The sequence below is a fragment of the Leptotrichia hongkongensis genome, assembly GCF_041538065.1.
GTDB classification, from domain to species: Bacteria; Fusobacteriota; Fusobacteriia; order Fusobacteriales; family Leptotrichiaceae; genus Leptotrichia; species Leptotrichia hongkongensis.
This window is the reverse complement of the sequence record NZ_JBGORW010000010.1, coordinates 1-57,671: the sequence shown is the minus strand read 5'-3', so window position 1 is coordinate 57,671 and position 57,671 is coordinate 1. Positions and strand designations below refer to the sequence as shown.

Genomic DNA, 57,671 nt, shown 5'->3' with positions numbered 1-57,671 from the left:
TTGGAAGTATTCCAGGAGCTATGGTTGGTGGATATGTCTTAGGACTTCTTGAAGCATATGTAAAAGGCTCATCGCTTACAACTTGGGCAAATCCTATTGTATTTGGTGTACTGATATTAATATTAATTTTTAGACCAAATGGGCTATTTGGAAAGAATATGAAGGAAAAAGTATAATTTGAAAGGAGGAAAATGGGAAATATGGAAAAAACTAATAAAGATGTAAAAGCAAAAAATATAGATAGTGCAGAAAAAAAGCATAAAGAAACAAAAGAATATAAATGGCAAAATTTGAACTATTTTAACAAATTAAAAGTAAAAAATTATGTTGTTACATTTATTTCAATAATTGCACTTTATATCGTCTTAAGCTTTACTTTTGATCCAAATGATGCTTTCAGTTATACAAAAGGAATATATATAAACATATTAATTTTTGTTTTATTTGCAGTAAGCTTAAACATAACAGTTGGGCTTATGGGACAGCTTAATTTGGGGCAAGCTGGATTTATTGCAATTGGTGGATATTCAGCGGCATTTATTTCAAAAATACTCGTAAATTATAATTTACCGCCATTTTTACAGTTAATACTGGTATCATTGTTTGGAGGGATGGTTGCGGCTGTATTTGGATTTCTTGTTGGTGGAAGTACGCTAAGGTTAAGAGGGGATTATCTTGCAATTATTACTTTAGCATTTGGAGAAATTGTAAAATATATTATTCAAAATCTGGACTTTTTAGGTGGAGCAACTGGACTTAACAATATTCCAACAATTCTAGATTTTTCAAATACATATTTCATTGTAGTTATCTCGATTATTATAATCGCAATGGCAATGACTTCTCGAAAAGGGAAAGAGATTCTGTCAATTAGAGAAGATGAAATTGCGGCAGAAAATATAGGAATCGGCTTAAATCGTGTAAAACTTTATGGATTTGCTTTTTCAGCATTTTTTGCTGGAGTTGGAGGATCGTTATTTGCTCATAATATTGGAATTTTGACACCAGATAAATTTGGATTTTTATTCTCAATAGAAATTCTTGTTATGGTAGTGTTAGGTGGACTTGGAAGTATTACGGGAGCGATTATCGCTGCAACGATTTTGACACTTCTAAATGAAAGATTGAGAGATGTTTCGCAGTTTAGATACTTAGTTTATGCAATTATATTGATTTCATTAATGATTTTCCGTCCAAAAGGAATTTTTGGTACGAAGGAATTTACATTTGCAGGAACAAAGAGAAGAATTAATAAACTTAGAAATTATAGAAATAACAAGAATTAAAAAAATGAAAAGTTAGAATTAAATATTTTTGATAAATATAAAAATGAAGTAAAATAGGAGATAAAATATGTCATTATTAAAAACGACAGATTTGGGAATATCTTTTGGAGGTCTAAGAGCTGTTGATAATGTTAATATTGAAATTAAGGAAGGTGAGCTAGTTGGATTAATTGGTCCAAATGGAGCTGGAAAAACAACAATATTTAACTTGCTGACAGGTGTTTACAAACCTACTGACGGAGATATTTCTATAAATCAGATTAGTATAAATAAAAAAACTACTCCACAGATAGTTGCTTTGGGAGTTGCCAGAACATTTCAAAATATAAGACTGTTTAAGGAATTAACAGTGCTTGACAATGTAAAGCTGGCACTTAACAGCAGTATGAAATATAATACTTTTGAAGCGATTTTTAGACTTCCTAGATTTTGGAAGGAAGAAAAGGAAATAACAGATAAGGCACTTGATTTACTGGATATTTTTGATATGGCTGAAATGGCAAATATTACAGCTGGAAACTTGTCTTATGGACAGCAAAGAAAATTGGAGATAGCAAGAGCTTTGGCAACAAATCCCAAATTATTGCTATTGGATGAACCAGCAGCAGGAATGAATCCAAACGAAACAAAAGAGCTAATGAACACAATCAGCTTTATAAGAAATAAATTTAAAATTGCAATCCTGCTAATCGAGCATGATATGGACTTAGTAATGGGAATTTGTGAAAGACTTTATGTGCTAAATTTTGGGAGAATTATTGCTTCAGGTCTTCCTGATGAGATTCAAAATAATAAGGAAGTTATTGCAGCTTATTTAGGAGAATAAAATTTAAGAAGAAATTAAATAAAATTAGCAAAAAGGAGGAAAAGTGAATATTTTAAATGTAAATGATTTAAATGTATATTATGGCGGAATTCACGCTATAAAAAACATTTCATTTCAGATAAAAAAAGGTGAAATCGTTTCTCTAATTGGTGCAAATGGTGCAGGAAAAACATCTACACTTCACGCTATTTCAGGGCTTGTACCAATAAAATCGGGAGAAATTTCCCTAAGTGGGGAAAATGTAACTAACATTGATGCTTACAAGCTTGTCAGCCGTGGAATGGCACATGTTCCAGAAGGACGTAGAATCTTTACAGAATTAACTGTACTGGAAAATTTGGAAATGGGAGCATTTACAAGAAATGATACAGATCAAATAAAAAAAGATATGGAGCATATGTTCTCACTGTTTCCACGACTTGCTGAACGTAAAAAACAGATGGCAGGAACAATGAGTGGAGGAGAACAGCAAATGCTAGCAATGGCAAGAGCCTTAATGTCAAATCCTTCACTATTATTGCTAGATGAGCCGTCAATGGGACTAGCACCGTTATTAGTGCAGGAAATTTTTAACATAATTGTAAGAATTAATAAAGAAGAAAACGTAACTGTGCTGTTAGTGGAACAAAATGCCAATATGGCACTATCAATTGCAGACAGAGGCTACGTTCTGGAAACTGGAAAAATAATTCTGGAAGGAACAGGGAAGGAACTGCTTACAAATCCTGAAATTAAGAAGGCTTATCTTGGAGGATAAAAATAAAAAAATTAGAATATTTGTTTTTGAAAACTGTCTTGAAAAGTTTTTTGGCTTTTTGGGATGGTTTTTTTGTTTTGGGGAAGTTTTAGAGAAGAAAAAAACTGGGAGAAATCCCAGTTAAAAAATTTATTATTGTTTTAATTTAACAGCATATATCCTTCTGAATTCATTGCAGCTTCTATTTCAGGAATGCTGTAATATTTTTCATAGTTATTTTTATCATCCAATTTATTATCATCATATGAAATGATATTGCCATTTTTATCTAGAATAATTTTTTTTACTGTAACCGCTAAAATTTCTTCTCCAGCAGAAACAGAGCCGTAAAAATATTTTAAAGTCAAGTGTCCGCTATCGTCTTTTTTGTAATAAATATTTGGCAATGCTGAGTATGTAGACAAATCAACGACATTATAGAAAGCCATGTTGTCATAGGTATTTTCGAGCCTGGCTTGAGAAAGTTTTGTTACAAATGCCTTTAAATTTTTTACTTCATTAACTTCTTTTGCGATTTTTGGAAGATTTTCTATTTTTATTTTTACTTTTGTATTTTTAGGGCGAATTTTTAATTTTTTGGCTAAATCCTTATTATATGTGAAATTCACTGTTACTGTGTCTCCATTTTTAAACTGCTTGTCTTTAGGATAGTCAATGCTAATTTCTCCATTATCTAGAAATTCCATTTCTTTTTGTGCTTTCTTATTATTATTCGCTTCCTCTTTTATCTTGTAATAGTAGTCGTATTTTGTCTCCCATGATATTGACGCATTTTCTGAATCTCCAGTGACTCTGACAGCATAAGCTTTGCTAAAATCGACATTATCTAAAAATATATAATTCACGCCAATATTGTAAAGTACCAATGCTCCTACGATTACAGCCGCTATAATTCCAATTTTTTTCTTTTGTCCTGAATCCATCTTGTTGTATTTTTCTTTGGCAGTTTGGATTCCTGCTTGTACATCCGCCATTTCAAAGTCCTTGCTTTTAAATGCCTTGAAATAGTTTGTTGTTGTAGAAATAACTGCTAGAATTAGGAACAGCACTGAAAAGAATATCCATAGTTTCGGATTTGGATTTGGTATTTCCTGCTGATTGCTCATCATTGACATTCCAGCTGCAAGTGGATTTTTTACTATATTCATATATTTATCCACTTTTACAATTTCTAGAATTCCGATTAATGCGACTCCAACTGCTGATAAATAATTTATTTTTGTAAAATTGCTTGTCAAATTTCCCTTTTTCATTTTTAAATATGACAGAACAAGCACGATTATTAATAGAATTGTTCCAAATTTAAAGATGTTATGAACATTTGAAATAGTTTGAAAAATATTCAGCATGGATGTTCCAGCATCTCCAAGAGCCCCTAGTCCTCCCATCAAATCTGAACCGGAAGAGGCTTTTTCTACCTTTTTAATTTGCATGTAGAACATAAGCCCTTTGAATGCTAGCCACAGTATTCCAGCTAAGATTGCAGCACTTAATCCAAAAATACTTTTTAAAAAAAGTTTATTTTGGTTGTTGTCCTTTGAAAGAATATTGTCGAGAAATCCCTGAGACTGGTTGTTATTAGAGTTTGTATTATTTTCTTCATTTTTTATATTATTCTGATTTTCCATTTTTCCTCCTTATATTTCAGTTTTTTGATTACATACTCAAACCTATTTTAACTTAAACTGCTAAAATTATATAAATTTATTGTTTGAGTAAAATAGTCATAGCTTTTGAGTTTAGTTTTAAATAAGTTTTACTATATTATTTTTCTCGTTCCTTAATTATGAGAGCAAATCTTTTTTCTTCTGGATTTAATATTTCATCGGAATCATATATTCCATTATACCAGCTTTTTTGAGAAAAGTAGCTTGAATATTTAGGATTTTTAAATTTATATCCTTTCTTGGCAAAAAGTGTATTCCTTATATAGCCTAATTTCTCTTTTGAAAACGTATTTAATATTGCCAAATTATTTTTATGCATTACTTCATCGTAAACTCGGTCTAATGTTGCTAAATCGTCATCATTCTGATTTGTTCCAGATTGATTTTGTTGAGGTGCCGTATTTGGTACAACTGTTGCATTAGGGTCTGCTGGCTGTCCTGAAGTTGGTGTTGAAGTCCCAGGTTTTCCAAGCTGGTACATTATTCTATCTAATTTTTCAATTCCTTCTTCGTTTATAAATCCAGTCGATTTCTCAGCAGGTTTCAAGTAAAGTGCTTCCAAAAGTCTTTTTTCAACTAAGACTTCAGATTTGTCAGCTTTAGAGTCTAGTTTATACTTCTCTTCCGTAACTTGCCCTTCTGAATATGAATAGATGATTTTATAAAAAGAACCGTTTTCCTTAACAATTCCGCTCACACTGTTGCTTAAAACTGTAATATTATCTGCTTTTTTGCCATTAACTTCTATTTTTCCAGTACTGTTAGCTATATTAAAGATGTATGAATTTTTTCCATACGAAGTACGAACTTCAGCTACTTTTTTTCCATAGGATGTATCATTTTTTTCGTATATAAATTCTGTTGTAATTCCATTTTTTATTTGTGAAAAACTTAAAATAATATTATTTTGGAAAACATCTTTTCTTTTAAATCCGCTCATTTTGTAATTTATTTCAGATTCTCCTTCCAGTTTACCATTTTTTACAAAAAAATATCCACTTTCATAAAATGTATCAAACGTAATTTTTCCTGTGAATGGAGTACCTTGATATAAAATAAAATCATTGTCAATCTTAAAGTCTGTTAAGTTAAGTGCAACTGTAGGGCCTTGCGGATTTTGAGGCTTTACATAGGCAGCTGTTTGATTTGAAGTATTATTTTTATTTTTTGTGTTACCATTTTCTTTATTTGAACAAGATGCCATAAATGCCAAGATAAGAATTGCTATTGATAACTTTTTCATATTTTCTTATATTTCCTTTCTTTAAAATTTTTTATTGAAAAACAATTTAATTATTGTTATGGAATAACCAGTCTAAATATAATTTTGTATTCTTTTCTGTAGTTGAATCAAGTCTTTTCGCATTTTTAGACTTTAACAGAGTATTTAATTCACTTTCTGAAAGGACTTGATAACGGTCTCTCTCATATTTTTTTCCATTTTTTATTTCTGTTCCAGGAAACATTCCTGCAAACATAATGTTAATATTATATGAAGTTGTTGTAGGTATATTTTCTTTTCTCTGGCTTTTTATAACATATTGTTTTGTTGTTGTATAAGTTAAAATAGGATAGCCTTCTTTGTCGTAAGATTTTATTTCTTCAAAAGGTATATAGGCAATTTTATATTTATTTCCGATGGGAAGAACACTAATGAAATAATGATGCTTTTCCCATTTAGTATATTCACCATCAAAATCAGCTGGATCTTCTCCCAAAAACCAGTCTTTCTGATTTGAGATGTAAAATTGAGCTTTTGGCAATAAGAAACTGTCAGTTTCCTGTTCCGTTATTTCTGCAAAAGCAAAAGTTCCTAAAATAAGCATTAACATTAAAATAAGTTTTTTCATGATTTAGTTCTCCTTTATTTTCAAATTTTTTAAATAACTTTGTACCAGTATTTAGTTTTTTTGTTATTTAATTAATAATTTTATATTATAAAGTACAAGGAATTAGGTCATTTCCTTTTTATATTATACTTAAAACTCTTTATTTTATAACTCTTCCTTGAATTATAAAATTTTTTATATTATATCACATAAAATATCAAAATTAATTATTATTTTATTATAAATATAAAGTTATAATTAAATAAAAGTGATTAAATACGATAAAATAAGGGTTTGAAATAATTAATTATAAAGATAAATTTTTATTAAAATCCTTGAAATCAAAGATATTCATAAAGATACAGTATAGAAAGAAACTGGGATTTCTCCCAGCTTATTGTTTAATTTTTCAGGTTATTTGCTGTGTTAGATTCAAAACTTTTAATATGTCCATTTAACATCGCCTTGTAATATATGTGCTACATTAGAATATGGATAGATTAAGTAGCCTTTTAAATCTTGCATATTTTCTTTTGAAATAAGTTTTGTAATTTCATTGTATGTCTTGACAGTTTCTTTTTCAAACTGATCTGGCTTCATATTTTCTAGTTCTTTTACCATTTGGTCATATTCTTCTCGATGGTCTCCAGTTGCATATCTTGATTTATATGTAAGTAATAATTTGTAGGTTTTTAGTACCAAAAGAGGATATATTGCTTTATCATTTATTATCAAGTTTTGTTTTTCTTCTTTTCTGGATTCTTCAAAAGCTTCAAATTTTTCCTTTACATTTCCTGCGTTTATTTCACAGCCGATAGTGGCATGTATTTTAAGAAATCTGTCATAGTTTACATCAAATGAGTCAGTATTTCCAGAAGGACCTCCTGCACTGCTGTAATATTCTCCTAACATCTGATTTAATTCATCGGGATTAAGACATTGCGACTCATCTACCTTTACTTTTTTTCCACAGGATACGGTAAATAATGCCAGTAATATAAATAAAGTTACAATTTTTTTCATATTTTAAATTATTCCTTTCCGTTATTTATAGATTTTTTGTATTTCCTCTATTTTTTTAATTTTATAAATTTATTTTTTTTAATATGTTTGTACTGGTTTAAAAACTTTAAATTTTTGTAAATCGCAATCGCCTGCTATTTTTTCAAAAAAAATTGTAGTATTATTTTCATATATATTAAATTCGATTATTGGATAAACGTATAAGTTGTAGTCTGTCTGGTTGCTGCAAAACCAAAATGTCCCTTTTTCAGGATCGGTAAAAAATATTCCAACTTCGCCTTTGTTATTCCAGTTAAAGATATTTTCCTTTGGAACGGGCAATTTATCTGTTCTTCTTTTCAACTCTCTCATTATTATTAAACCTTCAATTTCAAACCATCCTTTAAAAATGAAAAAAATAATAACAGAATAAATACCAACCATTATCATCAGTTCATTCATTGCTTTTCCAAAAAACATACTCAGAATTAATGCCCTTATGACAAAAATAGCAATAAAGATATATTTTACTAAATAACATAGTTTTATGTAACTGTATTCGTTAGATTTCATATTAATCTCCTTCATTGTTGATTTTTTTACATAAAAATATTAAAAGTTAAAATTTTTATGAAATACACGATAATATAGAATACTATAAAAACTAAATTTTCGTGATTATCTTGCTTGATGACTCATTATTTGTTCAAGTAAAGCCTTATTTTCTTGAACAGTCTTTGATGTATTTAAATAATTAAAGATTGAAATTATTGCAAAAATTGGTCCAAAAATAAGGGCTATTCCTAATTTCATTAGCAATAGTTTTCCTAATCCTTCCATAGAGACTGGTACGTATGGACTTGGTGCATTTTTTGAAGCAAATAAGCCTATTGGAGCACTTCCAAACCATATAGCCAGAAGCAATGCCCCTTCAAAATTCTTCCCAACAAATGAGAAAAATACGACAGCTGCTATGATTCCACCTACAATGTAAACCATTTTTAATTTTGATAAATATTTTTCCTGATAGGCAATTAAATTACTAAAGCAGTCAGGACAGTACATTTCTCCTCTTATATCTACTGTACAGTCGGTACAGATCGCCTTGTTACAGTTTTTACATATAACATGGGCATCTTTATCATGATGATAAAAACATTTCATTATTTTTCCTCCTTTTGATAATTATTTTCTAAGTATTATCATGTATTTTACAAAAATTTTAACTTTTAAAATTTTGCTTTTTTAGTTTTTAGATATTTTAGATAGATAGTATTCCAGATTGGCATCCAAGTATTCTTTTGCCGCATTTACACGTTGCATATCGGCAGTGGTGTCTTTTCCAGGGTTTTTGTCTGGATGAAATTCTTTTGCCTTTACTCTGTGTGCCTTTTTTATAGTTTGAAGAGTTAGTTCGCCACTTGAATCAAGCCCAAGAACTTTCAGATTCTCTTCAAATTTTTCAATTATATCTTCGGCTGAATAATGAGTGCTGTACCCTTGCTGATTCTGCTGTTCTTGCCATTTTTGCTGGTATTTTTCGTATTCTTTTTGGTACCATTCGTTGAACCAGTTTTCATACTCCTGATATATTTTTTCATCTTCTTTTTCTTCTTCAAAAAATTTTCCAAACATTTCTGGAAGTTTAAAGCTTAATGTCTCTACGAAAAATGCAACTCCCAGCAAAATAGCTACTATAACCAGAAAATTCCAAAAGAAGCTCCAGTTATGAACAAAAAAACTTATAAGAGCTGTTATTGCAAGAGGGATTAAAAGAAGAAATACTAAAATTGCACTGGTAAATGATACAAAAGTTAGAATAGAATTTATTACAAATTGTGTAATTCTGACAGCTTGCTTATTCATATTTTATTTCCTTTCTTCAAATTTTTTGCTATAAATATATCCTTATTTTATTTCATCAGTAAACGGAAGTTTTTTATATTCTATCATTTCAAACCCAAAATAATTTTTTACAGTTCTACTCTTATGTCCAATATTTTCAAATAGATAATCAGATGTTTTTGGGAATCCCCAGCCTCTTAAGTCTATTTGAAGATTTTTTTCAAAATCCAGCTTTATGCCTGGATGTATGTATGTTTTGTGATTAGATTTCAATTTTTTATTTAAAAATTTATTTGAATCTACAGTATCATTTTTTCCCCAAGTGTACCCTAAAGCAACATCTTTATACTCTGTTCCATTGATATTACAAGTATCGTAAAATCTAAAATGTTCTCCTGTGGCATTTCCAAAATCTCCACCTATACTAGAAAATCCAGTACAGTAGCTCCCTTTTTTCACAGTAATTTGTTGTCCGAATGCAAAACTTCCAATTAACAGTCCTGCTAATAATAATTTTTTCATTGTTTTCACTTCCTTTTTTATTTAAAAATTTGATTTCTTTTTTTAATTCTTTCCTTAATTTCTTCTGCTTCTGAATCTGAAATAATTCGTTCATGTGGCTGAACATTTCCGCTATATCGCTGTCTTTCGTAAGTATGGATATCGATATCATCGTGTACTTCTCTAACTCTGTTTACTGCAACATTTCCAATGAAGTTTCCGATTCCCAGCACTTTAAATACTAAATAACCTGCTATAAATAGAGCAATTAACGGTATTGCAAATAATACAAGTATCCCTATTCCGATTAGTTTTAAAATTAGTAAGATGTATTGCTTTGTAGTAGTATTTTCTTCTCTGGCAATATTATCTTTGGAAGTTAGATATTTTTTGTTCAATACAGCAAAAGTAATTGCTCCAGTTATAAATTGTACAGCTGTTGCAATTCTAGAAATCGTAATTTCAGTTGGATGACTATAATTAAACAGGCTAAGAATGTAAAATATACCTTTTAGTATAAGGAATAAAGCAGCTCCTGCAATTGTTCCTGCCACCAATCCTAATAGCCAGTATGATAAAAGATATGTAATCCATACTTTTCCTTTTGTTACTCCTTCGAGAGGCTTACGTCTTATAGATAGGACTATAATGAGAATATGCAGTATAATAGAAGCCAAAAATATGAGTTTCAATGTTAATGATGAAGAATCGTTAAAAATTTGAATAATTTGTGACATTGACTTTTCTTCCTTTCTTTAAATATTTTGTTTTATCTTATTTCGCATACTGATCTCTCATACTTGGAGGAATTTTATCAGGATTTTTTCTAAAATATTCTTCTCGAACTTTTTTATAATTGGTAGGTGCAGGGCGGTTGGGATAGTTTGCTAAATCGTGAAAGCTAAATCTTTCCATATTCATTGCATCTTTCTTTTTTCCGCTTTTTTTAGATGTTGATGTGGTTCTTGCTTTTTTAATTCTTCTGTTCTTTTTAGAAGTTTTGTTTGCTGAAAAAGCAAATAGAGATGTTGCCAGCATAAATAATAATATAGTTTTTTTCATAAATTTTTCCTTCTTTCTTTTATTATAATTTTTTGTTATAGAATAATTTAATTAGTATTATGCAATATCCAATCTAGCCAGGCTTTCGTATTCTTTTCTGTAGCAGGATCAAGTCTTTTGGCATTTTTAGATTTTAATAAAGCATTTAATTCACTTTCTGAAAGAATTTGATAATTATCTCTTTCATATTTTTTTCCATTTTTTATTTCTGTACCAGTACGCATACCTATAAACATAATATTATAATTGTATGAAGATGCTGCGGGTATTTTCTCATTTTTTCTACTTTTTACAACATATCCTGTTGTTGTTGTATAAGTTAATGTAGGATACCCTTCTTTATCATAAGAAGTAACTTCTTCAAAAGGAGTATAGGCAATTTTATATTTTTTCCCAACTGGAAGAACATAGATAAAATAATTATGTTTTTCCCATTTAGTATTTTCTCCCTCGAAATCATCTGGATATTGTCCAAAGAACCAGTCTTTCTGATTTGAAATATAAACCTGTGTTTTAGGAGAAAAAAAGTTGTCAGTGTCTTGCTCTGTTATTGTGGCAAAAGCGAAACTTGCTAAAACAAGCATTAACATTAAGATAATTTTTTTCATAATTAGGTCTCCTTTATTTTTTTATTTATATTATTATTAATTTTTTTGTGTAATAACAGGATTTTTTAAAAAGTTCCTTGTTTCCTTAGGATTTTTATTTTGTTTTTCTACAAATTCTAACTTACTTTCAGATGGAATTTTACAATTTGTTTGAAAATATTTTACTATAAAATCTGCATTGTTTAACTCAGTGTATTTTTTTGATATTTTTTTAGCATCTTTAGAAACTTTTAATAGATATAAACCTATTGTATTTTCCAATGGCTGTCCTTCGAAGATGTAATATTGAAGAAACAAAGTTCCAATTGTAGCACAATATTTTTTCTTTCCAAAGTAATCAACACTTTCCCTGTAAGATTCTTCGGTTATACCTTTGACATTCAAGTCCTTTAGCATTTGAAAATAATAATCTCTATCTTCAACATCAACTTTATAAGTGGTATCTTGTGCAATAAATCCTAAAAATTTATCAACCTTTGTTGAACTTGAAACAATATTATCTTTATAAACTCCTTCTTTTATAAGCCGTCCTTTATTATTATAAATTTGAAATTCACCATTTTTAGTAAATACAGTGTTCCAAATCAAAACTCGGTCTTTATCTACTTCTTCATATCTTGCTTGACTTTTTTCGATAACTTCTATATTTCCATCTCTAGTATGAGTTGTCATTATTCCTTGATTTCCAGATGTTTGAGTATATGTAAATAAAAAACTTCCGTCATTGCTATATTTTTTATAAAGATTAACTTTTCCATTTTTGTAAGTTGTTGTTGTTTCTAGCTGTCCATTATCATAATAAGATACGGCTTCTCCTTCTCTTTTTCCATTTTTCCAATTTTCCTGTACTCTTAATTGTCCATTGTCATAAAAAATATAAATTTTTCCATCAGAAAGTCCATTTTTCATTGTATAAAGTCCAATAACTCTTCCTTGAAGATAAACAACTCCAACTCCAGTAAAATTTTTTATAGGCATGTATGGTCTTCTATTTCTCAATTCAAAGTTACTTATCCTACTTGTTTCAATATCTTTGAGTTCCTTATAGTTGCTCAATCTTGAAAGTCCTTTTATTGTGTCTAATTTTATTCCAAAAGAAATTGTACTTGTGAATAAAAGCATAGTTAATACTAATAATTTGATAAGCAGTCTGCTTATTTTCTTCATAAATTACTCCTTTATTTTTCATATATTTGCAAATATCCTGTTTATTTCTTAATTTTTTTATAGAGTATTAAAAATTAACTAGTCTTAACCTAAAATTTATCATTTTGATATCACTCCTTTTCTATGTTGCGAAATTAATTATACTATACCATATTAAAACGATGACTATCCTTTTTTTTTTTTTTGACTTAGAATATTAAATTATATTTAAAGAAATAAAGATATAAAAAATTTATAAATTGGACTTTTCTCTTTATTTCCTGTATAATATTAATATAAAGCAACAGATTTGTAGAAAGGGAAAATTTATGTTACATTTTGCAAATGATTATACGCAAGGGGCCTGTCAAGAGATTTTGGATGCGATTGTTAAGACTAATTTTGAGAATTTGTCTGGATACGGGGCTGATAAATATTGTGAAAGTGCAAAAGCAAAAATTAGGAAAGCTTGTGAAGTGGAAAATGCAGATGTTTATTTCTTAATCGGTGGAACACAGACTAACGCAGTTGTGATAAATTCGATGCTGCAGTCTTATGAAGGGGTGATTGCAGCTGAAACGGGGCATATTAGCGTGCATGAAGCTGGAGCGATTGAATTAACTGGGCATAAAGTTTTGACTTTGCCACATCACAATGGAAAAATCAATGTTAATGAAGTGAAGGGATATTTACAGACATTTTATGCAGATAAAAATCACGAACATATGGTTTTTCCTGGAATGGTTTATATTTCACATCCAACAGAATATGGAACTTTGTATACCAAAAACGAATTAACAGAAATTTCAGAAATTTGTAAAAAATATAAGATTCCGTTATTCTTGGATGGAGCAAGGCTGGCATACGGGCTTATGGCAAAGGATATGGATGTTACACTTCCAGATATTGCACGACTTTGTGATGTTTTTTATTTTGGAGGGACAAAAGCTGGAGCATTACTTGGAGAAGCAGTTATTTTTACCAAAAATAATACACCAAAGAATTTTGTAACAAGAATAAAGCAACATGGGGCATTACTTGCTAAGGGAAGACTGCTTGGAGTACAGTTTGACACATTATTTTCAAATGATTTGTACAAAAGGATTGGAAAATATACTGTAAATTTATCTGAAAAATTAAAAAATATTCTACATAAAAAAAATTACAGATTTTATCTTGAATCACCTACAAATCAGCAATTTATCATAATTGAAAATATAAAAATGGAAGAATTGGCAAAAAAAGTAAGTTTTTCATTCTGGGAAAAATATGATGAAAAACACACAGTGATAAGACTGGCAACAAGCTGGGCAACTACAGAAAAAGATTTGAATGAATTAGAAAAATTATTATAAATAGTGAAAGTGAGAGGATTTTATGAATTACAAATTAATTGCGACTGATATGGATGGAACATTGCTGGATGAGGAACATAATATAACAAAGGAAAACGTTGAGGCGATTATTAAAGTTCAGAAGGAAAAAGGAGTTAAATTTGTGCTTGCGAGTGGTAGACCTAGTTATGCTATGCTCGATTATGCAAAAGAACTTCAAATGGATAAATACGAAGGATATGTGCTAGCATTTAACGGTGGAGAATTAATTGATATGAAGACAAATGAGGTAATTTTTCACGAAGGGCTTGGAAAAAAGGATATTGAAAACGTTTATAAAGTTTCAAAGGAGATAAATGTTCCAATGATTTTATACGTTGGAGATACGATTTATGGAACTGAAGCAACAGATGGAGTAATGTATGAAGCCGATCAATGCAAGATGAAATTTCAAAAATTCGATACACTTGAAGACTTGGAGAAAAAAGGAATTGATAAAACTACAAAATGTATGATTATTGGAAAGCCAGAAGAAGTATTAATAGCTGAAGAACACATGAATAAAGTTCACGGAAACGATTATTTTATCGCCATTTCAAAACCAATCTTCCTAGAAATTGCCAACAAAAATGTGGATAAAGGAAAAACATTAAAAAAATTGGGAGAAATTGAAAATATAAAGCCAGAAGAAATGATTGCGGTTGGTGATAGCGGGAATGATAAGCCATTGCTGGAGTACGTGGGAATGCCTGTGGCTGTAGAAAATGCAATTCCTGAAATTAAGGAAATAGCTAAATTTATTTCGACATCAAATGTGGAGCATGGATTGAAAACTACGATTGAGGAGTTTTTTGAATTTTAAAACTATAAAATTTGTACAGGAATTATTGGGAAAAAAGTCGAAAAATCATATATACTTTTAGTGTAAGGAGGGAAAATATATGATTAAGGCATTTAATGAAACGATGAAATATATCGAAGAAACCTTGACTGACAGAATTGACGAGAGAAAGATTGCATTGCTTTCTGGGTATTCGTATCCGCTGTTTAGCAGAATGTTTTCAATTATGGTGGATTATCCGTTAAGTGAGTATGTTCGCTTTAGAAAGTTGAGCTGTGCTGCGATAGATTTACGTGAAAGCGATGAAAAGATAATAGAAATAGCCTTTAAATACGGCTATGAATCTCAAGATTCATTTTCCTTGGCATTCAAAAAATTTCATGGGCACACGCCAAAGGAAGTCAGAAAAGGAAGTGCATTTCAAATTTTTTCTCCTATAAGATTATCTTTAAGTATTGAAGGAGGAAAAAATATGGACATCAAAGTTATGAAAAAATCGGCTTTTAAAATAGCAGGCTTAGCAGAAAGAATTGAAGAAGGCGGTAATTTTCCTAATGTTTGGGATAAACTTTTTAAAAAAGTATCTCCAGAAAAATTAGAAAATTTAGGAAATGGACAAAGTTATGGAGCTTGCTATGAAATTGAGAAAAATGAAAATTGTGAAAGCAAGTTTACTGTAAATTATATGGCTGGATACGATATTCAAAATGTTACCGAAGCAAACGATTTGGGACTTAATATACTTGAAGTTCCAGAAGCTGAATATGCTGTAGTAAAATTGAAGGGAATTGTTCCAAATTGCATTCATGAAGGATGGAAATATGTGACAGGGACATTTTTCCCGGAACAAGGTTACAGACATGCTGAGACACCTGATTTTGAAGTTTATGGTGAAGGGAATATGTATAGTCCTGACTATGAAATGGAACTTTGGGTTCCGATAGTAAAAGAAAAAATATAATAATATAAGAAAATATTTATTAATCAAAATATCTAAAAAATAATTTAATTGAATGATTATAAATTAGTTATTAAATATCCCCATTATAAAAATATATTCCTATTTTTAAATGGGGATTTAGTATTATTATTAATTTTATTCAATAAGTTCTAAAAATTTTGTAAAATATCAAAAAAGTTAAAAATCACACTTTTCACATTTACATTGCTTCTAATACTGTTTTTCAAATTTATCAATTTTTTCAATTCGTCTGCATCTAGAGAATGTTTTACATTTATAATAATTTTTGAAAGGAAATTTATCAGAAATTCCTTTTCCTTTTTTAGTTCATTTTCGATTTCATTTATAAAAAAATATACGTTTTCAATATCCCAGAAACGTATTCGCTGTGATAACAATTCGATACTTTTATTATATTTTATAGTCAGATCTAGATTATTTTTTATAACCAGTTCTCCAGTTGTGTAATTTTTCATTTCAAAAATAATTTGTAAAATATCTTCCACAGTGTTAATTTGAAACTGAATATTATCAAGTGAGAGATTTTGTTTTTTAAATTCTAAAATATCGTTTTCATTTCCATCAAAGAAATAGTAGATTTCCTTGCTTACTCCCAGTTCATCGTTATTCATTCCAGATAGATGAAATTTGATTGTACGGGATTTGATTGTGGAAATGATGTTTAATGTTCTTGATAGAAGTATGAAATATACGTTTTGTGGCGGCTCTTCCAAGATTTTTAAAAGTGCGTTTGAAGATTCTTTTCGTAAATTTTCGATTCCGCACAGAATAAATATTTTTTTTGGCGAATTAAAAGAAGATTCTATTGATGAATAGATGATTTCACGTACTTCGTCAATTTTTATGTTTTCATTATTTTTATTTATTATTTCAATGTCAGGATGCTGGAAGTTATCAATAATCCGTTCAATTTTTTCTTTTTCAGCCTCATTCTGCACATTCTTTGTCATAATCATTTTTGAGAACATTAGTGCATAAGAAAGCAAGTCAACTCTCTTATCACCATAAAAGAGGTAACTTGCGCTTATTTTATCTTGATTTATTTCATTTTTAAATTTTTCAGTTATTTCCTGTAATTTCATTTTTTCTCTTTTTCTCTTTTTTTGTTAACAGCAAATATTAATTTTCTCTCATTTGAAGAGTTCTTAATAATTTTTTGTTGTCAAATGCGGCTCCTCCACCTAAAACTACTGAATCTAGTGGATTTGGAGATAAGAATACTTTGATTCCAACTTCTTTTTCCATCATATCAATAAAGTTTTTGATTAATGAACCTCCACCAGTCATTACAATTCCATTATCTAAAATGTCTGCTGCCAATTCAGGAGGACATTTTTCAAGAACTTCTTTTGTAGAGTTTACAATTTGGAATAAAGAATCTTCGATAGCTTCGTAAATTTCGTTTGCGTTGATTTCTACAGTGTTAGGAATACCAGATTCCAAATCTCTACCTTTTATTTCCATAACTTCAGGCGACTGAACTTTTAATGCCGTAGCCATTTCTTTTTTTATTTTTTCAGCAGTTCTGTCTCCGATTAGTAAGTTGTATTTTCTTTTTACATATCTCACGATATCTTCATCAAATCTGTTTCCAGCGATTCTGATTGATTTACTTGCGATAATTTCATCAAGTGAAAGAATTGCAATATCAGTAGAACCTCCACCTATATCAATTACCATGCTTCCTTCAGGTTGTGAAATATTTACGCCTGAACCAATGATAGCGGCTCTTCCTTCTTCAATAATATATATTTTTTTAGCACCTTTTACTGCATCAAACAAGGCTTTTCTTTCTACACTTGTAACTTCAATTGGTACACAAATCATTACTTCTGGCTTGAACAATGAATTTCCATAAATCTTATGAATAAAATATGTAATCATTTCCTTTGTTGAGTCAATATCTGCAATAACTCCATCTTGTAAAGGCTTGATAGCTTCGATGCTGTCAGGAGTTTTTCCTAACATTTCTCTAGCTTCTCTTCCAACTGCAATTAATTTTCCAGTTTTTCTATCTTTTGCAACCACAGATGGTTCGTTCAATACTATTTTTTTCTTTTGCTTATCGTAAATTAATATATTTGCAGTTCCCAAGTCTATTGAGATACTTTTGTTTACTCTAAATATTTTTACAAAATCAAATACGCCCATTTTTCCTCCTATTAAAATTAACTTCTTTAATTATATCATATTTTTCGATAAAAATTTATTATTTTTTGCAATTTTTTTAAATTTTTTGTTATAAATTAAAAATCTTTTGCATTTAACCATTTTAAAATTTCATCATAAATTTCGTGTTTATTTGTTTCATTAAGAGATTCGTGCCTTCCATTCTTATTTTCAAGAATATTTATTCTTCTTTTTTTCTTTCTTAATATATTAAAAATTTTACTGATATATGGAATATCAATCGCTTTGTCATCAGTTCCGTAAATAGCCAATATTTTTGTGTGTTCATCTAATTTTTTGTAATTTTTGTTGATAAATGCCATTGTGGAAAAAATTCCAGAAAAAAACTTTGGTGTTACAGAATAGCCACAAAGTTCGTTATCTTCATATTTTTTATTTTCAATTTCATCTCTTGTCAACCAATCAAATTTTGTTACATTTGGCTCAAAGTATGTATTCCATTTTTCAAAAATTTTGTTAAATGCAGAAACTTTTCTGAAAATAATTCTTTCCAAAAGAGTAGCAATTTTTCCACCGATAACTTCTAATTGAGTTTTTAGAGGGAAAGCTGACAAAATAAAGTATTTGTATTTATTTTTTATTCCCCATTGTATTCCAATAAGAGCTCCCATGCTATGTCCGAGAATCGTTGTATTGCTTGGAGTTGCTCCAACTTTACTTAGAATTTTTGTAAAAAAGTTGTCAATATCTTTAAAAACAGACTTTATACCGCCTTTTCCAAAATCTCCAATTTCACCGTCCTTTAGCTCGCCATGGCTACGAATTTCCATAACAAACACATTATATCCATTAGAAGCCAAAAATTCTGCAAATTCAGCATATCTGTCAATAGGCTCTATCATTCCATGAAATATTACAATATTGTTTTTATATCTTTCTCTTTTTGACTCAAAAAATAAATAAGGAATTTTTTTATTATCAAAACTCTCAAAATACTGCTTTTCCATTATGTTCCTTTCTGAAAAAATATTATCAAATACTTAGTTTTTCAGTAATTTTAAATAAGTATATATTCATTATAATATAATATTATTTTTTTTGCAATTACAAATTTTTGTGTTATCTCCTTTTTTGTAAATTAATTTGAAAAATTTTTGTTAATATTGTAAAATATTTAAAAAACGATTTTTAATATTAGGAGATTAAAAATATGTATGTTTATGATGAGTATCAAATTAAAAGGGAAAAGATAAAAAGATATCTGTTTACTTTGATGAATAGTTTAATGTATGTAGTTATTCCGGTTATAATAGGATTTTTAAAAATTAATAAAAATATTATATCTATTTGGTTAATAGTTATTTTTGGAATTTTAAAGTTTTATTTGGAAACAAAAAAGGATTTTGTGAATGAGTATGAAAAAGAATATGAAGAACTCCAAGATTTTGAGGAAATTTTACGAAAAGAGAAGTTAAAAAAGAAAATTTTTTATTTAAAGATGGGCTGCGTATCAGTTTGTCTAATTGTAATAACTCTAATTAATATAAATATATTTCAGTTGCCAAGTTATGTTAGGGATTTGAAAGAAATTAGAAAAATTATTTCAAATAGCAAGGAACTTTATGTAAATGGGAAAAAGCTTGAAAATACAGGAGATGTAAAAAAATGGATTTTGGGTTCTACAAATTATTTTGAGATTTTGTGGGATTACAAGAGTACAGATAAAGTAGAAGAACCTAAAATAAAGACAACTTTATCCAATGAGAAAGGACAGTATCTGGTAATTGAGAAAAAAGACTACGGATGGAGTTTTTTGAAAATGAAAGAAAATCATTACTACAAGTTAGGTGTTACATACAAAAAAGATGTTGATAGAACAATTGAAATAGAGAAATCTTTGGAACTTATTCCTCAAAATTAGATATTTTAAACAAAAAGAAAGGATATAAATAAAATGAAAAAATTAACGACTATTTTATTATTTTTAGCATTTGGAATTTTTGGAAATGCAGAAAATGTAAGCAGTATTATTTATAAAAAACTGAGTGCAAAAGGGATTAAACGTGAAATTATTGAAGAAACAATTAAACTTGATGAAGAAATTGGCGATGGAATGCTTTTTGAAACTGCGGGTATTGATGGAGCAGAATATTTGGAAAAACTGGAAAATTTGCTTGAAAAGGATAGAAATAATTATATCGTAGCAGGAAAAATCGCTGAAACTTATTTGGCAAGTCTTTACTTGAAAAATATAAAAAATGGAAAAAAATATATGGATATTTTTGAAAAGGCTAATCCAACAGATTATGAAATTTGGAGCATGAAAGTCACTTATTATGGAAATATTGAAGATATAGATGAGAAAAATAAAATTATTAATCAAATAAACAAAAAATATCCAAATTCTTTATTTTTAAAACTTATAAAATTACAGGAAGAAGCCAATGATAATGGCGTAAAAAACTTAAAGCCTGAAATAGATGAAACTCTAAAACTTTTGAGCAATAAAAGTGAAACTGATAAATTTACAATGTCAGATGAAGAAATTTATTCCTACAAGTTAAGTTTACATTTTTTAAATATTCGAAATTTTGTTGAAAAAAATGAATTCCAAAAGGGAATCGATTATTATTTAAATAATATTGCAACACTTTCTGCAAGTAATGAGGTAAAAAACTATAATTTTGGACAGGAAAAATTTTTGTTTATGATGATAACTACAATAAATAATAATATTGAAAACAAAAGCCAAAAGAAAAGAAATGTAGAAAAGCTCAAAAATACAGATATTTTCAGAAAGATTGATAAAAACAGGGAAATTGAATTATAAAAATTTTTAATCAGTATCTTGTAAACTAATAAAGCTTATAAATTGGTTTAGGAACAACCCAAATTTCTAATAGATTATGTTATACTAAACCCCATTTAAATAACGAATTTATTAAAAACTTTTCTAAATAAAGGATATAAACCTAATATTTTCAAGTAATTTAAGATATAATTTTTATTTTTTAAACAGAGTTTAATATGAACTAATCCGTCGGAGCATTTTTCTGTGCTGGCAAAACTGTTTGAGCATAGCGAGTTTTTTGTCAGTACAGAAAAATGTCGTAGACTAGCCATAGGTTATTGCATAGCAATCTTGCCATAATTTTAATTATTAGGATAAACCTTTATTGCAAGGTAAGGTTTTGCGGCAATGAGCAATCCTACGAAAATAAAAAATAAAAAAGCTGAATGATATTGTTTCCCGCTTAATTCTATTTTTTTACTCTATCTATTTTTAAAATCAAAATCTTAATTATTTTAATTTGTATAATTTTTCATTTTATTAAAGACAACTAATACATATTTAATAATTTTCCACAAATTCCTCCACAGACAAAACCTTTCCATCCATTTCCATTTCCTTAGCCAAATCACTGATATATGGCTGTTTCACCATGCTTTTCTCTAATGTGTCAAATTGCCAGAAAATATCACGTTTATCTCCATCAGCGATAACTTTTCCATTTGTCATTACAATTACTCTATCAAAATTTTTTACTACAAATTCCATGTCATGAGTTATTGTAATTATAGTTTTCCCTTGCTTTTGAAGTTCGTCAATCAAATTATGTAAAACTCTCATTCCTCTAAAATCCTGACCTGCTGTTGGCTCATCCATTATAATGACATCTGATCCCATTGCAATTACTGCGGCTATTGTAACAAATTTTCTCATGGAATACGGTAAATTATATGGATTTTCCTTTTGATATTTTTCAAGTTCCGTTAATTTTATGGCATTTTCTACCATTTTTTTTGTTTCGTCAGGAGAATATTTTAATTTTTTTGCTCCAAAGGCTATTTCATCGTAAACATTGTTATGAAATATCTGATCCATTGGATTTTGAAAGACATATCCGACTTTTCGGCTCATTTTGGCAACCGTGTATTTCTTTGTATTCCAGCCATCTACAACAACATCTCCGCCTACCGGCTTTAACAATCCATTCAGCATTTTTACCATCGTTGTCTTCCCAGCTCCATTTTGCCCGATAATCGCAACTTTCTCCCCTTTTTTAACTTCAAGAGAAACATCATTAAGCACATTTTCAGTTCCATTGGGATATTTAAAATTCAAATTTTTTACAGTAATAAAACTCATAGTTTTGTCTCCTTTAAAAATTTTATTAAACAATTTATCTTTAAATATTTATTTTTTTATAAAATCCCTTTCTCTTCCAATAATTTTCTATAAATCTCAAAATTTTCATTTTCAAAACATACAAAATTTACTTTTTCTATAAAATCATTTTTCTCCAAATATTCTATCACAGCGTTAATAGCCGTTTTTGCTGCTAAATCTTTTGGAAATCTGTACACTCCTGTCGAGATATTTGGAAAGGAAATATTTTTCAGTTTATTTTTTTCAGCCAATTCTAAACTTGAAATATAGGCATTTTTTAACAATTTTTCTGAAAATAATTTTACTTCATTATTTTTTCCTGACTGCCAGACAGGTCCAACTGTATGAATTACATTTTTAAATGGCATATTTCCTGCTCTTGTAATAACAGCTTCCCCAACGCTGCATTTCCCTTGAGAAGCACGTATTTTCATACAATCTTCTGTTATTTCTTTTCCGCCCTTTCTATGAATTGCACCATCAACACCACTGCCTCCAAGCAAGGAAGAATTTGCAGCATTGACAATCACATCAGCAGGATATTCGGTAATATCGCCTTTTACAAGAACAATCCTATTTTTCAAATTTTTTGGTTTCATAATTTTTCCTTTTAAATAAATATTTTTAAGATTTGCTTAACAATTTTTATTTTTTCAATAATTCCACTATCTTTTCCTTTGTTATAGGAATTTCTTCAAACTCAACTTTTCCTGTTTTTTCAAGTTCATAGGCAAGTATAGAATATTGTGTCATTCCAATTTCCTTTTTTAGCAAGATTTTATTATTTAAAACTTCTTCCGCTTTTCCGCTCAAAATTATTTCTCCTTCATCAAGAACAAGGATATTTTGGGCATATTCTGCAATAAGTTCAAGTTTATGCTCAACCAAAATTATTGTTTTTCCTTCATTTGCCATTAAATTTATAATTTTGAAAATATCTTCTGTTCCTTTTGGATCAAGCTGTGAAGTTGGCTCGTCAATAACTAGAATATCAGGATCCATTGCGATAATTGAGGCAAGTGCCACTCTTTGCTTTTGTCCACCAGACAAGTCATATGGATTTCTATCACGCAGCTTTTCAATTTCAAGCAGTTTCAATATTTCTTCAACCCTAGAAATTATTTCTTCTTTCTCTAATCCTAAATTTTCAAGCCCATAAGCAATTTCCTCAAAAACGGTATCTTTTACTCCGCTAATTTGCGTAAACGGATTCTGAAATACAAATCCAATCTTCTGAACAAGTTCCTTTTGAGAATAATCTTTCAGTTCTTTATCTTCCAGCGTTATTTTCCCTGTCAGTTCCCCTTTATAAAAATCAGGCACAAACCGCCTCAACATATTGCAAAATGTCGTTTTCCCGCTCCCGTTTTTTCCAATTACAGCCCAAAATTCGCCTTTTTTTATCTCAATATTAATATTTTTTAAGGCTTGTTTTTCTTCAAGCGGATATTTGTAGTTTACATTTTCTATTTTGAAATAACCCATAAAACCCTCCACAAAATACATAGCACTATAAAAATAGCCAGCATAATTTTCATAATTTTATCATTTTTTGTTTCTTCTATATCATGCAATATTGTCCGCTTTTCTCCAATGGAAAATCCTCTCGACTCAAGTGTAATCGCACGCTCTTCGGTACTTATTATGGATGACAACACCATTGGAATAAATATTGGAATAAGTGCCTTAAATCTTACGAATACATTTCCTTCCATTTCTACTCCCCTTGCCTTTTGTGAATCCATAATTATATCTGACTGTTTTTTCATTTCAGGAATCATTTGAAGCGATAAAAGCAAAATAAATGCCGCTTTAGGATTAAGTCCTTTTTTTTCAAGAGCCACTGTGAACTCTTTAGCTTTTGATATTAGAGTCAACATTGTTATAATAGAAACTAGAGCTGCAATTTTGGAAGTCAATCTTACCGCAGTTATTATCCCAGTCTTATATACTGTAATAAAACCAAGTTTTGCCATAATATCATTAGAAGGAATCATCAGCCCCTGTACAGCAAATATAATCAAAGTTAGAAAAAATAGGCTAAAAAACACTCTTTTCAAGTATATTCCTAACTTTTCATAAAAATAGGCAACAATTCCACAAACTGCTATCAATAAATATCCATAAGTATAGTTTGGTAATATAAATGCTGATATTAACAATACTACGGCTAAATAGAACTTCGTAAGAGGATACAAGTTTCTAAAAAAATTTTTAATCATAACTTCCTATTCTCCATTTTTTTTATAGATATAATTTTCTCCATATTTAAATTTTATTAAATATCTATCTGACATGCTTTTTATAATTAATATAGAAATTACTGTTGTTACAATTTTATCAGCCGCTTCTGTAAGCATAGTGGCTATCGCAACTGCTTGTTCCAAACTAAATCCTATGCTTTTAAATAATACTACCACTGTAGATGAAGCGTTTCCTGTAAATCCTCCATAAACTTTAATAATTATAGGAATAGATACAATTATTGAAGCTGAAGCCAGTGCCAAACTTACTATAATTGTTTTTATTACTAAACTCTTAGTTCTCATTTTTGCAAGAATTCCAACAACTAAGGCATTACATATTGCTACAGGTATAAATGCAAAATATTCTGGAGAAAAACTTCCTGTAATCAGACTCGTAATAACTGCTGTTACTGTTCCCACCCAAGGCCCTGCAATAAGACTAATAAACACCGATCCAATTGAATCAAGAAATATAGGCAACTGTAAAAATTTCGCAATCCCAAAACCTGTAAAATTAATAGCCACCGCTACTGGTATCAACAAACTTGACATTAAAGAAAAATCCTCTTTTAAACTTTTCATTTTTTTGCCTCCTTAAAATTTTATTTACTATATTTTAAAACATATTTTTTAATATTTCAACCTTTGGAGGAAAGTTTTATTATTTTTTTAACAATCATATTAAATTTATCTTTTAAATGCTTATCTCTATTATTTTGATAAAAATATTTTTTCTTAACAAAATTTTGCTTAATTCTTTTTTGATTCTCAAAATCTACTTAAAAAAACTACAATAAAAAAACCTACCAGCAAAGTTCAACTGGTAGGAAAAAGGTAGGACAATAAGACAAGAATTCAACTGCTATTTTTGACTGTTAAAAATCAAAATGATTATAAGTGTCAAAACAGTCAAATCCCAATTTGCCATTACGACCACCTCCTGTTCGTAATTGTAGTTGTTAAGGTTGCGAGTCTTAACAGTCGAAATTATATTATAAAAAAAGCCCTATTCAATAAGAATAGAACTTTTTCTTCGCATATTTACTACAACCCGAACAGGTTTTTTATTCAGTATTACTGTATCATTTTTCTCTAAAAAATTCAACCACTAATTTTTATAAAAAAAAATCAGAAGTATAAAAAATACTTCTGAAAATATATGTTATAATTTTTTTATTTTTACCATGCAGAGTTTATTAGAACTTCTTCTCCATAGCCACCGTTCATTTTTTGTGGATTTGTAGAGTTGTAAGCTCTTTGAACTCTTATTCCTCTTATTCCTAATTCTCTTGCGGCTAGGATATCATCATCACTGTCACCGTAGTGGATTGAAACGTTGTGTTTTTTGATGTAGAATGATTTGTCATATTTGTAGCCACCTGTCGGTGTGTCAGATGTATATTCTACGTAAATTTCTTTTGGTAGTTCAAAGTATCTTTGCAATGTTTTAGAAAGTTTTGTAGAAGTGTAGTTTTTGTCTTTTGAATGTTTTGTTCTTCCTGTGATGAAAAATACGTTATCTCCTCTTTCCAAGTGCATTTTTATCAAGTCTTTTGCAGATTGTTTTGGAATTGAATGTTCATCTCCATTTTCAGCTACATAATCCCAGAATTTTTGGTTGTAAAGGTAACTTACAGCTCCTCTTTTATCTCCTGGAATTTGGAAATAATGTTGCCCATAGATAAAGTATCCGCTTGAATGAAGCAATGTATCATCAATATCAAAACTTACATTAATCGGTCCTTTTCCCTCTAGACTTTTTTTAATGTCGTCAACAGACACAAAATGAACAGCCTTCTGAACTTTATCTGTTGAATAAAATCCCTCATGAGTATAAGGAACCTTTGGTCCTGCTGCAAATACTACAGATGCAGCAAATAAAAATAATAATGCTTTTTTCATAACATTTCCTCCTATATATTTTTTATTTTACTAACAAAATCTTGCTATCTTAAAGGCTCACAATCTATAAATTCTCCCTTTGCTGTATAAGTGCATATATTTCCTGTTTTTTTCCCTGTTTTTTTAGGAATTTTGAAATAAGAGCAACTTACAGTTGTTAATGCAGATAGAACCAATACTAAAAACATTTTTACCTTTTTCATAGGAAAACCTCCTGTAAAATAGTTTTTTATCTAAATTTTTTTAAAAAAAGATGTCCTCTTAAAAGAAAACATCTCTCAAATTTCTATATATCAAATACAATAGATTTAACTCTTGTCATGCTTTCTATGCTGTATTTTATTCCTTGAACTCCTGCTCCTGAACCTTTGATTCCTAAGAATGGGAAGCTGTCAGGCCCTCTTTGAGTCTTGTTATTTATGTGAACTGTTCCTACTTCCAGTTTTTCAGCGATTTCAAATGCCAATGGGAAATTTTTTGTGAATACTGCTGATTGAAGTCCATATTCTGATTTGTTTGCAATTTCTACTGCTTCATCTATAGATTTTATTCTGATAATTGGCAATACTGGTCCAAATGGCTCTTCCCATGCAATTCTCATATCAGTTGTTACATTGTCAAAAACTACTGGCCATATTAAGTTTTTTTCTCTTTTTACTGTTGTCAATGCTTTTGCACCTTTTTCTTGTGCATCTTTTATCAATCCTTCGATAAAGTCTGCTGATGGAGTATCAATTACTGTTGTAATATCAGCATTGTCAAAAGGATCTCCTACAGTTAGTTTTTCAACTTCTGCTTTTATCAAGCTAGCCAATTTATCAGCAACAGAGTCCATTACAAGCACTCTTTTGATAGCAGTACATCTTTGTCCAGAATAGCTGAATGCTCCTGATACGATATCTTTTGCAGCTTTTTCTAAATTAGCATCTTCCAATACGATTCCAGCGTCTTTTCCACCTAATTCAAGCATAATTGGTCTCATTCCTGCAAGTTTTCCAATTTTTTCCCCAATCGGTGTACTTCCTGTAAAGTTTATAAAATTAACTTCTTTATGTTCAATTAAATAATCTCCAATTTCAGAACCTTTTCCAGTTACAGAGTTTAATACTCCTGCTGGAATTCCAGCTTCTGCAAATGCTTTAATTAATAGCAATCCGCTAATTGAACCTTGTGTAGGCGGTTTAAAAATTACTACATTTCCTCCAATTAATGCAGGTGCAATTTTAGATGCTGATAAGTTTACTGGATAGTTAAATGGTGCAATCGCAAGTACAATCCCAACTGGCTCTCTTTTTACTGCTCCATATTTTCTCTTGCTTCCAGCTTCAAATCCACCACCATTTACAAATTCACCTGTGATTCTAAGTCCTTCTTCTGCAGCATATCTAATCAAATCCGCTGTTCTTACTACTTCTGAAATAGCAGCCTTAATTCCTTTTGCAACTTCTTTTGCTAAGTTTTCCCCAATTTTATCTTTATCTCTTTCAAGAATATCTGCAGCCTTATTCAAATAAGCCGCTCTTTCTACAGCTGATAATGCTCTCCAAGCAGGTAAGGCCTTTCTGGCAGATTCCATAGCATAATCAACTTCTTCTCTTGACATAGCTGGTACAGTTCCAAGTTCTTCCCCATTTATTGGCGAATAAATAGTTATTGTATTTTTAGAGTCTTTCCATTCTCCGTTCACTAAATTTTGATAATTCATCAAAATACCTCCTTATTCCAATTTTGTATACTTTATAATTTTACCACATATTTTACATAATTAATATACCTTTTTTCATATATTTTTCATTTATTTCGAATATTTGTTATTTTTAATATCGAAAAGTTTCAAAAATTTACTTTTTACTATACAAAACAAATATTAAAAAACTTTATCTCCACTAGTTTTTTTCTGAAAATTCATCCGTTCAAATATATTTCCAAATGTTTTTCCATTTATATTAGCCTTTTCATTCCTACCTTTTCTAGCAATTAGCGTAATAAACAAAATCATTGCTAAACTTTTTTCATAAACAACCATTCTCCTTATTTTTGGTATTTTTTCAAAAAAAAGCAGGAGCTAAAAACTCCCGCTAAAATTTTATTATTTTTCAAGTTTTACCATTGTATATGTTAATGCAAAACTTACTCCTGAAGCTGCTATTATTGAAATTAAGTATAAAGGCATTTGTCCATTTAAGAATAACAACATTCCTGGTACCACTGTAACTGCCATTCCAGAAGCCTTAAGTCCAAAAATTGAAGCTAAAAATCCACCTGTTGCTCCACCTATAAGCCCCATTAAGAAAGGTTTTCCTTTGCCTTTAATTAAGTTTACCCCGTAAATTGCTGGTTCTGTAATTCCTAATGCTGCTGACAATGCTGATGGTAATGCTAATGCTTTTAATTTTGCATCTTTTGTCTTAATACCAACTGCTAGAACTGCCCCAAATTGCCCTGCTACAGCTGCTGATAATAATGGATTAAATGGATTGAATCCGTCTTTTGCAAGCAATTGAATTTCCAAGAAGTTAAATATATGGTGTACTCCTGTTACAACTATTAGTTGTTGAAGACCTCCAATTATTATTCCTGCTATTCCAAGCGGTAATTTTAAAATCCATTCTGTACCAATTAAAATATAATTTTCTAGACTGTGGAATACTGGACCAATAACAAATAATCCTAATGTACTCATTACCAAAAATACAATAAATGGAGTTAATAATAAGTCTAATGCATCTGGGATAACTTTTCTTAATCTTTGTTCTAATTTTGCTCCTATCATACCTACGAATAATGCTGGTAAAACTGTTCCTTGATATCCAACTACTGGAATAAACTTAAAGAACATTATTGGATGTGCATCTCCTGATGCTACTTGATAAGCATTCGGTAAAGAACCGCTAATTAACATAGAACCTAATACAATTCCCAATACAGGTGATCCACCAAATACTTTAAATGCAGACCATGCAACTAACGCTGGTAAAATAATAAATGCTGTATCTGTTAATACTTGTGTATACATTAAGAAATTAGGATTTATACTTTCCGGTGTTGTTCCCATCAATTTTAATAAATTTTCATTTGTTAATAATCCACGAAGCCCCATAAATAAACCAGTTGCAACTAATACTGGTATAATTGGAACAAAAATATCTCCAAATGTTCTTGAAATTCTTTGAATAACATTACCTTGTTTAGCTGCTTCTTTTTTCATATCAGATACTGAAGATTCACTCACTCCTCCAAGTCCTTGAACAGCTTCATAAACTTTATTTACAGTCCCTGTTCCAAATATTACCTGAAATTGTCCTGAATTAAACATTGTTCCTTTTACTTTTTCAATATTATCTACCTTGTCCTTGTCGATTTTATCCTTGTCAACTACCATAATTCTAAGTCTTGTTGCACAGTGTGCAAATGAACTTATATTTTCTTTTCCTCCAATAGCTTCTATTACTTCTTTAGCTATTTCTTCATAACTTTTTGCCATTTTCATCTCCTTTACATTTTTTTTAACAATAAGATTAATTATACCTTATTTTTTTGAAAAGTCAATACTGCTTTTGAAAAAAACTATAACTTTATTTGAATTACAATAGTTTATTAATTTTAAAATTATTTCCTTTTAATTTTTTGTTGATTTTTAAGAAAATAAAAACTACTATATTGCTAATAAATACAGTAGTCTTTAAAAAAATTAGATTTTTAGTCCATTTCAAATTCGATATAGACAGTTTTTGAAATATTTAATTTTTTTGGAGAAATTACGATATTTCTTCTTGCTGATTCATCCAAAAGTTCCTTGTCGCTTTTTTTCAGCTGGACTAGGTTAGTTTCATAATTTGCATGGCTGTAGTAACTGTAGTTGTAATCTGTATACGGCTGAATAACTCCATATGACTTATCTGTTATTGTAACGGGATTTTTTAAGTTCAAGTCTGTTTTCCCAAGAATAACTTGTGCTTTTTTCAAGGCTTCCTTGTAGGCATTTTCATAAAGTTCATTTTCTAATTGCTGCTTGTTGTCAATGTCGTATTCAATTTGCCCTGTTGTACCAATTCCCAATGTATTTGCTACATTTATGATATTTCCTAAATTTTTCAAATCTCTTGTTTCAACTTCAATTTCATGTGAAACTATCTGAATATTTTTTCTATTATTTGTTCGTTTTTCAAGATTAATTTCCTTATTGTCGTAACCTGCAATTTTTATTATTCCTGCTGGAATTCCAGCTTTATTTAGTTTTTGCTGGATTTCATTAAATTTGGACATTGCATTTTGGTATGCCTCTTTGTTTGTCGCATTTTGCGATGTAACAGTGAAAATATAGGTACCATTTTTGCTTCTGTTTAAAGAATAAATTTTTTCTGTGGCAAGGACATTCATAAAGTTTTTCAATGTATCAAGAGAGAGTCTGTCAACTTCTATTGAAAGTTTTGTCTGATATTCCTTCTTTCCTTTGTTTTCAACTACAGTGTCCCAGTTATATGATTCATAAGTGGAGTATCCTGTCGAATTAATCTTATTATATTTTGTACCAGTCTGGGCAAGCAGTCTCTTGTATCTTTCAAGAATTTGTGAATTTTCGGCACTTGCCTTATCCAAATTTTCGTTTTCAGTTTGAATTGTAAGTCTAATTTTTGCTGAATTTGGTGAAATTTCCTTTTGTGAAACTCCTCTAACCTGTATTCTTTTTCCAGTAACTTCGCCATCTGCAAATGATAATACCGAAAAAATTATCATAAGTAATGTTATTATTTTTTTCATTTTAAAATTCCTTTCTAAAATTTAATTTTCATTCTTTAAAATATAGTCTAGTATAAAAATTTATTCCCATTTTTAAACCGGATTTAGTATAAATATAAAGTTATACTATTTTTGTTATTTCATTTCATACATAACTGATATATTTTGCACAAGTTTTAATGGTTTTGGAGTATAGTCAACTCTTGAGCTTCTGCTATCCTTTCGTAAAGATGTTGTCCCTGAATAAGCTGAGAATTTAGCATTTGAATATTCTGCCATCGGTGCTGCTGCCGCTTCATACTTTACTTCCCAGGCCTGATCAATTCTGTCAATCATTTTTTGCTGAAATTCGACATCTTCACTTACAATAATTGGTGTTCCTAATTTCATCTTACTAGAACGCAAAATGCTTTCTGCCTTCTGTTTTGTCTGATTATAGGCATCTTTATACATTTCTGACTCAATTCTGTCTTTATCTGACAAGTCAAAATTAATTGAGCCATTTATATTTATTCCATTATCATCAGCAATAGAAATTATTGTATTAAGTTCCTTTATATTCTTTGTTGTAAGTATGAATTCATCTATAACATAGTAAACATCTTTTTTTGTACCTTTATTTTCTGTATAATTTTCTTTTATTTGATAATCGCTCAAAATAATATCACTTTCAGGGATTCCAGCTGAAATCAGTTTTCTTCTTGAAGTATTAAGTTTATTAAATACTTTATTTAAAGCCTGGTCAACTGTCATTCCATTTTCATTTATATTAAATGCAAATGTATTTTCGTCAAAATTTTTCTGAATACTTTGTAAATTGTTTCCATCTTCCAAGTCAATCAATGCTGAAATCTTGTTAAAATCAGTATTTTTTACCAGCATTGACATATTTACGTCATAAGAAGTAGGCTTTTTATCAGTATTTTTGACAGTTTTATTTGGAACAGTTTTTACATCCAAAATATCTTCATCATCGTATTCTGTACCCTTTCTATTGTAAAATGCCTTTGTTTCGAGATTTTCAAGTGATATTTTTCTAGCTCTCAATTCATTTTTAAATTTCTCAACTTTCTTATTTACATCACTCGTTGCCTGATTTAAGTTATTTCCTTTAACCTCAACCTTAAAATTAATCTTTGCTAAATCTGGCATAACTTCTCTTTCTGCGTTTCCAGTAACACTAATTTTTCTCACAATATTCTCATTCGCCCCAAACGAAAGAATGCTCATAAGTGAAAAAAGCGCAATTGCTATCTTTTTCATATTTACCTCCATAATTCTAATTTATTATTTTTTAAAAATTCCTATCTTTTGTATAAGTATAACACACGTATATTAAAAGTAGATGAGGGTTTTTTTATTTATTTTGTAAGATTGTTTATTACTGAAAATATTGCATCTATGGCTAAACTATGTCTTTTAGTTATAAAAAAAGATATAGTTTGGCAAATAACTTATTATTTTTTTACTTTACAGTCTTTAATAACTAAAATCAAACCAAATTTCGTTATAAAAATAAAGAAAATTAGAAGAATTACATAATAAAAAAATGACAAAATTGAAAAAATATAGTATAATGTATGATATTATTATAAATCCATTTCAAAGTAGGGATTGTTTTACACATCCAATTTAATTTTGGTTAAATCTGGCAGAATTTAAAATTAACAATTTAGTAGATAGAAATTTTTTAGAAAGGATGTAAGATGAATAAAAGAAAAATCGAAGGTGCAATTTGGTTTGCTGCGGGGCTTATATTAGTATTGCTATTAGGGAATAAATCAAGTATGCTTAGTGATAATGCTGGAGAGAATATTTTTTCTCTTATATTGAGCGGTATTACATTATTTTTTGGAAAAATGACATGGTTTATAGCGGTAATGGCTATTTTGTATGGAATAATTTTGTTTTTTTATGAAAAAATTGGTATTGATATAACACAGGGGAAAATTGCAGCTCTTATTGGATTATTTCTAAGCTGGGGAATGGTTTTGGTAAGGGGTTCAGTTGTTAAGGGGAAACCTTTGGCAGATAATTTTACTGAAGCGGGAAGACAACTTTTAGAGATAGGATTTAGCCGTGAAAGTGGTGGAATTCTTGGAGCATTGCTTTCAATGCCGTTTTATAAAGTGTTACATTCTCAAGGGATGTTTATAGTTTTGATAATTTTAGTAATAATTTTTGTAATATGGTTAATTAAGGACTTGATTGAACTTGGATATGAAGTTTTTAAAGAGATAATAAAATATTATAAAAGTGATGACTATAAAGAGAAAAAAAGAAAATTAGCTGCAAAAAAATATGCAGAAAACTTGAAAAAAACAGACTATAAGCGTTACCAAAGGGAAATGTTAAAAGCCAAAATTGTAGAATCTAGAAGAGAAAAATTAAGTTTTGAAATTGCGAAAAAGCCTAAGGATAACTTTTTACAGAAAACCGAAGTTTATTCAAAAGAAGAATTAGCCGAAAAAGAAAAAGAATGGATTGAAATTTTTGAAGAGAAAGAAAAAAATAAAAGTTCTGAAAATTTGAAAAATAATGAAAATGAGTCAACAGACAAAATAAAAGAAAATGAGTTGAAAAAAACTACAGAAACAACAGAAGGTACAAAGCAAGAAGAAGTTTCAGAAAAGCCTGAAATTAAAGAACAAGAAGAAGAAAAATTAGACTCTGAAAAGGAAACTTCAGATAATCTATCCGACTCAAAAGAAGAAGTATCAGTTGAAAATGAAAATAAAAAAGAAAACGATAGTCAGGTTGAGAAAGAAGTTGATAAAAGAGGACCTAAATTAGAGATAGTAACACCTTTAAGAAGAGAGGAAATATCTAAAAGATACAATTCTGAAAACATAGATCCGAACTTTCAGCAATTTCCAAAACTTGAAGCATTTGAAAATAAAGAAGTGAAGGAAAAGGAACTGGAAGATGAATTAAAAAAAGTTAATGCAATGTTTGATAATAATCAAGGCTATGATGATGTGGTAAAAAAATCTATTGAAGAAATCTTTAAGTCAAAACCAATGGATCTTAAAAGAAAACAGGAAATTGAAAAAAGCATAAGAGAAAATGTAAGACACCTTGAAAATGTACTAAAAGAGTTTGGAGTTGAAGCCAAAGTTGTAAATTATGAATATGGTCCAACTATTACAAGATATGAAATAGTCATTCCAAAAGGTATAAAAGTGAGCAAGGTTACTGGTCTTTCGGATGATATTGCAATGAATTTGGCAGCTGAAAGTATTCGTATAGAAGCGCCAATTCCAGGAAAAAATACCATTGGAATTGAGACTCCTAATAAAATTAAGGAGCCAGTTCATTTTTCAAACATTATAAAAAATAAAGAACTCGATAAAGGTGAATTAAGGGTAATTTTAGGAAAAGATATTGTTGGAAGAGATAAATTTATAGATATCGCTAAAATGCCTCATTTACTGATTGCGGGACAGACAGGTTCAGGGAAATCTGTTGCTGTAAATACATTAATTTCAACATTGATTTCTAAAAAATCTGAAAAAGAAGTGAAATTTATAATGGTTGATCCTAAAATGGTAGAGCTTATGCCGTATAATGATATTCCACATTTGCTTGTTCCAGTAATTATAGATCCGCAACAAGCTGCAATAGCATTGAGATGGGCAGTTAATGAGATGGAAAATAGATACAAGCAGCTTATGGAAAATGGCGTAAGAAATATAAAAACTTACAATGGATTAAGTTTTGTGGAAAAAATGCCTTATATTGTTATAATAATTGATGAGCTGGCAGATCTTATGATGGTAGCCTCTGGAAGTGTTGAGGAGTCAATCGCAAGAATTGCACAAAAGGCAAGAGCAGTTGGAATCCACTTAGTTGTGGCAACACAGCGTCCATCAACAGATGTTATAACTGGAATGATAAAGGCAAACTTGCCAAGCAGAATTTCTTTCGCATTAAGATCACAGATTGATTCAAGAACAATACTTGATACAGCTGGAGCAGAAAAGTTATTAGGTCAGGGAGATATGCTGCTGCTTGCAAATGGTTCTTCGAAGCTGGAAAGAATTCAGGGAGCATATATTTCGGATGAAGAAGTTAAAAATTTAACAGATACGCTAAAATCTTCTAAAAAAGTAAAATACAGAAATGAAATCTTAGAGGAAATTCAAGAAGAAACAATTGACATTGATCCATTTTTTGAAAATGCAGTAAATATTATAAAACAAGAAAATAAAGTTTCTATTTCATTATTGCAGCGTAAATTAAAAGTAGGGTTTAATAGAGCTTCAAGAATTTATGAGCAGTTAAAAGAGCATGGGGTTATAAGCTATGATGATCAAATAATAACTGATAATCTTGATGAAATAAATTAAAAAAATAAATTTTGCAATATTAAATAATATTTATAGCAAATCATTCTTAAAGTTGCTTGAGTATATTCAAAAAAAATGGTAAAATACCTTATAAGAATAAAATATAATAATTTTTACAATATATGCTCAAATTTAAGTGAAGTGACTGTAAATTTTAAAAAGGTTGTACTATGAAATATTGAAATTAAATTATTATACAATAAAAAACAAAAAATAAAGGAGATAGAATAAATGAAATTTTTTGACTTATTTAAGACAAATATAACGCCAAGAGGTACACGTGATATAGCTATTGATTTGGGAACAGCAAATACAGTTGTATATGTAAAAGGAGAAGGAATTCAAGTAGATGAGCCTACTTATGTAGCAGTTAATAAAAAAACGGAAGAATTGGAACATATTGGGGAAAAAGCAAAAGAAATCATTGGAAGAACAGCTAAACATACTGAAATTATTCGTCCATTAAAAAATGGAGTAATTTCAAATTACGAAATTACTGAAAGAATGCTTGAAGAATTTTTACATAGAATCAAAAAAGATAAATTTCAAAGTTCGAGAGTTATAATCTGTGTTCCGAGCGGAGTTACACAAGTTGAAAGAAGAGCTGTAATAGAAGTTGTAAAAGATGCAGGAGCCAAAGAGGTTTACTTAATTGAAGAACCAATAGCGGCTGCGATTGGTGTAGGAATTGACTTGTTTGAGCCAAAAGGGCATTTGATTGTTGATATAGGTGGAGGAACTACAGAAATTGCATTTATTGTATCAGGTGGAGCAGCGTTATCAAAATCAGTTAAAATTGCTGGAGACCATTTAAATGAAGATATTATGGAATTTGTAAAAGATGAATTTAATTTGTTGATTGGAGAAAGAACAGCAGAAGAACTAAAAATGAATACAATAAGTCAAGAAGATCCTAATTTTGAATATGAAATTAGAGGACGGGAATTAGGAGTTGGATTGCCAAAAAGCATGAAAATAAAAGCATCTCAAATTGATGAGGCAATTAGAAAACATATTGATGCTATTATTGACGAAGTAAGGCTTACGATTGAGGAAATCGAACCTGAAGTAGCGGCAGATATTTATGAAACAGGAATTTTCTTATCTGGTGGTGGAGCCGGTATAAGAATCTTGAAAGAGAGAATCGAAGAGGAATTATCATTGAAGGTAACGGTGGGAGAAGATTCAATTCATGCTGTAGTAACAGGAATTGCAGAAGTATTGACAGATTTTAAAAAGTATAAAAATGTTATTATTTCACCGATGCATGAATATTAATTTAATAATATAGAATTAGGGGAATTTTCTGGAGAAACAAAAAAAGAGAATTCCCCTATTAATCCAATATTGAATTATTAACTTAAAAACAAATAAAAAGATAAAATGGTAGAATATGGAAAATTTTGAAAATAAAAAAATTGAAATAGAAGAAAATGTAGAAAATAAAGATATAGAAGAAACTATAAAAAATAAAATTAATGATATTGAAGAAAAAATTGAGGCAATTATTTTTTTGTCAAAAGAAATGATTACTATAAAAGAGTTAGCACAGTTTTATGGAATGGAATATTTTGAGATAGAGGAAATATTGCGTAATTTAAAGGAAAAACGGAAAGATACAGGAATAAATGTAAAAATTGAAAATGGAATCGTATGTCTTGTATCAAATCCACTTTTTGGCTCTGATGTAAAACGATTTTTTAATCCAGAAATGAAATTAAAGAAATTATCTCGTTCAGCAATGGAAACATTAGCAATCATCGCATATAAAGGGCCCATAACTAAAGCAGAAATAGAACAGATTAGAAGTGTCGGTGTAGACAAGACTATGTCAAACCTATTGGAAAGAAAACTAATTTATATTTCTGGACGGAAAAAAACGGCTGGAACACCAAATTTATATGAAGTAACAGATGATTTTTACAGTTATCTGAATATCCATGGAAAACAGGAACTGCCAGGAAATGAGCAGTTTCAAAAAATTGAGTTGCTTTACAAAGAAGATGAGAAGGCAGAAAATGAAGACTCAAAAGAGGGAGAAAAATTAAATTCAGAAGAAGATTCGGAACTAAAAGCAAAAGAAGAAATTGAAAAAACAAAAGAGTAGAAAATAAAGAGGTAAATAAAATGAGATTAAATAAATTTATAGCTGAAACGGGATTTTGTTCACGTAGGAAGGCTGATGAGCTGATAAATGAAGGAAGAGTTACCGTAAATAAGCATGAGGCGATTATCGGAATGGATGTGAAGCCTGAAGATGTGGTCAAAATTGATGGAGAAAGAGTAAAACTTAATACAAGATATGAATATTACATTTTAAATAAGCCAAAAAGAGTGATTTGCTCAAATGAAGACAAGTTTGGGCGTAGACTTGCAGTAGACTTTATAAAATCACGTGCCAGACTTTTTACTTATGGAAGATTAGACTTTATGACAGAAGGGTTAATTATAATCAGTAACGATGGGGAAGTTTACAATCACGTAATGCATCCACGAAAGAAATTGTATAAAAGCTACATTGCAAGAGTTAGCCGTGAAATTGAAGACAAGGATATTGAGGCATTGCAGCATGGAGTTGTAATTGACGGGAAAAGGACTGCACCAGCAAAAGTTAAGAAAATTGACAAAAAGGAACTTAGAATTGCAATTTTTGAAGGAAGAAACAGACAGATAAGAAAAATGCTGGAAACATTGGGATATAATGTTAACTCATTAAAACGTATTAAAGTGGGGGAACTTACGCTTGGTAATTTGCAAGTGGGAGAATATCGTGCTTTGAATGAAGATGAAATTAAATATCTAAAAAGTTTATAAATTTTCTGGCAGGAGGAAAAAATTGGGAAATAATAAAAAATCAATCTTTTTAATAGATTTTGATATAACAATCAGTAAAAAAGATTCGACAGATGTTTTGCTTGAAATGCATCAGCCTGAATTTAAACAGGAACTGCGAAAAAGATACAGAGCTGGAGAATATTCTATAAGGGAGTTTATAAAATATGGACTAGGCTCTCTAAATATCACAAAAGAGCAGTATATTCAAACTTTGCAGGAAAATGTGACAATTGATGAAACTTTTATAGATTTTGTAAAAAGTGGAGCAGAATTTAAAATCGTTAGTGCAGGTGCAAGGCTAAACGTACAAGGAACACTTTTAAAATATGGTATAAACTTGCCAGATAGCGAAGTTATATCAAATGATTTAAAATTTAGTGGAACTGATAAAAACCAAATTACTGTGGAAAATCCATTTTTGGACAAGGAAGGTTATTACGGCGTTGACAAGAAAGAAGCTGTAGAAAATTATAAAAAACAGGGCTACACAACTTATTTCGTAGGCGATGGTCCATCTGATTACAAAGCATTGGAAGTGGCTGATTTTGCTTTTGTGAGAAAAGGGACTAGGGCGGTTAAGTTTTGTGAAGAAAATGGAATTGAATTTTTTGAGTTTGGGGATTTTGACGAGATTTTGGAATATAAAAAAATAAAGCAGTTATAAATTTAATATCTGAAAGAACAATTGATATGAAAAATGCAGAATGATTTGAATTTTGATAGGAGAAAATATGTTGCCATATGATGAAACAGACCCGCAAGATATTGAAAATTATGCAAAAAGATTGATAGGGAAAACCTTTTATGATATATTAAGAGAATATTTTAAAGACAATGAATTGGAATTAGAAAAAACGTTGAATAAAAATAAAGGTAAACTGGGAAACTTAATAGAGGAGTATTATTTTTATTATAAACCTAACAGCAATCCCAATCCAGATTTTCTAAAGGCTAATACAGAATTGAAAGTGACTCCATATATAAAAAATAAAAATGGAGAATTGAAGGCAAAAGAAAGACTTGTAATAGGTATGATTCCTAATGATAATCCGATAGAAACTGATTTTGAAAAATCTCATGTCTTAGAAAAATTACAATTAATTTTATTAATACTGTATTTTCATGATAAAAATAAAGATAAATTAGATTACAGCATTGATTTTGTTAAATTATTTTCAATTTTGGGAGAAAGCTGTAAAAAAGATTTAGAAATAATAAAAAAAGACTATCAAATAATAGTTGATAAAATAATTTCTGGAAATGCTCATAAATTGTCTGAAGGAGATACTAATTATTTGGGTGCCTGCACTAAAGGAAGTACAGCAAAAAAAAGTTTGCGAAAGCAATATTATGGAAAGATTCTTGCAAAAAGAAGAGCTTTCTCTTTGAAACAGTCATATATGTCTTATGTTTTAAACACTTATATTGTTGGAAATATATCAACTTATGACTCTATTGTTAAAGAAGACGAAGCTGAACATTTTGAAGATGTAGTTTTGAAAAAGATATATGAAAATACAGGCTTAACAATAGAAGAATTATGTAAAAAATATAATATAGAAAATAAACCGAAACATGTAAATAGTATCTTGATTTACAGAATGTTAGGAGTAAAAAGTGAAAATGCTGAGGAATTTGAAAAGGCAAATATAGAGATTAAAACAATAAGAGTTGAAAAGAATAATCGCACGAAAGAAAGCATGTCATTTCCAGCAATAAAAATAAAAAAATTTGTAAATGAGAATTTTGAAAATTCAGAAATTTATAATTTTTTTTCAGAAAAGAAATTTTTATTTGTTGTATTTAAAAAAAATGAGGCAGATGAATATCAACTTACAGGAGCTAAGTTTTGGAATATGCCAATAGATGAACTGGAAACTGTTGGAATGATGGAGTGGAATTTATACAGGAATAAATTTAAAAAAGGTGTAAATTTTAAAATAGAAAAACAAAAAGATGGGAAAATAATAGTAAGGAACGACTTGCCCAAAAAAAGTGAAACTAAAATTTTTCATTTGAGACCACATGCAAGAAAGTCAAAATATGTTATTAATGGCATAGAATATGGAAATGGAAATTGCAAAGATACTGATGAATTGCCAAATGGAGATAAAATGACAAAACAGAGTTTTTGGCTAAATAATGGCTACATTATTAAAATTATTGAAAATACAATAAAAAAAGTGGAGGAAAAATAATGGAGTTAACAGTTGCAGAATTATTTGCAGGTGTTGGAGGTTTCAGAGTTGGTTTGAATAAAATAAAGGATTTTGACAAAAAAACAGGATTAGCAAAAGAAAATAAAATATGGGATTTTGTCTGGGGAAATCAGTTTGAACCTTCAACAAAAGTACAACATGCGTATAATTGCTATTTGAAAAGATTTGGAATAGAAAATAATTCGAATGAAGATATAAATAAAGTTAATAAAAAATCAATACCTGAACATAATTTATTGGTTGGAGGATTTCCCTGTCAAGATTACTCTGTAGCGAGAAGTCTTAGCGGGGAAAAGGGTATTGAGGGTAAAAAGGGAGTTTTATTCTGGGATATAAAAGATGTTTTAATTGAAAAAAAATCTCCTTTTGTACTTCTAGAAAATGTGGATAGACTTTTAAAATCGCCAGCAAGCAGAAGAGGAAGAGACTTTGCAATAATGCTAAAGACATTTGATGAATTAGGATATTATGTGCAATGGAGAGTTATAAATGCAGGAGATTATTCAATGCCACAAAAAAGAAAAAGAGTGTTCATATTTGCTTTTAAGAAAAATTTGAAGTATGCTAAGGAATTTAGAAAAAATAAGGAAAATATTTTTAATAAAGTATTTCCAGTAAAAATAGATTCTGAAAAAGAAATAAATCTGAATAAATATGAAAATATTTTAAAAATAAGTGATGAATATTCAGAAGGAAAATTTTTTGAAAGCGGAATAATGATAGAAGGAACCGTTTTTCATTATAATGTAGATTCAATTAAAGAAGATATTTTTTCTTTAAAGGAAGTTATAGAAAAGGCAAAAAGTTACAATGATTTTGATTTGAAGGAATATTTAATAATAGATGAAAAATTGGAAAAATGGAAATATTTAAAGGGCGGAAAAAGAATAGAAAGGAAAACAAAGGAAGGACATTCGTATATTTATAGTGAAGGAAATATGGCTTTTCCAGAAAATATGGAAGAACCGGCTAGGACACTGCTTACAAGTGAAGGAACAACAAATAGATCTTCGCATATTATTTATGATAATAAGCAAAAAAAATATCGTACTTTAACTGAAATAGAATGTGAAATAATACAAATGTTTCCGCCAAACTGGACAGATACAATGCCAAAAAGAAATAGATATTTTATGATGGGAAATGCTTTAGTGACAGGTATAATTTCACGATTGGAACCGACTTTGAAAAAAATAATTGAGAATGAATAAAAAGTGTAAGGAGGAAAAAATTAAATGTTAAGTAAAGAAGATGTTTTAAAAATAGCAGCACTTTCTAAATTGGAATTTTCAGAAAGTGAAATTGAGAAATTTAGGGTGGATTTGAATAAAATATTTGAGCATATGGAAGAGTTGAATGGGGTTGATACAACTGATGTAGAACCACTTTTTAATGTGTTGGACTTAAAAGATAAATTGAGAGAAGATAAAGTTAGGGATGCTGGAATTAAGAAGGAAATTTTAGAAAATTCGCCTAATAAGGATGAGGAATTTATAATTGTACCAAAAGTTGTTGGAGAAAATGCGGATAATTAGAAAAATTGGAAAGGTGGAAAAATGAATTTATACAAAAAAACGGCTAGCGAACTGGCTGAAATGATAAAGAATAAAGAGATTACTTCAGAAGAAGTTACAAGAAATTTTTTAGATAGAATAAAAGCAGTTGAAGATAAGGTTGGGGCTTTTTCTAATATTTTTGAGGAGAAAGCATTGGAACAGGCTCGAAAAATTGATGAAGAAAATAACGAAGAAGGAAGAAAAAATTATGAAAATACAGGACTTTTTGGAGTGCCTGTGGCGTTGAAGGATAATATTGTTTCAAAAGGGGATTTGACAACGGCGGCTTCGCAAATTTTGAAAAATTATGTGGGAGTTTATGATGCGACTGTTGTGAAAAAGTTAAAGGAAGCTGGAGCAGTACTTGTTGGGAAGGCTAATATGGATGAGTTTGCGATGGGATCTTCAAATGAAAATTCGTCAATAAAGCCAGCTTCTAACCCTTGGGATTTGGAAAGAGTGCCAGGAGGAAGCAGTGGAGGATCGGCTGCTGCGGTTGCGGCTAGTGAAATACCTGTTGCTTTGGGAACGGATACTGGTGGAAGTATTAGACAGCCTGCGAGCTTGACTGGAACTGTGGGAATAAAGCCAACTTATGGAAGAGTTTCGAGATACGGTCTTATGGCATTTGGTTCTTCGCTGGATCAGATTGGGGCTTTGGCAAAAAGTTCACAAGATTTGGCAAGAGTTATGCAGATAATTTCAGGATATGATGAAAATGATCCGACAACTGCGGATGTGGAAGTGCCAGATTATTTATCTTTGCTTGAAAATGATATAAAAGGATTGAAAATTGGGCTTCCAAAAGAATATTTTTCAGATGAACTGGATAAATCAATAAAGGAAGTTGTGGATAAAACTGTGGAAACATTGAAAAAACTTGGAGCAGAAGTGAAGGAAGTATCGTTGCCTTACACAAAATACGCAATTTCCACTTATTATATAATTTCATCGGCTGAGGCAGCTTCAAACTTGTCAAGATATGACGGAGTGAGATATGGAGTTAGAAAAAGTGATGAGAATATTGAGGAAATGTATGTAAAATCACGAACAGAAGGTTTTGGAGATGAAGTGAAGCGTAGAATTATGATTGGAAATTATGTGTTAAGTTCAGGATTTTATGATGCTTATTATAAAAAGGCCTCTCAAGTTAGAAGATTAATAAGAGATGATTTTTCACGAGTTCTTTCAGAAGTCGACTTGATTTTGACACCAGTTTCTCCGACAACAGCATTTAAAAAAGGTGAAAAAAATACAGATCCTGTTCAAATGTACCTAGCTGATATCTACACAGTTTCGGTAAATATGGCAGGATTGCCTGCAATATCAGTGCCAGGTGGCTTTGTAAATGGACTTCCTGTGGGAATACAGCTGATTGGAAATTATTTTAGGGAAGATTTATTGTTTAATGTGGCAAATAAATTTGAGAAGGAACGTGGAGAGATAGAATATCTAGAGTTATAAGAGAAATTAGGGGGAATTAATGTACAAATTAGATTTTGGGAATAGTATGGAAGAAATTGAAGATATAAAATTGAATAAAAAGTTAAAAGTTGCTACGGTTTTTAGTGGGATTGGAGCAATTGAGCATGCATTAAAGCGAATGGAAATTGAACATGAAATAGTATTTGCTTGTGATAATGGAGATGTCGATATTTTATCTAAAAAAATTAAAACTAATACTGTAGCAGAATTAAAAGAAGAAATTGAATTATTAGGAAAAGAAAATATAAATAAAGAAATTTCTGAAGAATATATAACATTAAAAAATGAAATAGAACTATTAATGGAAGAAAATTTAAACGAGAAAAAATTAAAAAAAATACTAAAAGAATACAATGACAAGCTATCAATGTTTTATGAAAAAATGAGAACTTTGTTTATTCAAAATCAAATTAAGAATCTTTCTTATGAAGAGAAAAAAAAATATATTGATAATCTTTATAAAAAAGAAATTGCTAGAAATAAAGTTAGACAAAGTTATTTTGCTAATTATAATATTAAAGAAGAGGATTTTCATTGGAATGTTTCTTTTTTAGATGGAAAGCAGTATAGAGGTAAAATTGATTTATTTGTTGGTGGTTCTCCTTGCCAAAGTTTTAGCTTGGTTGGGAAACAAAGAGGATTACAAGATACGAGAGGAACTTTGTTTTATGAATTTGCAAGACTTGTTGAAGAAATAAAACCAAAAGTTTTTATTTATGAAAATGTGAGAGCAGTTTTAGGGAATGATAGTGGAAGAACTTGGGAAATAATGAAACAAGTTTTTTCAGATTTAGGTTATGACTGGGATTATAAAATTTTAAATTCAAAAGATTATGGAATACCGCAAAATAGAGAGAGAGTTTTTGTAGTAGGATTTAGAAAAGATTTAAAGTTAAGAAAAAAATTTACATTCCCAGATCCTGTTAAGTTAGAAAAAACAATGCAAAATTTTTTAATTGAGAATGTTTCTGGAAAATATTATTTACGAGAAAAAGGTGCCAATTTTGTTTTATCGGAAAAAAATTTAATAAAAAGATTTACACAAATTGATGGAGATATTCAATTATGTCAGAAAAAAAATCAACAATTTAACTGGCATGGAGATTTTAAGTTTGTAGAAGATAATAAGATAAAAGAAGAAACAATGCAAGATTTAGAAAAATACTTTTTATCAGAAAAAATTGTGAAATATGTAATGTCAACAGGAACAAAGGGATTTTGTTCTAAACCTAAAACAGATTTAGAAGTAGCAAGACCTCTTTTAAAAACAATGCATAAAATGCATAGGGCAGGAGTAGATAATTACGTTACAACAGAAGGAAGATTAAGAAAATTAACGCCTAGAGAATGTTTAAGATTAATGGGATTTTGTGACAGTTTTAAAATTGTAGTTTCAGATACGTCAATGTATCAGCAAGCTGGAAATTCAATTGTAGTTGACGTTTTAATGGCAATAATGAAAAAAATAATAAATTCATATGATTTTGAAATGGAGGGTTGTAATGAGTAATTTTATAAATATATTAAGTAAAAAATATGAAATAGTTGACACATTAGAATATATAACGCTTGCGGATTCTTTTGTAAAAAATAAAATTGGAAAAGGTCATGGAGAAGCAAAATTGTATGTTGGTAATGAAAATGAAAAAACCTATAATTTTTTTGGGAATATACATAATTTAAATTGCTTTTTTTTAAAGAAAGATTTTAGAAATTTTATAAGAGATGCTGAAGAAGAATACTTAAATCCGCAACAGGATTATGTAAAGAAAGATGAAATGCCATCAAGATTGAATAAATTAAAAGAAAAATTAGAGAGTATTAGTAATAAAGAAATTCTAAATTTTTTGATTAATCGTGTTAATGTGGCACCTCCAAGAGTTTATATTAATTCAGAGTCAACTTTTTATGATTTTATGAGAGAAGTCGCACTACCAAATATTTCTTATTTATCAGTTTTAAAATTAAAAGATAAAAAAGAAAAAATATATTATTATTTTAAAATTTTTATTGATTATAGACCTGATATAGTTGGCTATAGAACTTCAGAAGAAACTAAACAAGAAAAACAAATAAGAGAATTATCTATAAGCGAGAAACAAAAGGAAAAATTAATAAATGCGAGAGTCGGACAAGGAGTATACAGAGAAAAATTATTGGAAGAATGCCCATTTTGTCCTTTTACATTAGTAAATGATGAAAGATTGTTGATTGCTTCTCATATAAAACCTTGGGTAAAATCAAATGATAAAGAAAAGATAGACCCTAAAAATGGTTTTATGTTCACTCCGACATATGATAAATTATTTGATAGAGGGTTTATTACTTTTGAAAGTGATAAAACTTTGAAAGTATCGCCTTGGTTATCTCCAATGAATCAAAAAAGACTGGGAATTTATAATGGAATGTTAATTGAAAAGTTAAGTTTAGATGATAAAAGGGAAAAGTATTTAAAATATCATAGAGAGAATATTTTTAAAGGTTAAAATAGTATTTAATAAATACAACAGGAAATTTTATTAAAGAAAGGGAAAAATTAAAAAATGAGTATGGAATATGAAACAGTCATCGGACTAGAAGTGCATTGTCAATTGAAAACGAATACGAAAGTATGGTGTTCTTGTGATGCGGATTATGATAATAAAGAGCCAAATACTGCGGTATGTCCTATTTGTACAGGGCAGCCTGGTGCTTTACCAAAATTGAATGAAAAAGTGCTGGATTATGCGATAAAGGCGGCGCTTGCACTTGGGTGTGAGATAAACAGGGAGAGTTATTTTGATAGAAAAAATTATTTTTATCCTGATTCGCCAAAAAATTATCAAATAACACAGTTTTTTAAGCCTTATGCTGAAAATGGGGTTTTGAAAATCACGACGAATAGTGGGAAGGAAGCAAGTGTTGGAATTGAAAGAATACAGATTGAGGAAGATACAGCGAAAAGTATTCATACGGCTTCTGAAACCTTGTTAAATTATAACAGGGCCTCTGTACCGTTAATCGAGATTATTTCAAAGCCTGAGATAAAAAATGCTGAGGAAGCATATGCTTATTTGAATACATTGAAGGATAGGCTGAAATATACGAAAGTTAGTGATGTAAGCATGGAACTTGGATCACTTAGATGCGATGCTAATGTTTCTGTTAGAAAAAAAGGCGAAACAAAACTTGGAACTAGAACGGAAACTAAGAACTTGAACTCGTTTAAGGCGGTTGTAAAGGCGATTGAATATGAAACAAACAGACAAATTGAAGTGCTTGAAAATGGCGGGCGTGTAGTTCAGGAAACAAGACTTTGGGATGAGGAAAATGCGGTAACAAAGCCGATGAGAAGCAAAGAGGAAGCGATGGACTACAGATATTTTCCAGAGCCTGACTTGCCAGCGATTATCATTACTGAATCAAGACTTTCAAATGTAAAGGATGAAATGCCTGAATTTGCAGATGAAAAGGCAAAAAGATTTATTAATGAGTATAAATTGAATGAAATGGAAGCAGCTACTCTTTCGTCAGAGCAGGAACTGGCTGAATATTATGAGGAAGTTGTAAAAGTTTCGGATGATTCAAGACTTGCGGCAAACTGGGTATTGACAGAAATTTTACGTGTGCTAAAAGAAAAAAATATTTCTATTGAGGAATTTTCTGTTGAGCCTGAAAATATTGGAAAATTAATTAAATTGATAAAAGCTAATACGATTAGTTCAAAAATTGCAAAAGATGTATTTGAAATATTGCTTTCAGAAAATAAAGATCCTGAAATTATCGTAAAGGAAAAAGGGCTTGTTCAAATTACAGACAACAGCGAAATTGAAAAGATTGTAGAGCAGGTGCTGGCTGAAAATCCTCAATCTGTGGAAGATTATAAGGCTGGAAAGAGTAACGCGCTAAAATATCTTATGGGACAGTCAATGAGACTTTCTAAAGGTAAGGCTAATCCGCAAATGATTAATGAAATGATTTTAGCAAGACTTGAAGGTTAATATTGGTTAAATTAGGAGAAAAATGAAAAAGGGTAATAAAAAAAGTAGTATTATTGACAGGGCAAAGTCAAATATAGAAAAGAATAGAAAAGATCAGGAAACTGAAAAATTTTTGAAGGTATTTTTGAGATATTTAAATACATTCAGAGGAAGATTTGGTTTATTGGTTTTGTTTACAACTATAGGATTTATTGCAATACTTGGGAAAGTTTACAGTATTCAAACAAAAGGTGGAAACAAATTAAGAGATGAAGGAGAAAAACAGTATTCATCAAAAAGCTTTACTAAAGCTAAAAGAGGGAAAATATCTACAAGTGATGGACAGGTTCTAGCTTATGACAATGAGCAGTTTATTATTAATCTTGATCCCAGCTTGATTGAAGAAAAAAATATTAATACAGTGCTAGAAATGTTGAAAACATATATTCCTAATCTGGAAACTGAAAAATATAAAAATGAGTATTTAAAACGTAAAACTGAACAGAAAAAATATCTAAAAATCGATTATATAATTCCTTATAATACAAAAATAGCTATTGAAGCTGAAATTGATAATGATATTAAAAACGTGAAAACTCTAAAAAAAGAGGGATATAAAAGAAGATATAAAGGTGTAACATTTGAAACAATGTTTACAAGAAGCTATGTTCAAAATAATGCTTTTCAGGAAACAGTAGGTTTTGTTAATAAAGAAAACAGAGGTATGTATGGAATTGAAAAGTATTACGATAAAGAGCTTTCAGGTAAAACAGGTATTACGACGGGTCTTAGAAAAGTTCCAAAGGCATTGCAGGAAATTATGAAATTTGGAAAAATGAAGAAATCAGAAGACAGGAAAGAAGAAGAAGGTAATAATCTTGTCCTTACTATTGACAGTTTTATGCAGGATACCCTTAATAGCGAACTGGAACAGGCTTATGTAGACCATAAGGCAGAATCGGCAATGGGAATTTTGATAGAAGTGGAAACTGGTAAAGTGATTGCAATGTCTTCGTATCCTAAATCAGAGGATAAATCAAATATAAAAAATAGAACTATTACAGATTTTTTTGAACCAGGGTCTATATTTAAGCCTATAACAGTTGCAATGGGTCTTGAAACCAAAAAAATTGATGAAAATACGCAGCTTTATACAGGAGGTTCGATAAGAGTAGATGATAGAACACTTAGAGAACATGATAATAGTGTGAGTGGTAATTTAAGTCTAGCTGATGCGATTGCAAAATCTTCAAATGTAATAATGGTAAGAATAATGCTAATGTTGAACAATGATACTGTTCTTAATTATTTTTCAAATCTTGGATTAGGAACAAAAACAGGTATAGACACTTATTTTGAATCAACCAAAAAACTTGTTGAATCCAAAAAATTAAACAAGGTAGGAAGATCAACAATGGGTTATGGACAAGGGATTTCGATGACGCAGATTCAGATAATGATGGCATTAAATGCAGTTATTAATGATGGGAAGTTATTAAAACCTTATTTGGTGGATAAAGTGGAAGATAGTAAAGGAAATATTGTCAAACAGAACAAACCTGTTGTAATAAGAAAAGTGTTTAGTGATGAAGTTTCAAAATTAAGCCGAAGATATATGGAAGCGAGTGTAACTAGAGGAACTGGTAAAGATGCATATATTGCTGGTTATCGTATTGGTGGAAAAACAGGGACTGCCCAAAAAGCAGAAAAGGGAGGATATAAAAATTTACATGTCAGCTCGTTTTTTGCATTTTTTCCAGTAGACAAACCTAAATATGCTATATTAATAACAATTAATGAGCCTAAAGGGAACTTTATTTATGGTTCAGAAGTTGCTTTACCGACAGCAAGAAATGTGTTGCAAAAATTAATTAACCATAAAAGAATTCAACCAAATGGTCAAGTTAAGACGCTTGTTAAGAATACTGGATTTGTTGAGCAGGAAGTGAAAAAAGATTTAGGAAAAATTAAGAAGGATTTTGAGAAAAATATTATGCCTGATTTGACGGGAATTAGTCTTAGGGAATTTTTGTCAATTTATCCGCAAGGGAAATTTTCACAATATGAGATTACTGGAAGTGGAAAGATTGTTTCCCAATTTCCTGAAAAAGGGACTAAACTTGATAAACAGACGAAGATACAGATAATGCTGGAATAAAGATATCTTTTATAAAAATTAATTGAGGAAGAAATGTTAAGGGGTAAAAATGTATTATTATGAAATTTATGTGGAAAATAATCAGGGAATATATACGTATAAATCGGAAGAAAAGTATGAAATTGGACAATGGTGCATTGTCAATTTTATAAATAAGGATAAAATGGGGCTTATTGTAGCAATTGTTAATGAAAATCAGATTCAGTTTGATATTTCAAAAGTGAAAAAAATTAAGGATGCTGCCCCAGTTTTATCCATTCCATCCGATATTATGCAGCTTATAAGGTGGATAAAAAATTATTATATAAGTGATTATTATAGCGTAATAAAGGCAGTTTATCCAGGAGCATTGAAGTTAAATTATTCCAAAAAAGCCATTTTCCAAAAGGAATTTTCTGAAAATAATGAAACTTTGGAAGTGGAAAAAATTGAGGAAATAAAAAAATTTAATGAATATATGAAAAAACGTCATGAAGTTACCGTTGCAACTTTGAAAAAGAATTTTTCTAGCGAAATTGTGGAAAGAGCTGTAAATGAAAAGGTTATTTCCATTGAAAAGAAAGTTATTTTAAATTCTAAAATTTCAAAAAGAGAAAAGGGAAAAAGTGAAATTGTAGAAAAGGAAATTATTTTGAATGACGAGCAGCAAAAGGCTGTGGATACGATAAAAAATAGTGAAAATCAGATTTTTCTGTTAAAGGGGATAACTGGCTCGGGGAAGACGGAAATTTATATTAATTTGATAAAGGAAGCCTTGAAACAAGGGTTTGGCAGTATTTTTTTGGTACCTGAAATTTCACTTACAGTTCAGATGATACAAAGGCTTGAGGAGGAATTTCACAATGAAGTGGCTATTCTTCATAGTAAACTTACAGACAAGGAAAAGCGGGAAGAGTGGACTTTCATACGAAATGGCGAAAAAAAAATTGTGATTGGAGCAAGGTCGGCGGTTTTTGCACCTGTTCAGAACTTGAAATATATTATTGTGGATGAGGAGCATGAAAATACGTATAAACAGGAGAATAATCCACGGTATCACGTAAAAAATGTGGCGATAAAAAGGGCATTTTTGCAAAATGAGAATTTAAAAAAATATGAAAAACTTGAAAAAAATAGTGAATTAGAGAAAAATGATAATTTGGAAGAAGCTGAAATTGTAAAAAGTGAAAAGATAAAAGTGATTTTAGGTTCGGCAACTCCATCTTTTGAAACTTATTATCAGGCACAGCAGGGCGATATTGAATTAATTGAGCTGACAAAACGGTATAAGAATGCTAAACTTCCAAAATTTAAAATTGTGGATTTGAATGAAACGACAGAAAATTTTTCAGAAGAACTGCTAGATAGGATTTCTCAGACATTGCAAAAAAATGAGCAGGTTATCTTGATTTTGAATAGAAAAGCATTTTCAAACTTGCTGAAATGCAAGGAATGTGGAAATATTCCGACTTGTCCGAATTGCAGTATTTCTTTAAACTATTATAAATATGATAATCGCCTCAAGTGCCATTACTGTGGATATGAAAAACGTTTTGACAACACATGTGATGAATGTGGCGGACATAAAATGAGACAAATTGGGGCTGGGACGGAAAAAATTGAAGAGGAATTAGCGACGGCATTTCCATCTGCAAGAATTGTAAGAGTAGATTCGGAAAGTATAAAAACTAAGCAAAATTATGAAAAAGCCTACAACGACTTTAAAAATCACAAATACGACATAATGCTTGGAACACAGATTATCGCAAAGGGACTGCATTTTTCAAACGTAACATTAGTCGGAGTAATTAATGCTGATATAATCCTAAATTTTCCAGACTTTCGGGCTTCAGAAAAGACTTTTCAGTTACTGACACAGGCTTCAGGGCGTGCAGGGCGTGGAGAAAAGGATGGGGAAGTGATTATTCAGACTTTTAATGGCGAAAATGATGTAATAAAAAAAACAATTGAAAGTGATTATGAGGGATATTACAAAAACGAGATGATTATGCGAAAAATGTTAAATTATCCGCCTTTTGGACGAATCGTAATTTTGGTAATTTCAGCAACGGAAGAAAATTTGGTAATGGAAAAAGCCAAAATTTTGCGTGAAGAGATTATAAGAAATGTAAATGCAACTATGAATTTAACTCAAAATGATTTTATCTCAGATGCTTTCAAATCTCCAATTTACAAAATAAATGGAAGATACCGATATCAGATATTTTTTAAATTTGAAAGAGAAAATATCTTGAAAATAAAAAAAATTATAAAAAAATGTGTAGGTAAATTTCGGGAAAGGGAAAAGAAAGTTAGGGTTACAATTGATGTAGATCCTGTAAATATGATGTAATTTTTGTTTTTAAAAATATTTAATATACTTAAGAAGTGGAATTTTAGGATTTTGCTTCTTTTTTTGTTGTAGTTATAATTTAGTATTATAGTAAAACTTATTTAAAACCAAACTCAAAAGCTATGACTATTTTACTCAAACCATAAATTTATATAATTTTAGCAGTTTAATTTAAAATAGGTTTGAGTATAGTATAAAATATTTTTTGTGTATATACAAAAATAATTCTTTACAAATAAAATTTTTTATAGTATAATGTTTTTACATACAAATATAAGGGGTAAAAAAATAGAATATATAATAACATTCTTAGAAAGGAAATACAAAAATGGACTTTAATTTTATAATAGAAAATATTCCTAAATATTTAGAAGCAATGAAATTGACTGTGATTATAGGAATTTTTGGAATTGTATTTTCAATATTGATTGGAATAGTTTGTGCATTGGTGCTTTATTATAGAGTTCCAGCTGTTAGGCAGATTGTGGGAATTTATATTGAACTTTCGAGAAATACGCCACTTGTAATACAGTTATTCTTTCTGTATTTTGGGCTTCCAAAAATTGGAATTACGTTTAATTCGCATATTTGTGCGGTAATTGGATTATCTTTCCTTGGTGGAAGTTACATGTGTGAGGCATTTCGGAGCGGATTGGAGTCGGTTACGAAAGGGCAGAGGGAATCTGGGTTAAGTATTGGACTTACAGAATCACAGCTTATAACTAACGTGATACTGCCACAGGCATTTACGGTTTCATTTCCAGCGATAGCGGCAAATATAATATTTCTTTTGAAAGAAACTTCAGTAATAGGGATTTTGGCTTTAATGGAACTGATGTATCTGACACGGGATTTGATAGGGCTTTATTATAAAACGAATGAAAGTCTGTTTATGCTTGTTGCAGCATATTTGATTATTATTTTACCAGTTTCGTTTATTTTAACAGTAATTGAAAGGAGAATAAGATATGCAACTGTCGGGAATTGATGTTATTTTTAAAGGAGTCAATTTGCAAAGGCTTATGGGTGGACTTGTTGTAACAGGACAAATTGCTCTTGTTTCCATAGTATTTTCAATATTGCTTGGATTAATTCTAGGAATAGTTATGACTTCAAAAAATAAAATTATTTATGGAATATTGAAGTTTTATCTGGAAAGTATGAGAATCATTCCCTTGCTTGTGTGGCTGTTCATAATTTATTTTGGAGTTGCAAAAGGCTTTGATTTGCATATTGATTCAGAAACTACGACAATAATAGTATTTGTGATATGGGGAACGGCTGAAATGATGGATATTGTGAGAGGAGCTATTATTTCTCTTCCAAAAATTCAAGGAGAAAGTGCAAAGGCTTTGGGGCTTGATACAATTCAGGTTTATAGATATGTGCTGCTTCCGCAGGCAGTAAGAAGAATTGCACCTGCGGCGGTAAACCTTATAACAAGAATGATTAAGACAACTTCACTTGCGATTTTTATAGAAGTTGCAGAAGTTCTAAAAATAGGACGGCAAATTATAGAGTTTTCAAGCAGGAAAAATCCGATGGCACCATTCTGGGTGTATCTGTTCATATTTTTTCTATATTTCATAATTTGTTATCCGATTACATTATTATCAAAAAAAATGGAGAAAAAATGGGCTGTTTAAAAAATAAAGGAAACGGAGGTAAGCAAAATGGCAGATTCGGAAGTTTTATTGGAACTTTCTGATATAAAAAAAGAATACAAAAAAGGCATACCCGCACTAAAAGGAGTTTCACTTTCAGTAAATAAAAGCGAGGTTGTAGTAATATTAGGACCTTCTGGATGTGGGAAAAGTACACTTTTAAGATGTGTAAACGGACTTGAAGAAATTCAGTCTGGAGAAATAAAATTACAAGGAAATGTTATTAATAAAGACAAGACAAAATGGCATTTAATACGCCAGAGAATAGGAATGGTGTTTCAAAGTTACGAATTATTTGACCATATGACAGTTATGCAAAATCTTCTGTTAGGACCGCTTAAAGTACAGAAAAGGGATAAAAAGGAAGTTACAGAACAAGCAGAAAAATTGTTGGAAAGAGTAGGACTTCTGGATAAAAAGAACTCATATCCAAGAGAACTGTCAGGAGGACAAAAACAAAGAATAGCAATTATAAGATCACTATGTATGAATCCAGAAATAATGCTGTTTGATGAGGTTACAGCGGCACTTGATCCTGAAATGGTAAGGGAAGTGCTGGATGTAATGCTGGAACTGGCAAAGGAAGGAATGACAATGATAATCGTTACTCATGAAATGAAATTTGCTAAAGCAGTTGCAGATAGGATAGTATTTATGGATTCTGGAGAAATCGTTGAAACAAATTATCCGCTGGAATTTTTTAGAAATCCAAAAACTGAAAGAGCTAAGAAATTCTTAAATATATTTAATTTTGAAAAGAAAGATAAGGTGGAATCAGCTTTGTTGATATAAATAAAAAATTTAGTAAAACAATTTAGTGAATGCTAATTGTTGAAGGGAGAATGAAAGTATGAAAAAATTATTAGGATTTAGAAAATTGAATTTATTGGCACAGATATTGATTGGTGCGCTATTAGGGATTTTGATCGGACAGTTATTTCCGTCATTTGCTAAAGAGTTAAAAATACTGGGAGTGCTGTTTACAAGTTTAGTTCAGATGGTTATTGTGCCACTTGTATTCCCGCTGGTTGTTTTATCAATAGTTACAATGAAAAATACTAAAAAGTTTGGAAATCTTGCATTTAAGACATTTTTACACTTTTTCTCAATTACAACGTTAGTAATCACGCTTAGCCTTATTTTAGGGAAAGTAACAGGAATTGGTGCAAATATAAAAGCTGGAAGCATTTCCACAGAAGCTATTAAAGATGTTGCTTCTAACATTAATTTGAGCGATTTCTTAACATCAATTGTACCTAAAAATGTATTTACAGCATTTGCAGATGGAAATCTTCTACCGGTTATATTTTTTGCGGTATTTTTGGGAATTGCCTTAATTGCTGTTGGAGATGACAATAAACCTGTTATAACATTCTTTGAATCTTGGATAAAGGCTATGTATAAGATTGTAGATTATGCCATTGCATTTGCACCTGTGGGAGTGTTTGGGCTGATTGCAAGCAATGTGGCGAAAACTGGACTTGGAGATTTGTACTTGCTAGGACAGTTTGTACTGCTTCTTTATGTTGGATACTTGGCAGCTCTATTAGTTGTATTTCCGATTATTGCATACATATTCAAAGTTCCTTATTTAAAATTATTATCAAATATTAAGGATTTGGTACTAATAGCTTTTACAACAGGAGGTTCTGCAGTAGTTTTACCTACACTTCTTGAACGTAGTGAAGAAAATGGAATATCTGAATCAGTTTCAGCTTTTGCTACACCGCTTGGATATTCATTCAATCTTATTGGAGCCTGCATTTATATAAGTTTATCAGTAACATTTATAACAAACTTGTACTCAACTCCGCTTACATGGGGTCAATTAATACCGTTAATATTATTTTTGACAATAATTACAAAAGGAATTGCAGCAGTTCCATCTGGAGCATTGGTTGTACTGCTTGCAACTGCGACGCAGCTTAATTTACCTGCAGAAGGTATTGCCCTAATTGTATCAGTTGACTTTTTGGCAAATGCTGGACGTACAGCGGTAAATGTAGTTGGAAACACGCTTGTTCCTGCAATTATTGAAAAAACTGCAGAATACGAAGTTGTGGAAACAGAGGAAGTATATGCTGGACTTCGAGAAAATGCAGCTGTAGCTGAATAAACTTTAAAAATAAAAATAGAAAGGATGAAAATATGTCAAAAGTATATATAATTCATGAAAATATGGATTGGACAAGACATCTTACTGCAAGGCTGGATGAATTGTCAGTTCCTTATGAAGAACTAGATTTGTCAGAAGGAATATTAAATATAGGAAAAGATCCTGAAAAAGGCGTGTATTATAACAGAATGAGTGCTTCTTCACATACAAGAGGGCATAGATATGCGCCAGAATTAACGGAGCAAGTCTTAACATGGCTGGAAAACAAAGGAACAGAAGCAGTCCGTGTAATTAATGGGACATCTGCAATAAATCTTGAAGTGAGCAAGCTGAAACAATATATTTTACTCCAAAAGGCAGGGATAAATACTCCAAAAACATTGGGAGCTGTGGGAAAAGGGCAAATCTTAAATGCCGCAAAGGAACTTGGCACATATCCTTTTATCATAAAGCACAACAGAGCTGGAAAAGGGCTTGGAGTAAGGCTTATAAGAAGTTATGAAGAGCTTGACAATTATGTAAATGGAAATGATTTTGAAGATTCTGTCGATGGAATAAGCTTGATTCAGGAATATGTGAAGCCTGTGGATGGGCATATCATAAGAGCTGAATTTATAGGTGGAAAATATCTTTATGCCGTAAAAGTTGACTCAAGCGATGGATTTGAACTATGTCCAGCAGATTCGTGCCAGATAAATGATAAATTCTGTCCTGTAGGAGAAGAAGCGGCAGAAAAAACAAAATTTAGAATTATCGAAAGATTGCCAGAAAATCAAATTGAAAAATATGAAAAATTTTTGAAAGAAAACCACATAGATGTGGCGGCAATAGAGTTTATCATAAATGAAAACAACGAAGTTTTTGTTTATGACATAAATACAAATACCAACTACAATGCCGATGCTGAAAAAATAGCTGGGAAATATGCTATGTTGGAACTAGCAAAATATTTAAAAGATGAATTGGAAAAATTAGGATAAGAAATAACAAAAATATTAAATAAACTTGGAGGTAATTATGAAAAAGAATTTTGAAAGGTTTGTAAAAATTATTGCAATCTTAGTTTTAGGAGTATTTGCAATAAGCTGTGGAAAAGGTGGAAAGGGAAGTGCTGAACCAGGATCAATTGAGGCAATAAAAAAAGTAGGAAAAATAAGAATAGGAGTATTTGGAGATAAGCCGCCATTTGGATTTGTTGATGAAAATGGGAAAAATCAAGGTTATGATATTTATTTGGCAAAAAGACTTGCAAAAGATTTATTAGGTGACGAAAATAAAATAGAATTTATCACATTAGAAGCTGCAAACAGAGTGGAATATTTATTATCAAATAAAGTTGACATTATTCTAGCGAACTTTACAGTAACAGACGAAAGAAAACAAAAAGTTGATTTTGCAAAGCCTTATATGAAGGTATCACTAGGGATTGTTTCACCAGAAGGTGCTCCAATAAAAGATGTGAAGGAGCTGAAAGGTAAAAAATTGATAGTTAACAAAGGAACAACAGCAGAAATCTACTTTACTAAAAATCATCCAGATATAGAATTACTAAAATATGACCAAAACACAGAAACATTTAACGCATTATTAGATAAAAGGGGAGCTGCACTTGCACACGATAATACTCTAGTATTTGCATGGGCAACAGAAAATCCAGGATTTGTTGTGGATATTAAACAGCTAGGGGACCAGGACTACATTGCTCCAGCTGTAAGAAAAGGGAACAAGGAATTGTTAGATTGGCTAAATACTGAAATAGATGCTCTTACTAAGGAAGGGTTCTTTGAAAAAGCATATAAAGCAACTCTTGAGCCTGTTTACGGAAATAAAGTTGATCCAAAAACAGTGATTATCGAAAATAAATAGACAGATAAATCATAATTTATGAAAATAAAAAAGTGAACTGCTTCAGAATATTGAGGCAGTTTTATTTTTCTTTTTGCTGGATTGCAAATAATTATTTATTTGAATATAAAATATTAAGAATAGTTATAAAAAATCTCATTCTATTTTTATTTTTTATAATGTTGTGAGATAATACATATGTGACAAGCATATACAAAAAAGAAAGGTTTCTGATATAATGTAAATCTACCAAACCACATTAAGGAGAAACCTTTCAT

The 57,671-nt window shown here is 30.0% G+C and carries 56 protein-coding genes (1 of these 56 running past the window's edge); 29 read left to right on the top strand and 27 right to left on the bottom strand.

From position 1 onward, the window contains the following. From ACEG17_RS08495 to ACEG17_RS08480, 4 genes are all read left to right on the top strand, one after another. Nucleotides 1-176: the 3' end of a branched-chain amino acid ABC transporter permease gene (locus ACEG17_RS08495; protein WP_372583372.1), read on the top strand. Its footprint begins 721 nt before the window's first position; 176 of the gene's 897 nt are visible here — the last part of the coding sequence; the start codon falls outside the window, past its left edge; its stop codon occupies nucleotides 174-176. A gap of 24 nt (nucleotides 177-200) precedes the next feature. Beyond that, the gene (locus ACEG17_RS08490) at nucleotides 201-1,286 is read left to right on the top strand and encodes a branched-chain amino acid ABC transporter permease (protein ID WP_372583382.1); all 1,086 of its coding nucleotides are present in this window, start codon (nucleotides 201-203) and stop codon (nucleotides 1,284-1,286) included. A 67-nt stretch (nucleotides 1,287-1,353) separates the two neighbouring features. Continuing rightward, nucleotides 1,354-2,112: an ABC transporter ATP-binding protein gene (locus ACEG17_RS08485; RefSeq protein ID WP_147006269.1), complete on the top strand. Its 759-nt coding sequence runs from the start codon at nucleotides 1,354-1,356 to the stop codon at nucleotides 2,110-2,112. Nucleotides 2,113-2,155: 43 nt separating this feature from the next. Further along, nucleotides 2,156-2,869, top strand: coding sequence for an ABC transporter ATP-binding protein (locus ACEG17_RS08480; RefSeq protein ID WP_443674897.1), 714 nt, complete (start codon nucleotides 2,156-2,158; stop codon nucleotides 2,867-2,869). Between the two features lie 140 nt (nucleotides 2,870-3,009). On the opposite strand, the gene ACEG17_RS08475 is transcribed toward ACEG17_RS08480, so the two are convergent. The 12 genes from ACEG17_RS08475 to ACEG17_RS08420 form a co-directional block, all read right to left on the bottom strand. Continuing rightward, the gene (locus ACEG17_RS08475) at nucleotides 3,010-4,497 is read right to left on the bottom strand and encodes a hypothetical protein (protein WP_372583371.1); all 1,488 of its coding nucleotides are present in this window, start codon (nucleotides 4,495-4,497) and stop codon (nucleotides 3,010-3,012) included. Between the two features lie 136 nt (nucleotides 4,498-4,633). Further along, nucleotides 4,634-5,779, bottom strand: coding sequence for a YARHG domain-containing protein (locus tag ACEG17_RS08470; RefSeq protein ID WP_372583370.1), 1,146 nt, complete (start codon nucleotides 5,777-5,779; stop codon nucleotides 4,634-4,636). Between the two features lie 46 nt (nucleotides 5,780-5,825). Further along, nucleotides 5,826-6,386, bottom strand: coding sequence for a hypothetical protein (locus tag ACEG17_RS08465; RefSeq protein ID WP_372583369.1), 561 nt, complete (start codon nucleotides 6,384-6,386; stop codon nucleotides 5,826-5,828). 420 nt (nucleotides 6,387-6,806) lie between these two features. Next, nucleotides 6,807-7,388 carry a hypothetical protein gene (locus ACEG17_RS08460; protein WP_372583368.1) on the bottom strand — a complete coding sequence of 194 codons (582 nt, stop codon included), beginning with the start codon at nucleotides 7,386-7,388 and terminating at the stop codon, nucleotides 6,807-6,809. A gap of 78 nt (nucleotides 7,389-7,466) precedes the next feature. Continuing rightward, nucleotides 7,467-7,940 carry a hypothetical protein gene (locus tag ACEG17_RS08455; RefSeq protein WP_372583367.1) on the bottom strand — a complete coding sequence of 158 codons (474 nt, stop codon included), beginning with the start codon at nucleotides 7,938-7,940 and terminating at the stop codon, nucleotides 7,467-7,469. 105 nt (nucleotides 7,941-8,045) lie between these two features. Further along, nucleotides 8,046-8,531, bottom strand: a complete 486-nt coding sequence (locus ACEG17_RS08450) for a B-box zinc finger protein (protein WP_006804977.1) — start codon at nucleotides 8,529-8,531, stop codon at nucleotides 8,046-8,048. A gap of 81 nt (nucleotides 8,532-8,612) precedes the next feature. Continuing rightward, entirely contained in the window at nucleotides 8,613-9,233 is a 621-nt protein-coding gene (locus ACEG17_RS08445) for a J domain-containing protein (RefSeq protein ID WP_372583366.1), read from the bottom strand. A 42-nt stretch (nucleotides 9,234-9,275) separates the two neighbouring features. After that, the gene (locus ACEG17_RS08440) at nucleotides 9,276-9,734 is read right to left on the bottom strand and encodes a hypothetical protein (RefSeq protein WP_372583365.1); all 459 of its coding nucleotides are present in this window, start codon (nucleotides 9,732-9,734) and stop codon (nucleotides 9,276-9,278) included. Nucleotides 9,735-9,751: 17 nt separating this feature from the next. Beyond that, nucleotides 9,752-10,450 (bottom strand): hypothetical protein, encoded by a 699-nt coding sequence (locus tag ACEG17_RS08435; RefSeq protein WP_372583364.1) that lies wholly within the window; start codon nucleotides 10,448-10,450, stop codon nucleotides 9,752-9,754. 37 nt (nucleotides 10,451-10,487) lie between these two features. Then, nucleotides 10,488-10,775: a hypothetical protein gene (locus ACEG17_RS08430; protein ID WP_146959671.1), complete on the bottom strand. Its 288-nt coding sequence runs from the start codon at nucleotides 10,773-10,775 to the stop codon at nucleotides 10,488-10,490. 47 nt (nucleotides 10,776-10,822) lie between these two features. After that, a complete protein-coding gene (locus ACEG17_RS08425) occupies nucleotides 10,823-11,383 on the bottom strand; it encodes a hypothetical protein (RefSeq protein WP_372583363.1) in 561 nt (186 codons plus the stop codon). Between the two features lie 36 nt (nucleotides 11,384-11,419). Next, on the bottom strand, nucleotides 11,420-12,550 hold the full coding sequence (locus ACEG17_RS08420; protein WP_372583362.1) for a toxin-antitoxin system YwqK family antitoxin: 1,131 nt from the start codon (nucleotides 12,548-12,550) through the stop codon (nucleotides 11,420-11,422). A gap of 308 nt (nucleotides 12,551-12,858) precedes the next feature. Between ACEG17_RS08420 and ACEG17_RS08415 the strand changes: the two genes are divergently transcribed. From ACEG17_RS08415 to ACEG17_RS08405, 3 genes are all read left to right on the top strand, one after another. Further along, nucleotides 12,859-13,884, top strand: coding sequence for a threonine aldolase family protein (locus ACEG17_RS08415; RefSeq protein WP_372583361.1), 1,026 nt, complete (start codon nucleotides 12,859-12,861; stop codon nucleotides 13,882-13,884). Between the two features lie 22 nt (nucleotides 13,885-13,906). Continuing rightward, a complete protein-coding gene (locus tag ACEG17_RS08410; RefSeq protein WP_372583360.1) occupies nucleotides 13,907-14,725 on the top strand; it encodes a Cof-type HAD-IIB family hydrolase in 819 nt (272 codons plus the stop codon). Between the two features lie 79 nt (nucleotides 14,726-14,804). Beyond that, on the top strand, nucleotides 14,805-15,665 hold the full coding sequence (locus ACEG17_RS08405; protein ID WP_372583359.1) for an AraC family transcriptional regulator: 861 nt from the start codon (nucleotides 14,805-14,807) through the stop codon (nucleotides 15,663-15,665). A 149-nt stretch (nucleotides 15,666-15,814) separates the two neighbouring features. On the opposite strand, the gene ACEG17_RS08400 is transcribed toward ACEG17_RS08405, so the two are convergent. The 3 genes from ACEG17_RS08400 to ACEG17_RS08390 form a co-directional block, all read right to left on the bottom strand. Next, nucleotides 15,815-16,768: a DNA polymerase III delta subunit-related protein gene (locus ACEG17_RS08400; RefSeq protein WP_372583358.1), complete on the bottom strand. Its 954-nt coding sequence runs from the start codon at nucleotides 16,766-16,768 to the stop codon at nucleotides 15,815-15,817. Between the two features lie 37 nt (nucleotides 16,769-16,805). After that, entirely contained in the window at nucleotides 16,806-17,837 is a 1,032-nt protein-coding gene (locus ACEG17_RS08395; protein WP_147006265.1) for a rod shape-determining protein, read from the bottom strand. Nucleotides 17,838-17,932: 95 nt separating this feature from the next. Beyond that, nucleotides 17,933-18,823: an alpha/beta fold hydrolase gene (locus tag ACEG17_RS08390; RefSeq protein ID WP_372583357.1), complete on the bottom strand. Its 891-nt coding sequence runs from the start codon at nucleotides 18,821-18,823 to the stop codon at nucleotides 17,933-17,935. Nucleotides 18,824-19,026: 203 nt separating this feature from the next. On the opposite strand from ACEG17_RS08390, the gene ACEG17_RS08385 reads away from it, so the two are divergent. Further along, entirely contained in the window at nucleotides 19,027-19,737 is a 711-nt protein-coding gene (locus tag ACEG17_RS08385; RefSeq protein ID WP_372583356.1) for a hypothetical protein, read from the top strand. Nucleotides 19,738-19,770: 33 nt separating this feature from the next. Next, a complete protein-coding gene (locus ACEG17_RS08380) occupies nucleotides 19,771-20,646 on the top strand; it encodes a hypothetical protein (protein WP_372583355.1) in 876 nt (291 codons plus the stop codon). Between the two features lie 522 nt (nucleotides 20,647-21,168). On the opposite strand, the gene ACEG17_RS08375 is transcribed toward ACEG17_RS08380, so the two are convergent. The 12 genes from ACEG17_RS08375 to ACEG17_RS08320 form a co-directional block, all read right to left on the bottom strand. After that, entirely contained in the window at nucleotides 21,169-21,966 is a 798-nt protein-coding gene (locus tag ACEG17_RS08375; protein ID WP_372583354.1) for an energy-coupling factor ABC transporter ATP-binding protein, read from the bottom strand. A 56-nt stretch (nucleotides 21,967-22,022) separates the two neighbouring features. Then, nucleotides 22,023-22,586: a macro domain-containing protein gene (locus tag ACEG17_RS08370; protein WP_372583353.1), complete on the bottom strand. Its 564-nt coding sequence runs from the start codon at nucleotides 22,584-22,586 to the stop codon at nucleotides 22,023-22,025. 46 nt (nucleotides 22,587-22,632) lie between these two features. Continuing rightward, on the bottom strand, nucleotides 22,633-23,472 hold the full coding sequence (locus ACEG17_RS08365; protein ID WP_372583352.1) for an energy-coupling factor ABC transporter ATP-binding protein: 840 nt from the start codon (nucleotides 23,470-23,472) through the stop codon (nucleotides 22,633-22,635). Continuing rightward, nucleotides 23,454-24,209 carry an energy-coupling factor transporter transmembrane component T gene (locus ACEG17_RS08360; RefSeq protein ID WP_372583351.1) on the bottom strand — a complete coding sequence of 252 codons (756 nt, stop codon included), beginning with the start codon at nucleotides 24,207-24,209 and terminating at the stop codon, nucleotides 23,454-23,456. The genes ACEG17_RS08365 and ACEG17_RS08360 overlap by 19 nt, the downstream gene beginning before the upstream one ends. Nucleotides 24,210-24,215: 6 nt before the next feature. Next, on the bottom strand, nucleotides 24,216-24,815 hold the full coding sequence (locus ACEG17_RS08355; RefSeq protein WP_372583350.1) for an ECF transporter S component: 600 nt from the start codon (nucleotides 24,813-24,815) through the stop codon (nucleotides 24,216-24,218). Between the two features lie 597 nt (nucleotides 24,816-25,412). Next, nucleotides 25,413-26,135, bottom strand: coding sequence for an acid phosphatase AphA (gene aphA / locus ACEG17_RS08350; RefSeq protein WP_147006257.1), 723 nt, complete (start codon nucleotides 26,133-26,135; stop codon nucleotides 25,413-25,415). Between the two features lie 44 nt (nucleotides 26,136-26,179). Continuing rightward, nucleotides 26,180-26,338 (bottom strand): hypothetical protein, encoded by a 159-nt coding sequence (locus ACEG17_RS08345; RefSeq protein ID WP_372583349.1) that lies wholly within the window; start codon nucleotides 26,336-26,338, stop codon nucleotides 26,180-26,182. An 83-nt stretch (nucleotides 26,339-26,421) separates the two neighbouring features. Further along, entirely contained in the window at nucleotides 26,422-27,840 is a 1,419-nt protein-coding gene (locus tag ACEG17_RS08340; RefSeq protein ID WP_372583348.1) for an NADP-dependent glyceraldehyde-3-phosphate dehydrogenase, read from the bottom strand. 162 nt (nucleotides 27,841-28,002) lie between these two features. Further along, nucleotides 28,003-28,161, bottom strand: a complete 159-nt coding sequence (locus ACEG17_RS08335; RefSeq protein WP_372583347.1) for a hypothetical protein — start codon at nucleotides 28,159-28,161, stop codon at nucleotides 28,003-28,005. A gap of 63 nt (nucleotides 28,162-28,224) precedes the next feature. Further along, nucleotides 28,225-29,619, bottom strand: coding sequence for a sucrose-specific PTS transporter subunit IIBC (locus tag ACEG17_RS08330; RefSeq protein ID WP_372583346.1), 1,395 nt, complete (start codon nucleotides 29,617-29,619; stop codon nucleotides 28,225-28,227). A 215-nt stretch (nucleotides 29,620-29,834) separates the two neighbouring features. Beyond that, entirely contained in the window at nucleotides 29,835-30,896 is a 1,062-nt protein-coding gene (locus ACEG17_RS08325) for an SIMPL domain-containing protein (RefSeq protein ID WP_372583345.1), read from the bottom strand. A gap of 114 nt (nucleotides 30,897-31,010) precedes the next feature. Next, nucleotides 31,011-32,138 carry an SIMPL domain-containing protein gene (locus tag ACEG17_RS08320; RefSeq protein WP_372583344.1) on the bottom strand — a complete coding sequence of 376 codons (1,128 nt, stop codon included), beginning with the start codon at nucleotides 32,136-32,138 and terminating at the stop codon, nucleotides 31,011-31,013. 443 nt (nucleotides 32,139-32,581) lie between these two features. Here ACEG17_RS08320 and ACEG17_RS08315 point away from each other — a divergent pair, with 443 nt between their 5' ends. The 20 genes from ACEG17_RS08315 (at nucleotide 32,582) to ACEG17_RS08220 (ending at nucleotide 57,414) form a co-directional block, all read left to right on the top strand. After that, on the top strand, nucleotides 32,582-35,224 hold the full coding sequence (locus tag ACEG17_RS08315; RefSeq protein WP_372583343.1) for a DNA translocase FtsK: 2,643 nt from the start codon (nucleotides 32,582-32,584) through the stop codon (nucleotides 35,222-35,224). Nucleotides 35,225-35,455: 231 nt separating this feature from the next. Then, complete coding sequence (locus ACEG17_RS08310) at nucleotides 35,456-36,502, top strand: rod shape-determining protein (RefSeq protein WP_372583342.1); 1,047 nt, start codon at nucleotides 35,456-35,458, stop codon at nucleotides 36,500-36,502. Between the two features lie 115 nt (nucleotides 36,503-36,617). After that, the gene (scpB, locus tag ACEG17_RS08305) at nucleotides 36,618-37,331 is read left to right on the top strand and encodes an SMC-Scp complex subunit ScpB (protein ID WP_372583341.1); all 714 of its coding nucleotides are present in this window, start codon (nucleotides 36,618-36,620) and stop codon (nucleotides 37,329-37,331) included. A gap of 20 nt (nucleotides 37,332-37,351) precedes the next feature. Continuing rightward, entirely contained in the window at nucleotides 37,352-38,038 is a 687-nt protein-coding gene (locus ACEG17_RS08300) for a pseudouridine synthase (RefSeq protein WP_021744831.1), read from the top strand. A 22-nt stretch (nucleotides 38,039-38,060) separates the two neighbouring features. Beyond that, complete coding sequence (locus ACEG17_RS08295) at nucleotides 38,061-38,723, top strand: HAD-IB family phosphatase (RefSeq protein WP_372583340.1); 663 nt, start codon at nucleotides 38,061-38,063, stop codon at nucleotides 38,721-38,723. Nucleotides 38,724-38,790: 67 nt separating this feature from the next. After that, a complete protein-coding gene (locus ACEG17_RS08290) occupies nucleotides 38,791-40,257 on the top strand; it encodes a Sau3AI family type II restriction endonuclease (protein WP_372583339.1) in 1,467 nt (488 codons plus the stop codon). Further along, nucleotides 40,257-41,489: a DNA (cytosine-5-)-methyltransferase gene (gene dcm, locus ACEG17_RS08285; RefSeq protein WP_372583338.1), complete on the top strand. Its 1,233-nt coding sequence runs from the start codon at nucleotides 40,257-40,259 to the stop codon at nucleotides 41,487-41,489. Before ACEG17_RS08290 ends, dcm begins: the two co-directional genes overlap by 1 nt. Before the next feature lie 24 nt (nucleotides 41,490-41,513). Then, nucleotides 41,514-41,813, top strand: a complete 300-nt coding sequence (gene gatC, locus ACEG17_RS08280; protein ID WP_006805047.1) for an Asp-tRNA(Asn)/Glu-tRNA(Gln) amidotransferase subunit GatC — start codon at nucleotides 41,514-41,516, stop codon at nucleotides 41,811-41,813. Between the two features lie 21 nt (nucleotides 41,814-41,834). Then, nucleotides 41,835-43,298 (top strand): Asp-tRNA(Asn)/Glu-tRNA(Gln) amidotransferase subunit GatA, encoded by a 1,464-nt coding sequence (gatA, locus tag ACEG17_RS08275; protein ID WP_372583337.1) that lies wholly within the window; start codon nucleotides 41,835-41,837, stop codon nucleotides 43,296-43,298. A 19-nt stretch (nucleotides 43,299-43,317) separates the two neighbouring features. Continuing rightward, a complete protein-coding gene (locus ACEG17_RS08270; protein ID WP_372583336.1) occupies nucleotides 43,318-44,829 on the top strand; it encodes a DNA cytosine methyltransferase in 1,512 nt (503 codons plus the stop codon). Beyond that, nucleotides 44,822-45,805, top strand: coding sequence for an HNH endonuclease (locus ACEG17_RS08265; RefSeq protein WP_372583335.1), 984 nt, complete (start codon nucleotides 44,822-44,824; stop codon nucleotides 45,803-45,805). The genes ACEG17_RS08270 and ACEG17_RS08265 overlap by 8 nt, the downstream gene beginning before the upstream one ends. 57 nt (nucleotides 45,806-45,862) lie before the next feature. Then, nucleotides 45,863-47,299: an Asp-tRNA(Asn)/Glu-tRNA(Gln) amidotransferase subunit GatB gene (gatB, locus tag ACEG17_RS08260; protein WP_372583334.1), complete on the top strand. Its 1,437-nt coding sequence runs from the start codon at nucleotides 45,863-45,865 to the stop codon at nucleotides 47,297-47,299. A gap of 22 nt (nucleotides 47,300-47,321) precedes the next feature. Further along, entirely contained in the window at nucleotides 47,322-49,436 is a 2,115-nt protein-coding gene (locus ACEG17_RS08255; protein ID WP_372583333.1) for a penicillin-binding transpeptidase domain-containing protein, read from the top strand. A 49-nt stretch (nucleotides 49,437-49,485) separates the two neighbouring features. After that, nucleotides 49,486-51,768, top strand: a complete 2,283-nt coding sequence (gene priA, locus ACEG17_RS08250) for a replication restart helicase PriA (protein ID WP_372583332.1) — start codon at nucleotides 49,486-49,488, stop codon at nucleotides 51,766-51,768. A 328-nt stretch (nucleotides 51,769-52,096) separates the two neighbouring features. Continuing rightward, nucleotides 52,097-52,756 carry an amino acid ABC transporter permease gene (locus ACEG17_RS08245; protein WP_314115103.1) on the top strand — a complete coding sequence of 220 codons (660 nt, stop codon included), beginning with the start codon at nucleotides 52,097-52,099 and terminating at the stop codon, nucleotides 52,754-52,756. After that, nucleotides 52,737-53,414 (top strand): amino acid ABC transporter permease, encoded by a 678-nt coding sequence (locus tag ACEG17_RS08240; RefSeq protein WP_372583331.1) that lies wholly within the window; start codon nucleotides 52,737-52,739, stop codon nucleotides 53,412-53,414. Before ACEG17_RS08245 ends, ACEG17_RS08240 begins: the two co-directional genes overlap by 20 nt. A gap of 27 nt (nucleotides 53,415-53,441) precedes the next feature. Next, entirely contained in the window at nucleotides 53,442-54,224 is a 783-nt protein-coding gene (locus ACEG17_RS08235) for an amino acid ABC transporter ATP-binding protein (RefSeq protein WP_372583330.1), read from the top strand. A gap of 58 nt (nucleotides 54,225-54,282) precedes the next feature. Beyond that, nucleotides 54,283-55,548: a dicarboxylate/amino acid:cation symporter gene (locus tag ACEG17_RS08230; protein ID WP_372583329.1), complete on the top strand. Its 1,266-nt coding sequence runs from the start codon at nucleotides 54,283-54,285 to the stop codon at nucleotides 55,546-55,548. 32 nt (nucleotides 55,549-55,580) lie between these two features. Then, a complete protein-coding gene (locus ACEG17_RS08225; protein WP_372583328.1) occupies nucleotides 55,581-56,528 on the top strand; it encodes an ATP-grasp domain-containing protein in 948 nt (315 codons plus the stop codon). Between the two features lie 37 nt (nucleotides 56,529-56,565). Beyond that, nucleotides 56,566-57,414, top strand: coding sequence for a cysteine ABC transporter substrate-binding protein (locus tag ACEG17_RS08220; RefSeq protein WP_372583327.1), 849 nt, complete (start codon nucleotides 56,566-56,568; stop codon nucleotides 57,412-57,414). Nucleotides 57,415-57,671 lie beyond the last annotated feature (257 nt).

Bases quoted from the DNA above. Each gene is read 5' to 3' on its own strand.
- ACEG17_RS08315 (WP_372583343.1), top strand. From the start codon at position 32,582: ATGAATAAAAGAAAAATCGAAGGTGCAATTTGGTTTGCTGCGGGGCTT.
- ACEG17_RS08365 (WP_372583352.1), bottom strand. From the start codon at position 23,472: ATGGGTTATTTCAAAATAGAAAATGTAAACTACAAATATCCGCTTGAA.
- ACEG17_RS08440 (WP_372583365.1), bottom strand. From the start codon at position 9,734: ATGAAAAAATTATTATTAGCAGGACTGTTAATTGGAAGTTTTGCATTC.
- ACEG17_RS08415 (WP_372583361.1), top strand. From the start codon at position 12,859: ATGTTACATTTTGCAAATGATTATACGCAAGGGGCCTGTCAAGAGATT.
- ACEG17_RS08255 (WP_372583333.1), top strand. From the start codon at position 47,322: ATGAAAAAGGGTAATAAAAAAAGTAGTATTATTGACAGGGCAAAGTCA.
- ACEG17_RS08325 (WP_372583345.1), bottom strand. From the start codon at position 30,896: ATGAAAAAAATAATAACATTACTTATGATAATTTTTTCGGTATTATCA.
- ACEG17_RS08340 (WP_372583348.1), bottom strand. From the start codon at position 27,840: ATGAATTATCAAAATTTAGTGAACGGAGAATGGAAAGACTCTAAAAAT.
- ACEG17_RS08300 (WP_021744831.1), top strand. From the start codon at position 37,352: ATGAGATTAAATAAATTTATAGCTGAAACGGGATTTTGTTCACGTAGG.
- ACEG17_RS08240 (WP_372583331.1), top strand. From the start codon at position 52,737: ATGCAACTGTCGGGAATTGATGTTATTTTTAAAGGAGTCAATTTGCAA.
- ACEG17_RS08475 (WP_372583371.1), bottom strand. From the start codon at position 4,497: ATGGAAAATCAGAATAATATAAAAAATGAAGAAAATAATACAAACTCT.
- priA (WP_372583332.1), top strand. From the start codon at position 49,486: ATGTATTATTATGAAATTTATGTGGAAAATAATCAGGGAATATATACG.
- ACEG17_RS08395 (WP_147006265.1), bottom strand. From the start codon at position 17,837: ATGGGCGTATTTGATTTTGTAAAAATATTTAGAGTAAACAAAAGTATC.
- ACEG17_RS08390 (WP_372583357.1), bottom strand. From the start codon at position 18,823: ATGGAAAAGCAGTATTTTGAGAGTTTTGATAATAAAAAAATTCCTTAT.
- gatB (WP_372583334.1), top strand. From the start codon at position 45,863: ATGAGTATGGAATATGAAACAGTCATCGGACTAGAAGTGCATTGTCAA.
- ACEG17_RS08310 (WP_372583342.1), top strand. From the start codon at position 35,456: ATGAAATTTTTTGACTTATTTAAGACAAATATAACGCCAAGAGGTACA.
- ACEG17_RS08410 (WP_372583360.1), top strand. From the start codon at position 13,907: ATGAATTACAAATTAATTGCGACTGATATGGATGGAACATTGCTGGAT.
- ACEG17_RS08435 (WP_372583364.1), bottom strand. From the start codon at position 10,450: ATGTCACAAATTATTCAAATTTTTAACGATTCTTCATCATTAACATTG.
- ACEG17_RS08485 (WP_147006269.1), top strand. From the start codon at position 1,354: ATGTCATTATTAAAAACGACAGATTTGGGAATATCTTTTGGAGGTCTA.
- ACEG17_RS08345 (WP_372583349.1), bottom strand. From the start codon at position 26,338: ATGAAAAAGGTAAAAATGTTTTTAGTATTGGTTCTATCTGCATTAACA.
- ACEG17_RS08360 (WP_372583351.1), bottom strand. From the start codon at position 24,209: ATGATTAAAAATTTTTTTAGAAACTTGTATCCTCTTACGAAGTTCTAT.
- ACEG17_RS08420 (WP_372583362.1), bottom strand. From the start codon at position 12,550: ATGAAGAAAATAAGCAGACTGCTTATCAAATTATTAGTATTAACTATG.
- ACEG17_RS08460 (WP_372583368.1), bottom strand. From the start codon at position 7,388: ATGAAAAAAATTGTAACTTTATTTATATTACTGGCATTATTTACCGTA.
- ACEG17_RS08405 (WP_372583359.1), top strand. From the start codon at position 14,805: ATGATTAAGGCATTTAATGAAACGATGAAATATATCGAAGAAACCTTG.
- ACEG17_RS08425 (WP_372583363.1), bottom strand. From the start codon at position 11,383: ATGAAAAAAATTATCTTAATGTTAATGCTTGTTTTAGCAAGTTTCGCT.
- ACEG17_RS08370 (WP_372583353.1), bottom strand. From the start codon at position 22,586: ATGAAACCAAAAAATTTGAAAAATAGGATTGTTCTTGTAAAAGGCGAT.
- ACEG17_RS08245 (WP_314115103.1), top strand. From the start codon at position 52,097: ATGGACTTTAATTTTATAATAGAAAATATTCCTAAATATTTAGAAGCA.
- ACEG17_RS08430 (WP_146959671.1), bottom strand. From the start codon at position 10,775: ATGAAAAAAACTATATTATTATTTATGCTGGCAACATCTCTATTTGCT.
- aphA (WP_147006257.1), bottom strand. From the start codon at position 26,135: ATGAAAAAAGCATTATTATTTTTATTTGCTGCATCTGTAGTATTTGCA.
- dcm (WP_372583338.1), top strand. From the start codon at position 40,257: ATGGAGTTAACAGTTGCAGAATTATTTGCAGGTGTTGGAGGTTTCAGA.
- ACEG17_RS08375 (WP_372583354.1), bottom strand. From the start codon at position 21,966: ATGAGTTTTATTACTGTAAAAAATTTGAATTTTAAATATCCCAATGGA.
- ACEG17_RS08450 (WP_006804977.1), bottom strand. From the start codon at position 8,531: ATGAAATGTTTTTATCATCATGATAAAGATGCCCATGTTATATGTAAA.
- gatC (WP_006805047.1), top strand. From the start codon at position 41,514: ATGTTAAGTAAAGAAGATGTTTTAAAAATAGCAGCACTTTCTAAATTG.
- ACEG17_RS08490 (WP_372583382.1), top strand. From the start codon at position 201: ATGGAAAAAACTAATAAAGATGTAAAAGCAAAAAATATAGATAGTGCA.
- ACEG17_RS08465 (WP_372583369.1), bottom strand. From the start codon at position 6,386: ATGAAAAAACTTATTTTAATGTTAATGCTTATTTTAGGAACTTTTGCT.
- ACEG17_RS08290 (WP_372583339.1), top strand. From the start codon at position 38,791: ATGTTGCCATATGATGAAACAGACCCGCAAGATATTGAAAATTATGCA.
- ACEG17_RS08265 (WP_372583335.1), top strand. From the start codon at position 44,822: ATGAGTAATTTTATAAATATATTAAGTAAAAAATATGAAATAGTTGAC.
- ACEG17_RS08230 (WP_372583329.1), top strand. From the start codon at position 54,283: ATGAAAAAATTATTAGGATTTAGAAAATTGAATTTATTGGCACAGATA.
- ACEG17_RS08455 (WP_372583367.1), bottom strand. From the start codon at position 7,940: ATGAAATCTAACGAATACAGTTACATAAAACTATGTTATTTAGTAAAA.
- ACEG17_RS08330 (WP_372583346.1), bottom strand. From the start codon at position 29,619: ATGGCAAAAAGTTATGAAGAAATAGCTAAAGAAGTAATAGAAGCTATT.
- ACEG17_RS08225 (WP_372583328.1), top strand. From the start codon at position 55,581: ATGTCAAAAGTATATATAATTCATGAAAATATGGATTGGACAAGACAT.
- ACEG17_RS08385 (WP_372583356.1), top strand. From the start codon at position 19,027: ATGTATGTTTATGATGAGTATCAAATTAAAAGGGAAAAGATAAAAAGA.
- ACEG17_RS08380 (WP_372583355.1), top strand. From the start codon at position 19,771: ATGAAAAAATTAACGACTATTTTATTATTTTTAGCATTTGGAATTTTT.
- scpB (WP_372583341.1), top strand. From the start codon at position 36,618: ATGGAAAATTTTGAAAATAAAAAAATTGAAATAGAAGAAAATGTAGAA.
- ACEG17_RS08355 (WP_372583350.1), bottom strand. From the start codon at position 24,815: ATGAAAAGTTTAAAAGAGGATTTTTCTTTAATGTCAAGTTTGTTGATA.
- ACEG17_RS08470 (WP_372583370.1), bottom strand. From the start codon at position 5,779: ATGAAAAAGTTATCAATAGCAATTCTTATCTTGGCATTTATGGCATCT.
- ACEG17_RS08335 (WP_372583347.1), bottom strand. From the start codon at position 28,161: ATGGTTGTTTATGAAAAAAGTTTAGCAATGATTTTGTTTATTACGCTA.
- ACEG17_RS08320 (WP_372583344.1), bottom strand. From the start codon at position 32,138: ATGAAAAAGATAGCAATTGCGCTTTTTTCACTTATGAGCATTCTTTCG.
- ACEG17_RS08235 (WP_372583330.1), top strand. From the start codon at position 53,442: ATGGCAGATTCGGAAGTTTTATTGGAACTTTCTGATATAAAAAAAGAA.
- ACEG17_RS08400 (WP_372583358.1), bottom strand. From the start codon at position 16,768: ATGAAATTACAGGAAATAACTGAAAAATTTAAAAATGAAATAAATCAA.
- gatA (WP_372583337.1), top strand. From the start codon at position 41,835: ATGAATTTATACAAAAAAACGGCTAGCGAACTGGCTGAAATGATAAAG.
- ACEG17_RS08445 (WP_372583366.1), bottom strand. From the start codon at position 9,233: ATGAATAAGCAAGCTGTCAGAATTACACAATTTGTAATAAATTCTATT.
- ACEG17_RS08270 (WP_372583336.1), top strand. From the start codon at position 43,318: ATGTACAAATTAGATTTTGGGAATAGTATGGAAGAAATTGAAGATATA.
- ACEG17_RS08220 (WP_372583327.1), top strand. From the start codon at position 56,566: ATGAAAAAGAATTTTGAAAGGTTTGTAAAAATTATTGCAATCTTAGTT.